Here is a 57,002-nt window from a genome sequence, read left to right on the forward strand (position 1 = left end):
ATGGGCTTACAAGTGGGCCAAGGCGAACAAAAAACGAAGGGAATATCAGAATGCGAAAGGAAAATCAAAAAAATCAAAACCATGCGGGGCGAAATTGCGCTCGCGAATGGGGTATTTCAGCAGCCTGATATGCGGCGTCATGGCGGCCGGCATCACCAGCCAGCCCAGCCGCCAACCGGTCATCAAAAAGCTCTTGGAAAAGCTGTGCACCACCACCAGTCGGTCATCAGGCTCGGCCACATCCAGGAAAGACGGGGCACAGCCGTTGAACGTGTCGGTCTCGTAATAAAGGCGCTCGTACACCTCATCGGCCAGCACCCAGGTGCCCGTCTGGCGGCAATGCGCCAGGATCTCGGCCTGCTCGGCTCGGCTGAGCGTCCAGCCGGTCGGGTTGTTGGGTGAATTGACGATCAACAAGCGCGTGGCCGGCGTGATGGCAGCCTTGAGTGCGGCCATGTCGAGCTGCCATTGCCCATCGACCGGACGCAGCGACACGCGCTTCAAATGGGCACCCATGACCAGCGCCTGCGCTGTCAGATTGGGCCAGACGGGCGTCACCGCCACCGCTTCGTCACCGGCATCGACCAAAGCCTGAGCAGCAAGCATGAGGGCGTTCACGCCCCCTGAAGTGATGGCCAGGCGGTCCACACCGATCGGGCCATGCAAGGCCGACATGTAGTCCGACACCGCCTGTCGCAGTTCGGGCAGGCCCAGGTTGTGCGCATAAAAAGTCTCGCCTTTTTGCAAGGAATCGATGGCCGCCTGGCGCACCACGGCAGGCGTGACTTCGTCGGACTCACCAAACCAGAAAGCCAGCACATCGGGGCGTCCCATGCCCGCGTTGGCCACTTCGCGGATACGTGACTCTTCCAGGTCCATGACGGTTTGGCGCATAAAAGGGGGTTGAATGGTGTTCATGCCGTCATCGTAACGGCTGCTTCGGTATGCGGATGTCCCCTACTTGCACCCGTGCTGTGCTTGCCTATCATGGTCAGTACAACAACATTCAGGGAGAAGGCCATGGCCACACGGCATGTATCAACGGCGCTTGCAGGCTTGGCATGGGGGCTTTGCCTGGCCGTCATCACGCCTGGAACCCGTGCAGCAGACAACTTTGTCGCCACCACGGGCACAGAACAAGCGGCCAAGGGCAAAAAATCCAAGTCAGCCAAACCCCCGAAATCGCCCACTGACAAAGGGACGGGTGAAAACAAAACCGAGCGCGACAAACGCCTTTTGCGCGAATGCAAAGGCAAAGCCAATGCGGGGGCTTGCGAGGGTTACGCGAGTTAAGCGCCCCACCACTGCTGCAAGCCGCTGGCGCGCACGCCAGGACGGGCGATGGCGGCATCGAGCAAGCCGGCCTGGGCTTCGATCAGCGTGAACTGGTCGCGCGCACGGGTGATGCCGGTGTAGACCAATTCCCGTGAAAGCACTTCGGCTGCGCCTGGCGGCAAAACCAGTGCGGTGTGTGCAAACTCCGAGCCCTGGCTTTTGTGCACCGTCATCGCGAAAGCGGTTTCGGCATGGGCCAGACGCGATACGCTGACCGATCGCAGTTGTTCGCCGTCCAGAAACCAGGCTTTCAGCACGCCCGCTTTACCCGCCATGGGCAAGACCACGCCCACGTCGCCGTTGAACACGCCCAGTTGCGTGTCGTTGCGCATGACCATGACCGGACGTCCAGCAAACCATTCGCCCTGGGGCTTGAGCCAGCCCTCTTCAGCCAGTGCCTTTTGCACCGCCGCATTGAGCGCGGCAGTCCCCCAGTCGCCCTGGTGCACAGCGCACAGGATGCGAAAACGGTCGAAGCTTTGCAACACCTGCACCACCGCAGCGGCATGCACATCGGCGTCTTCAGTGACCGGCAGATCGCGCACTTTTTGAAGGTAGTCCACGTAAGAGGCCATCGGTGCGGCGCCGCCGTCTGCCAAACGCCCCAGTGCCAACTCGCACACCGCTTGGGGCGAGTGGGGTTGCAAGCGGCGCAGGGCTTTGCCATTTTTACCTGCAGGCAATTCAAAGGCATTGGCCACCTGACCGGCATCGCCCGCATTCACGGCCAAGGCCAGTTGGCCAATCGGGCCGTCAAAACGTCGGCTTTGACGCAGCATCACGGTTTGCTGTGCCAATGCCGATACCGACTGTGCATCCGCTGCCTGAAACCGGGGCGCCAAAGACTGCCCGGCCACGCTCAAAACGAAGCGCAAAGTCTCTGCCTGATAAGCCCCATTGGCCGCATTTCGGCACACATCGCCCAGCACCGCGCCGGCCTCGACCGAGGCCAACTGGTCTTTGTCCCCCAGCAGCACCAACCGCGCTGTGGGCGGCAAGGCCTGCAGCAAGGCGTCCATCATTTCAAGGTGCACCATCGAGGCTTCGTCCACGATCAACACATCCACATCCAGCGGGTTGGCCGCATGGTGCCTGAACATGCGGGTATCGGGCCTGGCGCCCAACAGCGCGTGCAAGGTGCGGGCTGGGCCAATGCGCTGGATCAGCGTGTCCAGCTCGAGCGATGCACCCGCTTGTTGCTGGAGTGCCTTCAGCGAACCGTCAATCGACTGCTTGAGCCTTGCCGCCGCCTTGCCGGTGGGCGCGGCCAACGCCACGCGCAAGGGACTCGCGCCCTCGTGCAGCGCCAAAAGCAAGGCCAGCAAACGCGCCGCGGTATAGGTCTTGCCCGTGCCGGGGCCACCGGTGATGACCGACAAATGCGCCCGCAAGGCCACCGCGCAAGCGAGCTTTTGCCAGTCGGTTGGGTCTTCGCTCGCTGCAACCGCATGAGGCTGCTGGCCAAAAAACCGGTCCAACCAGTCACGGGCCAAAACCTCGGGCACTGGCAGCGCGCTTTGTGCACGCAGCAACAGGTTTTTACCCACACGCTCTTCGTAAGCGCGGTAGCGCCGCAGGTACAGCAAAGGCGCATCTGCCGATCCGCCCAGCACCAAAGGCTGGCCCAAGTCAGGCGAATCTGCGTGGTGCAAGCAAGCCGGTGAAGCCGACTGCAAGGCCGAAACCCAGGCGAGCATATCGCCAGGCAGGTGCGCCCACAGCGCCAGCAAACCCTGCGGGGCCAAAACCGCGTCAGCAGGCCAGCCCAGCAGTTCGACCGGGGGCTTGGCCAAAGCGCTCACCGACAAACAGGTGTGCCCGCGCCCCTCCATTTGGGCCAGCACGGCAGCGGCCACCAGCAAGGCCGGGGGCGCTTTTGCATCCAGCCGGTGAAGTTGCGTGGCCAAGGCACTGTCCAGGCGGCGCAGCCAGCCCAGTTCGGCCCAGGCGTGCAGCCATTGCAAGGTGTTTTCGGCACTCAGGCCCTGCTCGGGCAAGTCATGAAGCCAGTCCATTTGCGCAGCCAGTGCCGACACTGACGCCTGCTTGATTTTGCGAAGGTTCATGCCCTCTTCCTTGGCTGGGTCGCAGCATCTGTTGGGCGTCCCAGCATCGCGTCCAGTCCGTCCATCAAGGCCAGCGGCGCGGGCAAGGTGCAGCAGCCCCCAGCAGACCCGTCGATGCCGCGCATGAACAAATACACCGCGCCGCCCAGGTGCTGCGCCGGATCGTAGGCCGCACCCAGCCGCGCCCGCAGCAAGCGGTGCAAAGCCAGCATGTAAAGCGCCGCCTGCACCTCGTAGCGGTGGTGGGCCATGGCCTGGTCCAAAGCCTCGGCGGTATAGGCCGCGTCGTCCGCCCCCAAGTGGTTGGATTTGTAGTCGAGGACCCAATAGCGCCCACCGTGCTCGAACACCAGATCGGCAAAACCCATCAACATGCCGTGCAACTGCGCCTCGGGCAATTTGGGGCGAGGCACGCCGACAAGCAAATGCTGCCGGCACAAGGCATCGATTTCCTGGGCGTGCAGCCGGTCTGCGGGCAGCCAGAACTCCATTTCGGGCAGCACCGTGACGAGCGCATTGAGCTGTGCATCCGGCCCGCGCAGCGGCTGTGCTACCACACGAGACAACCAATTCACCACGACATCGGCCTGCGCCTTGTAGCCTGCGCGATCGCAGCGCTTGAGCAGACGCTCGGCTGTGGGCGTTCCTGGCTGCAAGGCAAAACCATCGGCGGCCAGCCACTCGAGCTGGTCATGTAAAAAGTTGCCCGCGCTTGGGCCACGGGCAAAGCCATGCCAAGGCGACACGGCTGCTGTTGCACGCGGTGCGGCAGCACCAGAGGGTATGGCCAAGCCCATACCTTCGTCGGGCGGTTCGTCATCGGCCGGGCGTGGCGTGGCCATTTGCAGGACCGCTTGCAGCACAGGCTGTGACGACAGATCACGCGCTAGGCGCGAAAAGCTGGCGATGGTCCAACGCTTATCGATCACCGCCGTACATGCCTGCACTTCGCGCAGAACAGGCAGATCATCGTCTCGCTGCCAACGGCTCAAGCCCACTGCACTGTCTGCGGTCTGCAGTTGCACAGGCAAGGGCTGGCCATGGGCGTCGGTCAACAGGGCTTGAAGCAACTCAGGCCACGCGTGCGCTTCGTGCTGCGAGTCGCCCCCCACCAAACGCCCGGCAGCGCTCAGGTGGTTCTGGCAGTCCTTGCCGCGTGGCTTGTGCACAGCGGCCCAGCCTACCCACAGGGCATGGCGTGCACGGGTCAGTGCCACATACCAAAGTCGCAGGTCTTCGCGTAGGCGGTCGGCATCGGCGCTTTGCACATCTTGCGCAGTGAACTGCAGTTGGTTGTGCCGCTCGCCTTGTGCATCGGTCAGGCTCAGTACGGTGGTTTTGTCGGCACGCACCACGCGGTGGCTGTGCGCAAACGGCAGGCACACCACCGGGTACTCCAGGCCCTTGCTGGCGTGAATGGTCACCACCTTCACCAAATCTTCGTCGCTTTCCAGGCGCACGGTCTGCTCGTCGCTCTCGGCGTTTTCGTCCATCTGCTGCACCAGCCAGCGAATCAGCGCCTGCTCGCCATCGAGTCGCATGCTGGCCGACTGCAGCAACTCGGCCAGGTGCAGCACATTGGTCAGACGCCGCTCGCCTTGTGCCTGACCACGCCAACGCGCCGCCAGATTCAGCGCATGCAGTGACCTGCGCACCATGGCCAACACGCCCTGGGTTTGCCAGGTCTGGCGCAGTGCGTGCATTTGGTCCGCGTAAGCGTCCAGCGCATCGCCATGCTGAGCCATGTGGTGCAACTCGGGCAAGGTCAAGCCCACCGTGCGAGTGGCCAGTGCAGCACGCAAGCGGCGCATGTCTTGCGGCTCGGCCACAGCGCGCAACCACAGGCACAGGTCGCCCGCTTCGTCGCTGTCAAACACCGAGTCGCGGTCCGACAAATACACCGAGGCCACACCCCGCACACTCAGGGCATGACGCACCGCGTCCGCTTCTTTGCCAGTGCGCACCAGGACGGCGATGTCTTTGGGCTTGAGACGCTGGTCGGCTTGGCCATCTTGCACAAAACGGGTGCTGGCATCACCCAGCCAAGCCACGATTTGCTCGGCGCACAAGGCCGACATGTGGGTCATGGCGTCGCGGTGGCTGGCCAGCTCTGGGGCATGCGCCAGCGTCATGGCGGGCACCTCCCCTGCCTGATGGCACAAGACCTCAGCACGGCTGTTGGCCTTCACCGGCTGAAACGGCAAGGGGTTGCTGCCATCCGGTCGGGCATAGCCAAACGCGCCTTGCACCGAGCGTGCATCACCCACTTCGAACCAGCGGTTCACCACATTCACCACTGCCTGGGTCGACCGGTAATTGGTGTCCAGCACATAGTGCCGCCCTGCTGTGGCGACGCGTGCGGTCAGGTAGCTCAGGATGTCTGCGCCCCTGAACCCGTAAATCGATTGCTTGGGGTCACCAATGAGCAGCAGCGCCGTTTCGCGCAGGTTCTCGGCGGTGCAATAGATGTGGTCAAAAATGCGGAACTGCAGCGGCGAAGTGTCCTGAAATTCGTCGATGAGGGCGACCGGAAACTGCTGACGCAAACGCAGTGCCAGGCGCTTGCCATCGTCACCCCGCTGCAAAGCCGCATCGAGCCGCTGCAGCATGTCGGCAAAACCAAATTGCGCTGTGCGTTGCTTGAGCCAAGCCAGTCGCTCGGCCACCCGGGTGCGGGCATGGATGCGCGCAGCCACCCTGGCTTGGGGCAAGCTTTGCAGTGCCGATTGCAAATCGGCAAAGGCTTGGCATTGCGGGGGCAGCGTGTAGGGCTTGTCGTCCTCGCGGCAAGCGGCCATGCCTTCGGGTGTAAAACGCTCCCAACCGGTTTTACCCATGGCTTTTTTGAGTTCGTCGTAGCCGCCCTCACCCTGCGCCCAAAGTTTCAAGGAGCCCAGCCACTTGCTGCAGTTGGTCAGGCTCAAACTGCGCTTTTTCCAGCCTGAATTTTCCACGGCCGGCACATCGCCCAACCAGTCGAGCAAGGCATCGGCCTGCTCGGGCCAGCCCCGTTTGAGCTGGGCCAAAGCCTGCGCCTTTTCCTCGGCGGCACGTGCCAGCGCATCGCCAAGCGACTGACCAGGCAAGGCCTCGGGCAAGGCTTCGACGTTCAGCAGCTGGCGCATGTCCTGCTCCAGGGCGGCCACATCACGCCAGATGCCCAGCACCTCGGTCACAGACGGCGCGTTCATGGGGTAAAGCTGTTCGCGCCAATAGTCTTGCACCGCCTCCAGTCGCAGCGCAGCTTCGTCTGCCACCAGGCTTTCTTCAAACAAGTTGCCGCTGTCAAACGCGTGCTCGCGCAGCATGCGCTGGCACCAGGCGTCGATGGTGTACACCGCAGCATCGTCCATGGCCTGTGCGGCCAAAGCCAATCGGTAGGCTGCTTTTTCGCGTGAGGATTTATCCGGGTAGTCGCTCAACAGGCCCTTCAAAAAAGTGTCTTTCGCATCCAGCAGATCGGGGCTGCGAAACACCTGCGCGGCCTCGGTCAGGCGGGCCCGAATACGGTCCGACAACTCGCGCGTGGCTGCGCGGGTGAAGGTCATGACCAGAATATCATGCGGCATGAGCGGGCGAAGACCCTGTTCGCCTTCTTCATCTTTTTCACACTGCTCGCCATGCCCCAGCACCAGCCGCACATACAGGGCGGCAATGGTCCAGGTTTTACCGGTGCCCGCGCTGGCCTCGATCAGGCGGCTGCCCCACAGGGGAAAACTCAGGGCCTCCAGAGGGTGGCTGGCGACTTGCACTTCTGACTGACTGTCTGAATGCGGTTGGGGGTTCAAGGTTTGGGGGTTCATGCCCAAGTCTCCCCTTGTGTGCCATCTTCCAGCTCGTTGTCCGGCTCGGCGTCCGGCAAAGGCTCGGTCTGCAGGCCATCGGCCCATTGCTTGAGCGGGCGGTACACCGCTTCGGCCAGCCGATCCAGGTGGTCACCCGCCAGCAACTCGTCCAACGTGGGGAAGGTGCGGTACAAGGCCGCGTCTTTGCGCGCCTCGCCGTCTTGGTCGTAACCATTGCCTTCGTACAAATCGGCCAACGTGTTCAGGCTGGTCTGGCCCTTGTCTTTGTCCTTGAGCCACTGCAGCGCCACCAAGGGCGGCAAGGGCAGCGGCCAACGCATGCCCTCGGCATAAACGGCCAGCAACACGTCCAGTTGCGCCCGGGCGGCATCTGCGGCCATGGGCTGCATGCGCACGATGGCGTTGCGCCCCACCAGCACTCCGTGAACCGACAGCCCCATGGCCGCAGCCGCCAGGCAGGTCAGCCAGGGACCCAACAGTTTTTCGGGCAAGGCCCGGGCTTCGTTCTTTTTGTTGATCGTGGCGATTTTGGAAGCCTGCATCAGCACCCACGCGGTGTGAACCTGATCGCCTTCCACGCGCTGGCGCCAGCCTGTCAAGGCGTCTTGCAGGCGCACCCCCGCATGCGTGTGGTCGATCAGGCCACGGGCTGCCCCCTCGGGCCACTGGGCGCGTTCTTGCAGGCCGAACACCAGCAAGGGGGACAACTCTTGCACCAAGCGCTGGGCTTCGTGCTCACCCACAGCCGCCAGCGGCAAGTCGCCCGCGCGGCGCATGCGTTGCACAGCCTCCTGAACATGCCTGGCTACCGACTCGGCGCCGAGGTCAGCGGGCAGGCGTTGCAGCTCGTGGTCCATTTGCTCGTACAGGTCCAGACCATTGAGGCTGAACAACTCTTCGTCGTGCAACTCGGTGCGGTCGTGCTCCAGGCTCAGCTGCAAACGCTGGCTGAAAAAGCCGGCCACAGGCCTGCGTAAAAAGCGCAGCAACTGCGCCAAAGTGAGCAACGGCACGCCACCGGCCGCATCGATGGGTGGTAGCGTGTGATCACTCGGGTGTGGCACGGGTGCAGCAGCCACCACCACCTGTTCCAATTGCGCGGCCCTCCACTCTCGGGCATAGGTTTGCAATCGACTGCCTTCTTCAAAATAAACCCGGCTGAAGGGCTGCAAGGGGTGCTCTGTGGTGAGTCGCTTGGCACTGCCCTTGCCCCACAGCGCATCGATCTCTTCTCGCAACTGCGACACCAGCACCGAAGGCGGTTGTTCGCTGTTGTTGCGCACGCTGCGACCACTCCAGCTCACATACAGCGTGCGGCGGGCCGACAGCAAAGCTTCAAGCATCAGCTGGCGGTCGTCATCGCGGCGCGAACGGTCACCGGGCCGGCTCATGCCGGGCAGGCCCAGCAGGTCAAAGTCGGCACGCGGGCTGCGCCGTGGGTAATCGCCATCGTTCATGCCCAGCAGGCACACCCACTGAAACGGAATCGCCCGCATCGGCATCAGCGTGCAAAAGGTCACGCCGCCCGCCCTGAAGCGCTGTTCCAGCTTGGGCACTTTCAGGGCGTCCAGCCAGGCTGAGCGGGCCACCGCCAGCGGCACAGTGTCTGCAAAATCGGCCTGGTCGGCGGCACTGACCCAATCGTTCAAGGCCTGGTCCAAGGCAGACAAAGCGTTGCGGTCGGCATCGTCTTGCGCCTTGAACAGGGCGGCCAACAAGGCACGGCCACGTTCGGCCCACTGCAGCGGCGTGGCGGCGCTGGCACAGGTTTGCCACCAGTCCATCAGGGCTTGCAGCAGGTGCGCCAAAGACCCGGCCAGCTCGGCATCGAGCCCACCCACTTCGGCATAGGGGTCAACGCCTTGGGCATCGGCGGGAATGGGGTCGGCGCCACAGGCATAACCCATCAGCATGCGCTGGACACCAAACAGGGCTGAGTTGTCTTCACCGCAAGTGCCCAGGCCCAAGCCGGCGCGGTGTGCTGCAGACAAACCCCAGCGAATGCCCGAGCCCGCCATCCAGCGGGTCAGTGTGGGCAATTGCTCGGGCTTCAAACCAAAGCGGGCAGCCAGCGCAGGCACTTCGAGCAGCGCCACCAAGTCGCTCATGCGGCTGCGCTGCTGAGGCAAAGCCAGCAACCATTCCACCGCGTGAATAAGGGGGCTGCTGGCCTGCGCACCCAGGTCGGCAATGTCGCTGGGAATGAACCGAGCATCACCCCGCTTGTATTGGCCAAATACGGCACGAATGGCCGGCGCCATGAGCTCGATGTCGGGCACCATCACCACCACATCGCGGGGGGACAAGTCGGGATGGTCATGGAAGGCCTTGAGCAAGCGATCGTGCAACACCTCCAGCTCGCGCACCGGGCTGTGCGCCACCGTGAACACCACCGACTGGTCATCGTCGCGCAAAGCGGCCTCGACCGGGTCTTGCGCCGACTTCAAATCGCGAATGCGGTTTTGCAGTTGCGTGAGCAGGCAGGTCGCATCGGCCCCTGGTGCATCGTCAAACAAATCCAGACGCTGGCCCGGCATACGCTCTTGGGCGGCCTGCAAGTCGTCAAAGGCGTCCAGTTGCCGAATGAAGTCGCGCCCCTGACGGCCCCAGGCGGCCAACAAGGCGGGGGCATGCAAATGCATCTGCTCAAAAGGCATGCTCGACAGGTTGGCGCTTTTGTAAGGGTGCCGGCGTCGCTCGGCTCGCAAGGCGTCGCGCCCATCCATGATGTCGCCCCAGTGGTACTGGCACGGGTTGGGCACGGCCAGCAAGACTTGGCTGTGCTGCGCCAGCGCGGCCAGCATCTCCAGCAACTGGCTGGGCATGTGGCTCATGCCAAACACCGACACGCGCCGCGCCACCGGGCTGGCCAGGGCTTGGCCAGACTGCAAACGGGCCAAAGCCCGCAGATGCAAGGCGGGTCGGGTGGCTTGACGCTCAGACTCGTTCAAAGGGGCCAGCACGCGCCGCCACAATTCGGCTTGCCAAAGCTGGTCTTCAGGCAACTGCGCCGAGACATCGCCGGGCAAAACCACTTGCCCTGCTTCTTTGCGCAGCACGTTGCGTCCGGCGGCCCAATCTTCAAGCCAGTCGGGCCGGTAAATCTGGTATTGGTCAAACAAGTCCGCCAGGCGGCTGGCCAGTTGCAGCAAACGTTCAGGATTCGGCTCAGACGCCAGCTGAAGTTTGTCGCCCTGCAAAAACCCCGCCACGGGCTTGAACATCGGATCGTTCACACAAGTGGGCAGCAAAGCCATCAGCCGCCACGTCATGGGCAGTTTGTCCAGGGGCGAATCGGGCGGCACCTGTTGCGCGCCCAGCACCTGCCGGTAAGTGCGCCACAAAAAACGCGAGGGCAACTCCACCTTGGTGGCCGCGCACACCCCGCCTTGCTGGGCCAGTGCCATCTTGATCCACTCGGCCATGCCGTTGCTTTGCACCAGCACCACCTCTTGCTCCAGCGGCGCCAGCGGCTGACGCGCCAGCCAGCCCGACAAGGTCTCGGCCAGCACCTCGGAGCGGTGGCTGTGCAGGGCCAGAAAACCGGGCGCGATCAAGGAGGTGGGCATTAAAAAAGAGGTTCTGGGCGAACGCCCTGCAAAACAAGGCGCCCTCAAGGCCAAACAGGGTGCGAAAGCGACTTGGAAGAAGCACGCGAATCCACAAGAATAGCCGCAAAACAAGCCTCTGCGGGCTCGTGCGCTGAGCCCGCGATGGACAAGCCAACTGCTGCTTTATGAGGCATACACCGCCAGCCCAACAGGCATGCGCCTTGGCAAGCTTGTTCACGGACTTATCCACAGCTTTGGGCACGAGGTTTGGGGATACTCAAACGCAAGTCGCGTGCCGCGAAGAATGTATGCAGGGCACAAAAGGCTTCATCCGTCTGTCAGTAAAAAAGAATTAATTACGATTACTATCGTTCTTTCAATGGCTTGCTAACAGCAGATAACGGATGAGCACCCTCTTCTTCGAAAAACCTATCCTCAACTCCCCCTACGACTACCCAAGTCAACACTGGGAGCTGGATGAAACGGGTCAGCCCACGCAAAAGACCACTGCTGCCCGCGGTGAGGCTGAGTTCATCGAACCCATACGCATGAAAAAAATCGCATGACCAGATAACCGGAAGATTCAAAGTGCTGCTGAACAACGTCAAAAGAGAAAAACACAATGAATAAAGATCTGGTTCAAACCCTCACTGACACTTTTGAGGGCCATGCACAGCAAACCGAAACGGGCGTGGAATATTGGCTGGCAAGGGACATCCAGCACCTGCTGGGCTACGCTGAATGGCGCAACTTCGTACTTGTGATCAGCAAAGCACAGACAGCTTGTGAAGTCTCTGGTCATTCACCTTCAGATCATTTTGTTGACGTCAACAAGACGATCGCCATGCCTAAAGGTGCATCCAAAGATGTACCTGACATCATGCTGACCCGTTATGCGTGTTATCTCATCGCGCAAAACGGTGACCCACGCAAATCAGAAATTGCTTTTGCGCAGACTTACTTTGCTGTGCAAACCCGCAAGGCGGAATTGATCGAACAACGCATGCTAGATGCTGAGCGCATCCACGCGCGCAAAAAACTTACCGAAACAGAGAAAGATCTCTCAAGAGTTATCTTCGAGAAAACCGGAGGCAACCAGGACTTTGCACTTATCCGAAGCAACGGTGACCTTGCCCTGTTTGGCCAAAGCACCCAAGCCATGAAGGCGCAGTGGAAAGTACCGGTCAGCCGCCCTTTGGCTGACTTTGCACCCACCATCTTGCTCAAGGCCAAAGACTTTGCGACGGAAATCACCATCTTCAATGCACGCCATCACCAAATGGATAGCGAAGGGAAAATTTCAAAAGAACACATCACCAACAACAAGGCAGTGCGCAATACCTTGCTGGAACGCGGCATTCGTCCTGAAAAATTGACGCCCGAAGAAGATGTGAAGAAGGTCGAGCGACGCCAGCATTCGGACGACAAAAAATCACTCAAGAAGCCTGACACCCTGGACAACGGATAACCAATATCAAACGTGGCCCCAAAATCCATAACCGAACCGGAATAAGAAATCCTCCAGCACGACGATCTTCATGCGCCCACAGGCCTGTGAAGAACTGCTGTCCCAGCGCAACGTCCAGAACCTCGGCGCAGGAATGCGCCCCTCAGCCCCCAGGCGCGTCGGCCGAGACCAGAACCCCAACCGAGATGATGAAATCGGCTGCTGACTGGATGTCAGCTTCCAGGGCTTGGCGGGCGCCTTCGACATCTTTCTTGAGAATCGAGTCGACCATGCTGGCATGGTGTGTCAACGCCGTGCGTTGGTTGACCCGCACCGGGCCAGACCGCATGTCGTAATTGAGGATGGGACCAATGCGCAGCCACAAGGCCTCGATCAACTGCATCATCACAGGCATTTTTGCACCCCGGTAGATCGCAAAGTGCAGCTCTTTGTTGAGAGATATGAGTCGTGCGCCGTCAGGGGTCTCATTCTTCATCTCCCGCACAAAGCTTTCGTGCCACATGACGATCTTCTGGGTGTCCTCATCGCTCAGGCATTGGGCTGCTGTGGCTGCTGCCAAGCCTTCCAGGTTTTTGCGGATGCTGGTGATTTCGCGAAATTGACTGACCGACATTTGTGGGACCCGCAAACTTCTGTTGGGGGTGATTTCGAGGGCCTGCTCGGCCGTCAATCTTTGGACAGCCTCTCGCACAGGCATCACACTGACGCCCAAACCTTCAGCCATGCCGCGCAGAGAAATTTGCTCGCCCGGCATCATCCGGCCGCTGATCAAAAGCTCCTTGAATTGCTCGTAGACATCGGCGCTCAATGTTTGGCGCTTGAGGGGGGTGAGGAGTTTTGTAACGCTCATGGTCAGTAGATGTTCGGCCTGAGCTTAGCGCTTTAAAAGACTTTACATCACCCAGGGTAATCACTGATGTTTGATCTGTGATCACAGTCTATGGTGAGGGCTGGAATCCACTTTCGAGGCTTCTGCAATGCCCGTAACCCGGGCCCTGGAGGAAATTGGACATGAATGAAAACAACCCAGTGTCCGTCAAATGGGACTTGCCGAGCCACGGCTCAAGGACCTGAACTACTGCTGCGAAAAGCTGTGGATCTGATACGACCTGTTCAACTGTACGGAAAAAAATGTCTCCAGAAAATACGCATGCATTTCTCAAAGTTTTGGTCACCGCTGGAGCCAGCGGCATCGGCTATGTCATTGCCCAAGAATTTTTAAATGCTGGCGCACACGTTTTCATCTGTGACGTGAACGACTCTGCTTTAAAACAATCGCTTGAGGCACACCCTGGCTTGCACGGGTGCATCGCCGATGTCGCATCCGAAGACCAAGTAAGCGCCATGGTCACTCAAGCAGCCCAAGTTCTCGGCGGCATTGACGTTCTGGTGAACAATGCGGGCATCGCCGGTCCCACGGCCCGCATTGATGATCTGGCACTGGCCGATCTGGAACTGACACTCAAGATCAATGTCGTTGGACAGTTTTTATGTGCCAAGCATGCAGTGCCGCACCTGCGCAAGTCGCAGCGGGCGTCCATCATCAACATGTCATCTGCAGCCGGTCATTTGGGCATGCCGGGCCGATCTGCCTATTCGGCGTCCAAGTGGGCGGTGATCGGTCTGACAAAATCACTGGCCATCGAATTGGGCAAACAGGGCATTCGGTGCAACGCGGTACTGCCAGGGGCTGTGGATGGGCCACGAATCCGGGCCGTGATTGCCGATAAAGCCAAAATTATGAACAAACCGCTTGAAGAAGTTACCCGGGATTATGAAAACCAGTCTGCATTGGGGCGCATGGTCTCGCCCCTGGACGTGGCCAATACCGTGCTGTTTGTGGCCAGCGAGTCCGCCCGAAGCGTGACCGGTCAGGCTTTAGCGGTTGATGGTCACACCCAAGCCTTGAGCTGAAAGAATTCCATGAAAAAAACCATGCAGTTGCAGTCGTTGGCTCCGGCCTGATCGGTCAGGCCTGGGCTTTGGTTTTTGCACGCGCAGGTTGCGAAGTTCGAATGTGGGACGGCGACCTCGCGGCATTACAAAGGGCACGCGACTTGGTCGCCGAGCTGGCTGACGAGCTTGAGCACAGTGGCCTGGTCGACAATGCGGCGAAGCTCATGTCGCATGTGCGGGTTTGCAACGAATTGAGCGATGCGCTCAAGAACGTTGACTACGTGCAGGAAAGTTTGCCCGAAATACTCTCGGTCAAACAGGCCATGTATTTACAGCTTGACGCGCTTGTGCCGGCCAATGCCGTGATTGGCAGTTCGACATCAAGCATCCCCGCCTCTGCTTTCACTGAACACATGAAGACCCGTGAGCGCTGCTTGGTCGCGCACCCGGTCAACCCGCCCTATCTGATCCCTGTCGTCGAAGTTTGCGGCGCGCCCTGGACATCTTCGGAATCGGTGCAGGTCTGCATGGACTTGATGCACTCGGTGAAGCAAAAGCCTGTTCACATTCGCCGTGAGCTGGAAGGGTTCATCCTGAACCGATTGCAAGGTGCGCTTTTGCGCGAGGCCTTCCGGCTCGTCGAGCAAGGCTACGTGGATGTGGATGGTCTGGATGTGACCATCCGCGAGGGCCTGGGTCTTCGCTGGTCGTTCATGGGGCCTTTCGAAACCATTGACCTGAATGCGCCAGGGGGTCTGGCAGACTATTCCGGTCGCTATGGCGGCATGTACCAATCCATTTCTCAAGAGCAAGCCTCCACCGAGCCCTGGTCGCCCGAATTGATCGATCAGTTGCAAAAGGCTCGGCGAGAGATGCTCCCCACAGAGGCACTGGGAGACCGGCGTAACTGGAGAGACCGGCGACTCATGGCGCTTGCCCTGCACAAAAAACAACTTGAATCTGATCCATCCACACGGAGTTAAAAATGAGTAAAAACCGCAAAGTCATCATCACTTGTGCCCCCACAGGGGCGATTCACACACCCAGCATGTCACCCTACCTTCCGGTGACTGCGGATGAAATTGCCAAAGCAGCCATCGATGCGGCACAAGCGGGCGCAGCCATCCTGCACCTGCATGCGCGCGATCCGGTCGATGGCAAGCCCTCGCAAGACCCAGCGCTTTTTGTTCCCTTTCTGGAAAAAATAAAAGCCAGCACCGATGCAGTGATCAACATCACCACCGGCGGCAGCCCGCACATGACGGTCGAAGACCGCATGCGGCCGGTCATGCAATTCAAGCCCGAAGTGGCCTCACTCAACATGGGCTCCATGAATTTCGGCCTCTTTCCCATGCTCGATCGCTACAAGGACCTCAAGCACGACTGGGAGCATCAGCACCTTGAAAACAGCCGCGATCTGGTTTTCAAGAACACCTACAAAGACATCGAAACCATTCTTCGCAGAGGTACTGACAACGGCACACGTTTCGAGTTCGAGTGCTACGACATCAGCCACCTTTACAACCTGGCGCACTTCATGGACCGGGGCTTGGTCTCAGGCCCACTTTTTGTGCAGTCGGTGTTCGGCATCCTGGGTGGCATTGGCGCGCACCCGGAAGATCTGATGCACATGCGCAGAACGGCAGACCGCTTGTTCGGCGACCAGTACCAATGGTCCATTTTGGGTGCCGGTAAAAACCAGATCCCACTCGCCAGCATGGGCGCTGCCATGGGCTCACACGTTCGAGTCGGCTTGGAGGACTCTTTGTGGATGGGGCCAAGCCAACTGGCGCAATCCAGTGCGGACCAAGTGCGTCGTATCCGCACCGTACTGGAAGCCCTGAATCTAGAAATCGCCACACCCGCTGAAGCCCGCCAGATTCTCAATCTGAAAGGTGGAAAACAGGTGGGATTTTGAGCGAGGGCCTTCGCCCCCTTTTTAGTTTGAAGGGCCGTTTGGCCCTGGTGACTGGTTCAACCCGCGGCATAGGTCTTGCCGCGGCAGAAACACTGGCCAGGCAGGGGGCAACGGTCGTCATCAATGGCCGTGAGCCTGAAGCCGTGCACAGCACTGTGGCTGAAGGACAGCGCAGCGGGCTTGATTTTCGGCCCATGTCCTTTGATGTGGGCGACACCACCGCCAGCGTACAGGCCGTTGACCAGATTGAGCAAGAATTGGGGCCACTCGACATCTTGTTTGCCAACGCAGGCATTCAGCACCGAGAGGCATTGCTGGAATTTGAACTTTCAGACTTCCAGCGCGTCATCGCATTTAACCTGACTGCGCAATGGGCACTGGCGCAACACGCTGCTCGGGCCATGGTGACCCGCGGTAGGGGACGAATTCTCTTCACGGGCTCGATCACCGCTGTTTTGGGCCGCGAGCGATTGAGTGCTTACACCGCAGCCAAAGGCGCACTGCACGCCATGGTTCGACAGTGGTCCACCGAGCTGGCGCCTGCCGGCGTGACGATCAACACCATTGCGCCAGGCTACATACGCACCGAATTGACCAAGGCGCTGTGGACAGACCCTTCGTTTGACGAATGGTTGCAGAAGCGCACCCCTGCCGGCCGCTGGGGTCTGCCGCAAGACCTGGCAGCAGCCGTTGCATTTTTAGCTTCGGACGAAGCTGGGTTCATCACCGGCCAGACGCTCGTGGTGGATGGCGGCCTGTCTTCCACCATGTAGCCCTTGCGCGACTCGGTTTGCGCAGGGCCACTAAGGCCTTGGACTGACCGGTCGCTGCGAATATTGAACAGCGCATCAGGCGATCAAGCCTGTACGTTCAAGGGTCCAGAACAAGCCCAGGACCACGATGGCCAGGGAGCCGCCGGCCACCACCACCCAGCGGTAAAAGCGGGTGGAGCGCAGCCACCAGGCCAATGGCAAAAACGCCAGCACGATGGCCAGCTGGCCCAGTTCTACCCCCACATTGAAACCGCCCAGCGCTGCTGCCAGTGCGCTGGTGGGCAAGCCCAGGTCCAGCAGGACATTGGCAAAACCAAAACCGTGCACCAAGCCAAAGACAAAGGCCAACCGCCAACGCTTGAGGGCGCTCCAGCCGAACAGGTTGTTCAGCGCGGCCAACACCACCGACAAGGCAATCGCAGGCTCGATCAAGTCGGCTGAAGGCTCCAGCCATTTCAGAATGGACAGCCCCAAGGTGATGGAGTGCGCCACTGTGAATGCCGTGACCACCGCCAAAACGTCCAGCACCACAGGTCTGGCTTGTGCAGCCGCTTGCCACTGAGTGACCCGCTGGCGCGATGGCTGCAGCGGAGCCAGTACCAACAGGCTGAGCAGAAAAAGGATGTGGTCAATGCCGATCCAGATGTGCCAGACGCCTTCCACCACGTAACGGCCAAACACCTTCAGGGCGCTGCTGTCGGCCTGTGAAATCTCAGCCTCAGGCCGCTCCGGGCTGAGCAAAGCGCTGCTTTGGTAGCCGGGAAAATCCACCTTGAGCAAGCCGCGGTGAAGCTTGTCCTGCGCAAAGATCAGGCCATATCGCAGCGACAACTCGGCGCTGGACACCTTGGTCAGCCCTGGGCAACTGGCGGCCCATTGGGCGCTGAGGTAGGAGCCATCGGCGTGCTGGCTGGCTTGCAAATCAGGCACGCCCAGTGCGCAAATTTGACCAGATTCGCTGAGCTGGATGCCTTGGGCCAGCCAGGTGTTGAGTTGTGCGCTGCGCCCCTGGGTTTCCCCCCAGGTGATCTGACCATCGCGGTTGCTGTCCAAGTCAAAGATCAGGTCGATGTCACGCAGGTGGATATCGGCGCGAAGGGTCAGTTGCTTGGCGTCGGCACTGAGCGTGAGGTAGCTGTTGCTGCTGGAGTGCGCCATGGCGCTGCCAACCAGCAACAGGCTGGCCCAAAGCAAGCCAACACCAACGGCCCATTGGCGCAAAGCATTGACTGCAGGGCGGGGCATCATTTGCGACCTCCTGCCCAGAGCGGGTGCTGTTTGAGTTGTTCGACAAGACGCTTCAATGGCGGATCGGTGTAGCCGGTTTGCTCGGCCCACTGGACCACGGGCTCAGCGGCTCGGGGTTGGTTGACCGCCAGCGCAGCCTGAATGAACAGCAAGGCGTCTGGGGGTTCTTTTTGCAGCTGCCAGTTGTCAATGGACAGGGCAAGGCCTGCTGCAGGGTCTTGACCGTAAGCAATAAGGTAGATGAGTTTGGGACGTTCAATGAGCGACTCTTTGCGAAGCGCTTGTGACTGCAGGCGATCGGCCATCTGCTTGGCCAGCTGGGGTTCGTCCGGGTCTTTCAGGCCCCGACTGGCCAGCAAGGCCTGCATCAACAACGCATCGGTGATCGTGCTGGTGCCAAGTTTGTCCGCATTGCCCAAAGCGATGGTTTTGGCCTGGCGGTATTTGCCCTGCTGGTTCAGCAATTCGGCCAGCGAAAGCCTGAGCAGGTGGGATTTTGGATTGACTTTCAGTTGCTTGTCCCAGGCGGCGATGGCTTTATCAGACTGTCCAGCCACGCGGTGTGCTTCACCCAGATGAAAGCCCAGCCAGTCTTGCGAGGATGGGTCTTGAAAGTAGGCCTCTCGGATCGCGGTGTTCAACAGGTCAACGGCTGGCTGGGCTTGCCCTGTGCGGTAAAGCAAAACCGCCCGGTAGACGTGGGCCTCTTGCATGTCAAAGAGTCGGGCTATTTCTTCGGTGTCCTGTCGGGCGGCAGTCATGTCGGCCAGCAGCAAATGCAGGGCAAATCGCCATGACCAGAACTCGGCACGGCGCGGTTCTTTGGCGATGGCCTGTTGGATGTCTTGCAAGCCTGCATCAAATTCGTGAAACCCTTGCTTGACCAGCCCCCTCAAAAAGTAGCCCTCTGCGGGCAAGTCAGTGGCTTGCCACCAGGGCGTCAATGCCGCCTTGGCCGAACCGAACCAGCGCAAGTCGCCTTCGGTCAGCCCCAGCGTAAAAACCGCCCGGGCGTAGGCCAGAGAGGCATCCAGGTTCTTTGGCTGCGCACGCCAGGCTTGGTCAAGGGCGCGCAGGGAGCCATTGCGGCCGGTTTGTCCGTGGACCGAAGAAGCCGCCACCACATCAGAATCTGCGGGCTTGAAGCGTTCTTGCGCAGCGGTTGGCGACACCCAAGCCATGAGGCCTGTGGCCAAAACCATGCCCTGAAGGCGGAAAATCACCATTTGAGAAACTTTTTTGCCTTGGCGGGATTTGTCCATGTTCTCCGTGTGCCTTTGATGCTTGATAGGATGTAATTGTGTTTTTTGGACTATTGTCCGGAATGACACTTGATTCTGGCCTTTTTTTCAACCTCTTACCTTATAGGTGTTTCTATGAAAATCGTGATGACCGCTCTCGTTTCCGCTTTCATGCTGATGTCCGCGCCTTCCTTTGCAGGCAGCCATGGTGGCGGCAAGATGGATGACAAAAAAGTCGACTGCTCCAAGAAAGAAAACGAGAAGAATGCAGCTTGCGTCAAGAAGTGATCCTTTTCTTTTCTGCTCGCTAAAACCCCTTTCGAGGGGTTTTTTTTCGCGCTCCGCACGGATCGGAGCAAACCGAAGCCCCCTTTTTGCACCCGAAAAAGTCCTTCAATAACGGTGGCAAAGGTGACATCACCCCATGTCATGGTGGGTTAACCTTCAGCCATCCCCACATCGTCAAGGCGCCCCTGATGCATTTCTACGAACCCCGTCTCGGCCACGGCCTGAAGCACGACCCGTTCAACTCGATCGTAGGCCCACGGCCGATCGGCTGGGTGTCCAGCCGCAGCGCCAGTGGCGTGCTGAATCTGGCGCCTTACAGCTTTTTCAGCGCTTTCAATTACGTGCCGCCAGTGATTGGTTTTTCGAGCATCGGGCGCAAAGACTCTCTGAACAACATCGAGGCTACCGGCGAGTTTGTCTGGAACCTGGTGACCCGCGATTTGGCCGAGGTGATGAACCAGACCTGTGAGGCGGTGCCCCCTGAAGTCAGCGAATTTGACCTGGCAGGCCTGACGCCCGAGCCCTCGCGCATCGTGGGGGTGCCCCGTGTGGCGCAAAGCCCGGTCAGCTTTGAGTGCCGGTGCACGCAGATCCTGCAACTGCAAGATCTTGAGGGGAAAAAAATCGAGACCTGGATGATCTTTGGCGAAGTGGTGGGCATCCACATCGACCCACGGCTCACGCCCAATGGGGTCTACGACACCGCCCGCGCAGGGCATATCTTGAGGGGCGGCGGTCCAGCCGATTACTTCAGCATCGGGCCGGAGCAGCTTTTCAAAATGTTCCGCCCTGAAAGCGGCGCACGCGATTTACCCAAGTGATGCGCCTGGGCAACGCCCCACTCGCTTTTGGCTGCGCCTGCAAACGGCCAAAGCGACCCCAACGCTGCTTGCCACCCGTCACCTTTTATCTGTCACCTGGGCAGCAGCCATCGCGACCGAGACTGATTTAATGGCGTGATTGGCAGCCAACCCGCTCAATGCGCCTGAATGCCCCCACTTCTCGAACAGGACATGCTCATGACCAACCCACTTACCGGACAAGTCGCCTGGATCACCGGGGGTGGCAGCGGCATAGGGCTGGCTGGCGCGATCGAACTGGTCAAAGCCGGCGTCCATGTGGTGATCTCGGGCCGCAACGCAGCCACCAACGCCAGCGCACTGGCCACCCTGCAAGCATTGGGCAGCGCCGAAGCGGTGTTGCTCGACGTAGCGGACAAACACGCCGTGAAAGCGGTGGCGCAAAACATCACGGCGCAACACGGCCGCATCGACATCCTGGTCACCAGCGCTGGCACCAACGCCACACAACGCAATTTCGACGTGGTCACCCCGGAGGCCTGGGACGATGTGGTCGCCATCAACCTGTCCGGCTTGTTTTATTGTGTGCACGCGGTTTTGCCCACCATGCGCCAGCAGCAAGGCGGCCTGATCATCAACGTCTCGTCCTGGGCAGGCTTGTATGCTTCCAAGCTGACCGGGCCGGCTTACAACGCCACCAAACGCGCCGTACTGGCCCTGAACGAATCCATCAACATGGAGGAATGCACGCACGGCATCCGGGCCACCGCCTTGTTGCCTGGCGAAGTGGCCACCCCCATTCTGGACAAACGTCCCGTGCCCCCGTCACAAGCCCAGCGCGAACGCATGGTGCAAGCCGAAGACATGGGGCAGGCCATTTTGTTTCTGGCCCAAATGCCTGCGCGCACCTGCATCAACGAATTGATCATCTCGCCCACTTTCAACCGCTTTTACACAGGCGGACTGGAAACACCCAGCCCACGCTGACAGCCCTTCAGGCCCTGGCAGACAGGGACTGAGCGCGTTGCCATGAGCCAGCTTTTTACCGATAACCCACGACACCGCCGCATCGGCATTGCGCTGGTGACCGTGACCACCCTGATGTTTGCAACGCTTGATGCGTCGGCCAAATGGCTGGTGCTGAGCTTGCCCGTGTTGCAAGTCGTGTGGATGCGCTTTTTGACGCATTCGCTGTTGTCCATCGCTGTGTTTGCCCCTTCCATTCAAGGCGACCTGGTGCGCTGGCGGCACCCGGGCTTGCAGTTTGTGCGGGGCTTGATGCTGGCCACCATGACGGCCTTGAACTTCTGGGCTTTGCAGTACCTGCAGTTGGCCGAAACGGGCGCCATGCAATTTTCTGTGCCCATTTTGATCGCCCTGCTGTCGGCCTGGTGGCTGGGTGAGCGCCTTGACGCCAAGCGGTGGGCGGCCATTGCGGTGGGCTTTGCGGGCGTGCTGGTCATCATTCGCCCCGGCAGCCAGGGGTTTCATCCGGCCATCTTGTTGTCGGCGCTCAACGCGGTTTTGTACGCGCTGTTCAACATGATGACGCGTTACCTGGCCAGCAGCGAAAACCCGGCCACCACACAGATGACTTCGGCGGTCGTGGCCACCCTGGTTCTGACACCGTTCGCCCTGTGGCAATGGCAAACACCCGCCACGCACCTCGAGTGGTTCATCATGGCCCTGGCCGGTTTGTGCGGCGGCATTGGCCACTACTTTGTGGCTGTGGCGCAACGTTATGCCACGGCAGCGGTGCTGGGCCCGTTTTTATACCAACAGATCATTTACATGTGCTTGTTCGGCTGGCTGGTCTTTGGCCAGATGCCCGACCTGGCTGTGGTGTTGGGGGCCTGCGTGGTGGTGGCCAGTGGCCTGTACCTGTTGTGGCGCGAATTTCAAAGCACCACCACCTGACATGACAAGCGCGTCGGCCTGTCGCCAGGAAATCAAACCAGGCGACTAGGCGTCTTCCCGTGCCTCGATCAGCAGGCGCTGGACCACCGATCCGTGTGTCCCTGCCACAGCGCGAATGCGCATCGCCGGGCCTGCCTCGAGCACGGTTCGGCAGTGGTAATCCAGCCCGTCGGTTTGCCCGGGGCAGTTGCTTGGGATGCGCCTGCTCCACTGGCGCCTGCCATCGACTTCCAGCGTCAGCTCGTGCCAGGCCTCTTCGTTGTCGGGCGGCACGCGCACCACCAGGCTGACATCGATGTCAAAGGTTCGGCGGCGTTGCAATGCGCCCGGAATATGGAGCACGGCCACCGCATCGCCCACCTCAGTGCGCCACAACTCGGGTTTTGCGCGGACCGCCATGTCACTCAGGGCTGCAGCAAGGTCTTGAGTTCGCCACTGTCGATCAGGCGCTGCAAATCGTCTGCACCGCCGATCAACATGCCCTTGACAAACACCATCGGAAATGTCGGCCAGCCAGTCCACATCTTCAGGGCATTGCGCAAACGCCACTGCGAAAAGTAGCTGCCAAACTCCAGGTAGTCGTGCGCCACACCGGCTGCCGTCAAAGCCTTGCGGGCTTTGCCCACAAAGGGATTGCCCGACAAACCCACCACCACAACGGCGTGTTGCGCGATGGCGGTTTGCACCTGCTGGATCACCGGCAGGTGATGCTCGGCAATGCGTTGGCGAATGGCTGGGTGAATGGCCGATTCATCGAGGAGGGGTCGTGTCATGTCAATCCTTGAATACTCAAAAAAGAAAAGCGCCTGCGCCTTAAGGGTTCAGTGCATTGGCGCCATCGTGCATGAGTTGCGCGATGTTGGCAGGACCGAGTAACTGGATGGGGTTTTGGCTGGCCAGGTCAATCGCCGATTGGCTGAAGATGCCCAGGCTCATGCAGGTGCATGAAAAGGCTTGCTGGCTTTCACGGGCTGCCAGCAGTTCGCGCAGGTGCTCTGCACCGACGGTGGCAGCCTTCCAGCGTTTGGCGCTGACCAAGGTGATGCGGCCATTTTTTTCGATCTGAAAATCAGCCGGGCCACTGCTCAGGCGACTCACCTCAAAACCTTGTTGGCGCAAAGCCTCTTCGACCAGGATCGAAAAATCACGCCAAACCATGCTGCGAGCCTGGTCAGTCAGTTGCTCGATGCGCTCTGGCGAAATGGCGTTTCTTTGCCGCCATGCTGCCATGATGCCGATCACCAAAAAAGGGAAAGCACCCAGCATGCCGGCAATTTTGTAGGCGTCGGGCAGCAAGGCACCCGCGACCAGGGCCACGGCCAACATCACCAGAAAGCTCACCCACCAGGGGGCGCGTAACAAAGTCGCAAACAGCGACTTTTCAGACATTTTGAATTTCATGGGCAATCAGGAAAAGGCGTCGGCACGGCGCATCCGGCCAGGTTAAAAAGCTGCATTCTCAACAAGCCGAGAGTTTAGTGCCACAAACGCCCGACAAAACAAGGCGCTCGAAAGCACCTTGTTTTCAGGCTCATGCTTGAGAGGGCTTGTATGAAGCCCTGCTCACGGTCCATTGGCTCACCAGGACTGGCAGCATCAACACCAAGCCCAGCAAACTGATTTTCAGGCCTGGGGCAATCAGGCACAGCGCCCCGATGGCACACAGCGCGCGTTCCCAGCGCTTCATCTCCGCCATCAGGTAACCGCTGAGGGCCGCTGCAAGCGCCACGATGCCCAGCACACAGCCAATGAAAGTGACCGCAAAGTCCGCCCAGGTGAAGCCTTTGGCCACCAGCAGCAGTGAGGGTGAAAACACAAACACAAAAGGCACCAGCACTTTGGCCAAGCCCAATCGAAAGGCCATGTTGCCGGTCTTGAACGGGTCACTGCCTGCCATGCCCGCTGCCGCATAGGCCGCCAGCGCCACGGGCGGCGTGATATCGGCCAACACGCCGTAATAGAACACGAAGAAATGGGCCACCAAAGGCTCCACACCCAATTGCACCAAGGTCGGTGCGGCCACCGTGACCATGATGATGTAGTTGGCCGTGGTCGGAATGCCGCAGCCCATCAGGATGCAAACAATGCCGGTCATGAACAAAGCGGCCAGCAGCGTCAAGGACTTGGCATCGGCCATGAACGCAGGCAACCAGTCCATCATGAAAGCGGCGATGATTTGTGCCCAGCCCGTGATGATGAAGCTGATCTTGAAACCCACCCCTGTGAGGGTGACCACACCAATCACAATGCCCACTGTGGCGGCGGCGGCACCGACTGCGAGCGCGTATTTGGCCCCGGTCTCAAAGGCTTCGAGCAGCACGGCGTTGTCGATGCGCCCCATCATGCCCAGCCACTTTTGCCCGGCCCAGACCAACGCGATGCCCAAGGCCAACAGGCCCAGCTTGATGGTCTCGCCCTCACTGCCCCAATCCACAAAGGCAGTCAACGCCAGCAGCACGTGCAGCACCACCAGCAAGACCCAGTTGGCGCCGCGGTTGCCCCGCACCGAGGTGCTCAGACCCACGATCATGCAAGACGTGATGCCTGTGAACGCGGCCAGATAAGGCGTACGGCCAGACACCAAAATCGTGATCAGCAAAACCAAGGGAATCAAGGTGGGCCAGCGCTGCTGAAATGACTCACGCAGCTTGGGCATTTCTTCTTCGGTCAGGCCACGCAAGCCGTAGCGCTTGGCCTCGAAGTGAACCTGCATGAAGACCCCAAAGAAATGCATGAACGCGGGCACGATGGCGGCTGCAATGATGGTCTGGTAAGACACATTCAAAAACTCGACCATCAAAAAGGCTGCCGCGCCCAACACGGGTGGCGTGATCTGCCCGCCCGTCGATGACGCGGCCTCGACCGCGCCGGCAAACTCGCGGCGGTAGCCGACACGGATCATGGCCGGGATGGTGAGCGAGCCCACCGTGACCGCATTGGCCACTGACGATCCGCTGAGCGTGCCGAACATGGCCGAGCCAAACACGCTGACCTTGGCAGGACCCCCGGCGTAACGCCCGGCCACTGTGGAGGCAATGTCGAGGAACACCTGTCCCAAACCAATGCGCGTAGCCAAAACGCCAAACAGTACAAAGTGAAACACGTAGGTGGCCACCACGCCAACCGCCACACCGTAGATGCCCTGACTGGTCAGGTACTGGTGGTTGATCATCTGGCTCCAGCTGGCGCCCGCGTGTTTGAGCAAGCCCGGAAAGTAAGGCCCCGCCAGTGCGTAGGCCGTGAACCCCAGCGCAATCAAGGGCAAGGGCCAGCCCATGGAGCGGCGCGTGGCCTCCAGCAAAGTGATGAAGAGGACCGAGCCCATGACCACATCGATCGTGTCCGGGTTGCCCACCCTGAAGGCCAGATCGTCAAACACATACGGGATGTACATGACGCTGGCGGCGCAAGCCAGGCCCAAAAGCCAGTCCACCAGCGGCACACCGCCAATGCTGAAACGGCTTTTTGAAACAGCACTGTCTGCATCGGACTTGAAAGCTGCAAACACCAGAAAAATCAGCCCCAGCACAAAGGCCAGGTGAACACCGCGGTGAGTGGTCTCTCGCAAAAGACCAAAGCCAGCCGTGTAGTAATGGAATCCCGAGAGGGTGATCAGCAACCACTTTACGATCACTGTTGCGGGTGGCAACGTGGGCCTGAAACGCATTTCGGGATCAAACTTTTCTTCGAGTTCCTGCAAATCGCGCATGTCGCGCTCGCGGGCTTCGGTCATACCAGTCCTTCAAAACACAGGGCGCCCTGGCGCCCTGTTCAAAAACACAAGGCGCCCAAGCGCCCTGTTGAAAATCCGAGGCGCAAAAGCCTTGGTGTTCATGGCACGGGATGCAGCAGCGCCCCGTGCCAAAGCGTCACTTCAGCAAACCGGCTTCTTTGTAGAACTTCTCAGCACCAGGGTGGAATGGAATGCCCACGCCCTTGACCGCGTTTTCCTTGGTGATGAACTTGCCCTTGGCATGCCCTGCCGCCAGTGTGTCCTGAGCGGCTTTGCCATAAAGCGCTTTGGTGATCTGGTACACGGTTTCGGTATCGGCCTTGGCACTGGTCACCCATTGGGCGCCCATGGCCATGGTCTGCACAGCCGGCACGTCTTTGTAGGTGCCTGCAGCAATGGTGTCGACCGCCAGGTAAGGATTGGTCTTGCGCAAAGCATCTGCCTGTGGACCCGCCAAGGACACCAACTCGATGCCCGCACCACTCGAAGCCAACTCGGCAATCGCCCCAGCAGGCGCACCGCCCACAAAGAAGAAGGCATCGAGTGCCCCGTCCTTGAGCTTGTCACCGGCCTGGTTCGGCTTGATGTACTCGGGCTTGATGTCGCTTTCTTTCACGCCATAAGCAGCCAACACGATGCGGGCATTGACCAAAGTTCCAGAGCCTGGCTCGTCCAGCGCCACGCGCTTGCCTTTGAGGTCAGCCACCGACTTGATGCCCGAGCCTTTTTTGACCACCAGGTGAATGCTCTCGGGATACAGGTTGGCGATCATGCGCAGGTCGGACACCTTGGGCTTGCCTTCGTAAACGCCGGTGCCGGTATAGGCCCACGTGGCCACATCGGATTGCGAAAAGCCCGACTCCATCGCACCCCCTGCCACGCCGTTCACGTTGGCCACAGAGCCGTTGGTTGCCTGTGCCGTGGCCACGATCTTGCCGGGCTGGCTAACGGCGTTGGCGATCATGCCGCCCACGGGGTAGTAAGTGCCCGCAGTGCCTCCTGTGCCGATGCGAAAGAATTGTTGTGCTTGCACAGGCGCCGCCATGGCAGCGGCCAAACCCAAGACCCAAAACAGATTGCGACGCTTCATGTGATGCCTCATTAAAAAGTTAAAAAACCAGACCCTGGTATTTAGCACAATTTGCGCCCGTTAGCCCCATAAATCAGAACGGCATCAGGGTAGACTCTTATATCGATGCCCCTAGGGCCATGGGTGAGTACACCCGGGCACCAGGGGCTTTTCACTGCACAAAAGGAAGCCAATGCATGTGTGCGTACTGGGTGCTGGCATCATCGGCCTGACCACCGCCTACGAGCTGACACAACGCGGTCACAGGGTCACCGTGATTGACCGTGCAACGCCCGCATCTGGCGCCAGCGGCGGCAATGGTGCCCAGCTGAGCTATGCCTACGTGCAGCCTTTGGCCGATCCTGGCATTTGGGCCCAATTGCCCAAACTGCTGCTGTCGCCGTCTTCGGCACTCAAGATCAGGCCCCAGTGGGACCCCCGTCAGTGGGCTTGGGTGTGGCAGTTCCTGCAGGCCTGCAGCGCGCAACAATCGCAAACAACCACCTCGCAATTGCTGGCCCTGGCCGCTCATAGCCGGCTGGTGTTTGACGCCATGCGCGAGCGTGAAAACATGCACTGCGACTTTTCCGAGTCGGGCAAGTTGGTGCTCTTTCGCTCTGAGGCTTCGTTTGCTGCTGCGCGGCAGCAAATGGCGCTGCAAAAGCAATTGGGGGGAGCCACCCAGATGGCTGTGAGCGCCCCCGAAGCTTGCGCCATCGAACCTGCTTTGGTGCACCCACAAAAAACCTTTACAGGCGCGATCTACACCGAAAGCGAATGCGCCGCAGATTGCAAGCAAGTCTGCGATGCCTTGGCGCAGATTCTGAGCGCACAGGGCGCTGCCTTGCTTGTGGGGCAGGCATTCAAGAACTGGGTCACTTCTGGTGACAAGCTCACAGCGGTAAGTCTGGACAAAGGTGGCGAGGTGGCAGCCGATGCCTTTGTGTTGTGCACAGGCCATGCGGCACCCGCTATGGCGGCCGCTGTGGGTGTGCGCTTACCGGTTTATCCACTCAAGGGTTACAGCATCACAGTTGCTACGGATGGCACGGGCGTCGCGCCCAAAGTCAGCATCACCGACAGCGCACGCAAAATTGTGTTCGCACGGCTGGGACAGCGGCTTCGTGCTGCCGGCATGGTGGAGCTGGTCGGTCACGATGACCGCGTGCAAGACCGCCAGATTCAGACTTTGCAGCAAGCCACCCAAGCCCTCTTTCCGGATTGCTCCCGCTACACTGACATACACCCCTGGGCGGGCATGCGTCCTGCCACGCCAACGGGCTTGCCAGTCATTGGTCGCCAGGCCAACGGGCCCCACAACCTCTACATCAATGCCGGCCAAGGGGCTTTGGGCTTCACGCTGGCATCCGGCTCAGCGGTGCAACTGGCGAACATGCTCAGCTGACCCCCACAAGGCGCCACCATGAACCCACTCAAGCCCTTTTCCGGGACACTGTCTGAGGCAGATGTGTCCAGTATCATTGCCATGGCCTGGCAAGATGACACGCCCTTTGAAGCCATTGCCCTGCAGTTTGACTTGACCGAGCCCGAGGTGATTGCCCTGATGCGCGCATCCTTGAAAACCCGGTCATTCAGGGTCTGGCGCATGCGGGTACGAGGCCGGGCGACCAAACACCTGGCCTTGCAGCAAACCCGTCAGTTGCCCGAACACCGTTTGAACAGCCGCGAAGCTTTGGCGGCCCTGCTTGGCCAAGAGCGGTCAGACGCCACTGAAGAATTCCCCTTGCCACCATCAACCATCACGCGCCAGTCCTTGCGCTGAAGGCCATCCACAAGCCTTAAGCCCTTTGCTGAAGCCCTGCTGCGTTGGTGGGATTCTGGGGATTGGCCTGGGTGGAACGGGCCTGAAAAGAGGGCGCAGCAACTTGGAGCGCTGTGGAGTCCAGCGCCAAGGCAACCGGGTTTTCAAAGCCCGAAGGGGTTGGCAAAATGGACTGCAACGCAGCCAGCACGTTCGTCAAACGCGGGTCACTGGTTTGCGCATCGTCGGTGGTGTCGTTGATGCAAAAGAAAGACAGCGAACCGAATTCGGACACCAGGGCTTGCAACTGCACGTTTTGATTGTCCTCACCCGTCGAGACATAGCGGTGGCGGTAGGGGCGGATGCTTGCCACCCCATGCGCCAACGCCCAACGCAGCACAAAGTCTGAAACGATGGTGGGCTTGTCCCAACTGCGAAACACGGTCGACCTGACAGCGGCAAACAACTCAGGCGCTGTGTCCTCCAGCTCCAGCAAGATCGACTTCAGCATGGGCCTTGGCGAATGGGCAAAGGTGCGAAAAGTGCTTTGGTACACGGGGTCTTGCTCACGCACTGCGGGCGTGCCCAGGCGGGCTTTTTCGGTGAGCCACTGGATCGAAAGGCGGCAGGCGTTCTCAAGGGACGTCGCGTCCATGCGCATGGCTTCATTGGTGACCTCAGGGTCGTCGGACCAGGTGACATGAAACCCACCCGGATGGAACCAGTCGTCCAGCTGAACAGGGGCGCCAAAGAACACGTCGTCGTTGAAGTAAAAGTAGCGCTCCGACAGACCGGGGATGTGGTGAATCCAGGACTCGATGTGCCCCGAATCGAAGGTGGGCAAAGACGCTTCGGGCATCAGCTCGCGGTGGTCCACCAAGGTCAGGCGATCGGAAGATCGCAACCAATCAGGGGCCTGGGCATCGGTGACGATGTAAACGTGGCCGTGATCCGGGAAAAACTTCTCCAGCGCACGCAAGCTGTAGCGCAACTCATGGTTATCGCGAAAACGGCCCTCCACATTGCTGTAGCGGGCCATGGCGGCGCTGGAATCGTGGGCAAGTTGGTGCAGGGCTGCCTGGCGTTTGGCACGCCAGGTGGAGTCGTTCCCGTCAACCCACAAATAAACGATGTCGATGGGCGAATCGTGGGGCATGTCTGCGTTGGTTTTTTTGGAAGAGAGAGTCTAGCAGTGGCTTGGCGCAGCCTTTTCAATACCCGCCTTGGCGTCAGGGCCACTGCAAAAAGACACTTGGCTTTGACGGCCTGCGCTCACAAAGCCAGCACTTCGACGCTCTGCGTCAGCAATGGTCGGCACAGGATCTTGTAGCCGTCGGCGTCAAAGCCGGTGGCCATGGTGCTGAGCTGGCGCGCTTGGTTGGCCGTGGGGGCACTGCCCAAGTAACACCAATGGTTGACCACATGGATTTGCGTGAGGTCTTCGTCGCGCTCGACCAGGCCGACAGCCCCGCCAAAGGGCCAGCACTCTACGCGCAGGGCCTGCAGGCTGGTGAACACTCGCTCGCGGTGGTCCTGTGGTGTTTCGTCGCCCCGGCAAACGCCTGCGCATTGGCGAATAGCGGCCCGAAAACAGGCTTTGCCAGGGGGCAGTTTTTCAAGGCCCAAGGGGCCGTAGCACAGCTTGTTCTGGTCAGCGATGGCGCGCAAGGCATCCAGGGCAGCGTGTCGGCTGGCAAACAGGCCGTACAGGTCGGGCTGTGTCGCAAAGTCGATGTCTTTGGAATACACGACTTCGGGCACGCCCCCCGCCATTTGCAGGCTGCACAGTTGTTTGTTGCGGCGCAGCTTCTGGTTGAACAGCGGGTGCTGGGCCTTGATCATCTGAGCCTCTAACAGCAAGGCCCCGATTTCACCGGCCGTGCGGATGTGGCTGATGCGCTGGGTCTGGCGCAGCATGCGTGCCTCGTCCTGCGTGCGCAGATGCGACAGCAAGCGGGCGCGGATGTTGATGCTTTTGCCGATGTACAGCGGCAAGTCACCTGCCTGGCCATGGAAGGTGTAAACGCCCGCACCAGTGGGGGCATCTTCGATGGCTTGCCGCAGGTGTTGCGGGTATTCGTACACCCGGCTGTCTTCAAAATCATCGCGGCGGCGTCTTGTCAAAGGCATAGGCTTGGGTTCAGTGTCAATGGGCTCAGGCGATAAATAACTGTTTAAATATACAGTACACTGAGCTGGTCAAGCTTTCTGCAGTTGCCTGACGGTTTCGTTCTTCAACGCCCCTGGCCTCGCGGCTCGGGGCTTTTTTTTTAGCGGCTGCCCTCTCAACAAACCACATAGCGGCCATCACCGTGTGGCTGGATTTGGCCCTGCGCCAGCAACTCGGACAGGTGCATCTGAATGGTGTTGCGCTCGGCACAGTGCACAAAAGGCACGTCGTAGCCTGCAGGGTAAAGCAAGCGCCGCTGGACCAGTTCGTCCAGGCTGTGTGGTGTTTGCAGATAGCCCAGCAGCTTGTCGCTGCGCTCGTCGATCTTGCTGGCAAAGCGCGCCAGATCGGCCCCGAATTGCGCCCGGTCGGTGACCACTGCCTTGTGGTGCGAAGTGACCCAGATGCGGGCATCCAGCTCGGCCACTTTTTTCAGGGTTTGCCGAAAGTCAGCCAGGTTGGAGGTGGCGTCGCCGTAATACGGGCCAAAACCGGTCAGGTCGATGTCCCCAATGAAGGCCAGACCTTCGTTTTCCACCACCAGGGCGCAGTGGCCTGCCGTGTGGCCCGGCAGGTGATGGGCGCTCACGGTGACGCCGCCCCCCAGGTCCCATTGCGCAGCGTCGCTGTAGCCGGTGGCATCGGGGCGCGGGTGGTAGTGAAAGTCTTTCTCGACAATCACCCGCATGGCATCGAGCACGTCTTGCGGGTAGCCGTAGTGCCGGCACATGCCATCCCAAGACTGAGCGGCAGCCAGGTCGGCTTCGTGCACCTGCACCGGGGCATGGAGCAAGCGGTGCAGACCCGCCATGTGGTCTTCGTGCACATGGCCCAGGATCACCAGGTCCACCGTGTCCAGCTCGGGGCCAATGCGGTTGGCCACCTCGGGCGTGTCAAAGGCCACCCGCACATCGGCGCCCTGCACGATGAGCTGGTTACCGTCGGGGTACTTACCTGACTTGGCACCCAAGTGCACGCTCACGGCGCCAAAACGCAAAACACACGACATGACAGCCTTTCCGAACCCATGCCCCATCGGGCAAAAAATGCCACTATAGCGAGCGTGACATGCCCGGTCTGCCGCACAGGCTAAAGTAAAAGGCATGAACACCCTGCCCTCGGCCGCCACTTTGGCCCCCACCGCCCTGATCGACAGCGACCACCCTGGCGTGGTGGCCTTTGCCCGCCAACACGCGCAAGGCCGTGATGACCGCGAACGCGCCGTGGCCCTCTACCTGGCGGTGCGCGACCAGTTTCGCTACGACCCCTACCGCATCGATTTGTCGCCCGAAGGCATGCGCGCCAGTTCGGTCCTGGCCCAAGGCTCGGGCTGGTGCGTGCCCAAAGCGGCCCTGATGGCGGCGGTCTGCCGCGCTGCGGGCCTGCACGCCCGACTGGGCTATGCCGATGTGCGCAACCACCTGAGCACCGAACGCTTGCGCCAGACCATGCAAACCGATGTGTTCATCTGGCACGGCTATGCCGACATTTGGCTGGGCGGTCAGTGGGTCAAGGCGACGCCCGCTTTCAACATTGAGTTGTGCGACAAGTTCGGACTGCTGCCCTTGGCGTTTGACGGGCTGAACGACTCGATCTACCACCCGTTTGACAAGGCGGGCAACCGGCACATGGAGTATGTGAACCAGCGCGGCACTTTCGACGACATGCCGCTGGCGCAGATCGTGCAAGACTTCAAAACCGTCTACAGCGGCTGGATGGCCGAAAACGACCCACTGCAAAACGCCAGCTTTGAGCAAGATGTGCAAAGGGAGACGCTGTGAGCACGCGCGCCCTGGTGTTGCTGGACTCGATTGCGCTGGTCAACGCCACGCATGCTGGCACGGTGATTGTGTCCGGCTCACACGGCGGTTTGTCGGCCTCGCATTTCGTGACGGCGCAAACCCACAAGCCTTTTGCAGTGGCCTTCAACGATGCCGGCGGCGGCAAAGACAACGCCGGCAGAGTGGCACTGCACGAGTTGCAGGCGGTGGGTGTGCTGGCCATTTTGTTCGCACACACCTCGGCCCGCATTGGCGAGGCACAAGACGGGTTGGACAACGGCGTGGTCAACGGCCTGAACGAATTGGCCTTGGCGCAGGGACTGCAATTGGGCTGGCGCATTGCACAAGTGGTGCGGCACCTGGGGGCCAACCCCGACCCCGACCGCGACCGCGCTCAAGCGTGAATCACCGCCTTGGCCAAGGGGGCTGAATAATTCTCTTCAATAAGTGATGGTCAGCGTTCGGACCTCGCTGGCCGTACACGCAGCGCCATTGCAGGTGCCGGATTGACCACTGGCCATGGACCCATTGATCGTTGCACTCTGCGCCAATCCGTTGCCGGTCTGGACGCCTGTTTTGCTGAGTGACAAGCTGTAGTTCAGCCCCAACAAGCTGCCGAACGTTGAGTCCAAAGACATGTCGTAAGTCGTGTTGCTTAGGCAGGTCACAGCAAAAGACGTGCTGGCCAAACTCGCGGTGGTTTGAAAGGATGTGTACACGAAGTTGACGTTCCCCGGCGGCGAACTCAGCGCGCACTTGCCCGCCACAGCCAGTGAGACACCGAAGGTCTGAACCGTGGGGGCGATGTCTGTCGATGCCAAGGCCGCGCTGCTGCCTTGGTAAAGCTTGGCAGTTTGGGTGTCCAGGTAGGTGCCTGCACCGACATTTTGTGCGGACGGCACAGAGATGTAGTAATTCAAATAGACGGTCGTAGACGCCGTGGAAGTCAGACTGCCCTTGATGCGGTTGCTGGAGACATCGTTCCACACTTGGCTGTTCCCGACATCACGCCATGTGTTGTAGGCAATCACCGAGGCCCCGTTGCGCGCCCGACTTTGACTGCCACTCAAATTGACCCCACCGCTGAGGCCCAGCTCGTAATAAACCGTGTCGGTGTTGCCACCTGTCTTGGTGCAGTTGATGGTGACCGTCCCCGTGCCGACCAACTGCGAGGGCGAGATGGGGTCGTAGGCCAGGGAAATGCCGGAAACCGAAGACAAGGCACAGCTGAATGGACCCGCCTGGGCAACCGGTGAAATGAGCCACAGCCCCAGACCTAAAAACGCACCCACAGCCCTCGCCGCATGGCCCCAAAAAATTCTCTGAATCATGGTGTGGTCTCCCGGCAAGTCACAGGGCCAAGCCGAATGATTTCAGCATCGACGGCACCAGGAAGATCAACCTGTGCTTTGCAGTCATACCCTTCCCATTTGAGCGCGATCGTGTTGCGCTGTTGCAGCCCGGTCAGAAACACCTCGCCACGCCGCGCCACGAAAAACTCTTTCCCGTCGCCCACCAGCTCAACCCGGGTGCCTGCAGGCACGGGCGAGCCATCGGGCGTGACCACTTTCACCAACGCGCCTTGCCCCGATCGCACCGGAAACTTGACGGCCACACCACTTCGCCAAGCGGGCACGGCGGTGGCCTCAATGCTGTCCAGTTCTGCGCTCATGGGCAGGTCGTTGGCATTGAGTCGAATGGTGTTGGTTTGGTAGGCCGACAGGCGAGGCAACATGGCAAAGCCGTCTTTGTCAGTGTGTGTGAGGGTCTCGCCCTGGAAACCCACCCCCACATTGGGGTAGCCGGGCACATGGACCAGGGCAAAGCTGTTTTGCAATCTGCGTGCCGTAAAAAATCGCCCATCCATGAACACCGCAGCCCCCTGCGCATTCAGGCGAAGGGTATGCGTTTGACCGGAAGTGGCCAGATCAGCCCCGAGAAAACCGCGGCCACTTTGGTAGTAAACGCCGCCCTCGGCATAGTCTTCGCTGACCCGATGGCCGCCAAGAACACGCCAGCCCACCCCGGTTTCGTTGCCGATCGGCTCTGTTGCGGCCGTATAGCCTTCCCAGCCCTGCCGGGTCTTGCTCAATGAAGCCGTGACCACCCGCTGCTTGTCCAGTGGCAACAACAATGAAACACCGACCGTGTAACCCGATTGATTGCCTGACACGCGGGTGCCACTGAAAATCAGTGTGCCGCGTTCAGCCACGCGCATGGCGTAACTCGTCGTGATCACCTTGCTCAAGCCCTGATCGTGACTCAGCAGTCGCGCCAAACTCAAACCCACCGAAGCCTTGTCATCGAAGGTGTGCCGAAGGTTGACGGCTTGCTCTTCCTTGTACGCCCGCTCTGTGGGGCTGAACCCCAGCTCCCGGTAATCGCGTGAGGCTTTGACCAGCCGCAGGTTCACACCGTTGTTCAAATCCTGATGGTCAAGCCCCAGCAACAGCTTGCTTCCTCTGAGATCGGAGGCGTCGCGGCTGGTGGCCAGCGCAGCTTGACCCAGTGCCTGGAAGGGCAATTGGGTGTTGATGCCCACGCCTGCCGTTTGCAGTGGTTTGGACCATTCGGCGCGGCCCTCAAGGGTCAAAGTTTTGGTCAGACCTTGCCGGTAAAGCCCTGACGCAAACGCATCTCGGTAGTCGGCACTCAGGGTGCCCAGATTGAAGCGCTCTTTGCCCACGTTGACACTCCAGTCACGCAAGCCTTGTTCAAGCAACTGGCTGCTGGTGAAAAACGGGGAAACGATCACGGTTTCTCGGCCCAACAAATCCCTGACCACGACACGCGCCTCACCCGCACCCGTGATCTGCGTGAAGTTCTCGACCGTGAAGGGCCCTGCAGGAACATTCGAGATTTGCCGCAGTGCATTGTTGACATACAGCTCCAAAGTTCCCGGGCTGCTGGCAGACCCTGCAAGCGTTGGCAGGGGTTGACTGAGAAACCCGGGTGTCAAACCAAAATTGGTGCCCAACTGGACGCCACCAAAAAACATGTTGCGGCCCCACAGGGATGCCCGGGTCGAGGTGTCACCCAGTCGCAGAGTCATGTTTTGGCCGTGAAAGTCTTTGGTCCAGGTCGTCTCCAAACGCCGCCATTCACTGGGCAAGTTGGGGTCGGTGCTGCCCAGATTTCGGCCTACTTGACTGGAGATCAAGGTCCCCATGCCTGTGGCCAGTCCGATTTCTGTCAACACCCCCGTGCTGTGGGGCGTCGTCACGCCTGTCCCTCGCGACACCGTGTGTGCCAGGTCGTAATTGACAAAAACCGACGGCGAGACGATGGACAGCGCCAGCGGTTTGGCGGCGTTGGTTTTCATCTGTGTCGTGGTGAACGCCTCGGGGGCGAACTCGAGCTGCAAGGCTTGGGTGCTGAAGTCAAAACGCGCACGGTAACCGGGCAAGGCAAACAAAGGCCACCAAGAGGCATCGCGAAATTCGATGGAGGCGGCGCCTGCTGGCAGAGAAATCCGCCACTGCTGGAGAATTTCCGGGGTCGCGTAAAGCTCGCCTTCGTGGTCGAGCAGCGTCCACTCGCCCACGGGTGCTTGGTTGAGGGTGACGTCCACCAACCTGAGGTGCGATGCTTTATGGGGTTTGCCGGGTTCACTGCCCTTGCGCTCAGCTTGGCCAGAGGCGTTCGCTTCGGGCACCTGTGTCTGTGCGTGCAAACCCCGCGCAGGCAGTGCTGCAAGCCAGGCCACCAACGCGCCCGCACAAATTGTCTGGAATCGAATCATGGGGTGACAGGTCGGGTCTGCTTCGATTCAGGGAATTTCAATCGTCTTTGTTTCGGTTTTCAGATCGTCGTAAACCAAGGTCAATTGAGCGATCCCTGGCGCCATGGCCGAAGGGTCTGCATCTTGCAGGGGCAGGCTCCGGCGAACGCCAGCCAAAATGTAGGGGCTGCCTTCTGTTTTTCCCAAAAGCAGGCCCCCACGGCGAATTTCAGCCGAACGCACTTGGGCATAGGCCGCGCCTGAGTTCAGGCACGACAGGCTGGGCTTGGCGCCCTCACCCTTGTCCCAGCCGCAATCGATTTTTCTACTGGCCCCCGAGGGTGTGATGAAAATGGGCATGTTCAGCACCAAGGCAATCGGCAATTGCAGCGTGGCGTCCTTGCGCCTTTCGGCTTCAGGGATTTCGCGCACCAAAAGGCGGTAGGTCATTTGCCTGGCCTTGTCACGCGGGATCAACAAACCCAGCCGAACCACTTGCCTCGAACGCGGTGGCAGGCGAAGACTGGGCGGGGAAACAATCAGGTCTTCTGTCGGCTCGGTTTTGTCGAGACCTTCCAGGTTTTGCATCCACTGGTACACATCGGCCTGAAGCACCACTTCTTCGTCGCCATCGTTCGTCAGTGTGATGGCCACGGCTTTGTCTCTGGGGTCAAAAAACAACCTCACCGGAGTCACTGAAAAAGCCCCTGCGTTGCAGGTCAAGCTGGCCATCAATAGGGCGATCAACGTCAAAATTTTTAGCATGTCACTCGGCACGAAGCCCGGTCTGATAAGGGGATAAAGACGTCTTTGCGCAAAGGTCTGCGGCGTTTGCACCAAATGGGCACGCACACTGGGCAGGACAATTCGCGCAAAGACAACATGCGAGTCAGGCATGTTTGAACGCCGGAGGGACTCAGTAAGTGATCGTCAATGTCCGGGTGTTGTTGGCTGTACCGGTTGTCACGGTTCCGTCTTGTGCAGCGGGAATCGTTCCGTGAACGTAATACATTTGACCGGTGAGGCCATTACCGGTCGCGGTGCTGATGCTGGCGTTGCCGTTGGCAACGGTTGCGTGACTCGAATTGCTCGTCAGATTCAAGGTGTAATTCAAGCCTGTCGTTCCATCAGTCAAACTGGCATTGTCCAAAGCCATGCTGTAGCTTTGGCTGTTGGTGCAACGCACCTGAAAGCTGGTGGTACCGGTTGTCGCGGTCGTTTGAAAAGACGTGTAAGCCAGATTGAGGTTGGAGATGGCGGTGGTCAAAGTACCGGTTGCACCAGCGCCGCTGAAGACCTCACATTTTGGCGTCAGCGTGACCCCCACGTTAAATTGTCCCGAAGCCGTCGCCGCCATGGCCGATGAAGCCAAGCCGCAAGCCACAACGGCGAAGCCCAATGCATATTTCCGAATCATGATCAATTTCCTTTGTAAATTTAGACGTGCGCCATTCGCACGCCTTAACAAAGCTTATTGATGGACTCCACTTCAGACCGTTACATAAGTCACCAACACGTATGTACCCTTGTATGTAGCGTTCTATGTACGGTTGTATAGCTCACAAAAAAATCAATGCATGCCGATCGGTGTAGGTTTTGTACGCACGGCTGCAGCCAAAGGCACCGGCTCAAAAGCCACCCGGCTGGGCACATCGCACGCCACCCACATGGCCGGGGGATAGGTTTGCATGATGATGCCCGCCACGCTCTCGACGCGACTCTCAGGCGGCACGCTGGGGTCGGGGCTGCGGCAGATGGACAAAAAGCCATCGGATTCGTCGCGCAAAAAATGCGCCAACCCGGCTTGCCCTATGGGGGTTTGCAGCGCGTGTTGCCCGGCTGTCGCCAAGCGGCTGTGACTCGACAAACCCGGCCCCACGGGGGCTTGTTCGCCCACCAGCGTCTCGCACACGAAGTGGTTGGTGTGCACCACCACGCCATCGGTGGGCGCAAGCTCGGCCCAACCCGCTGGCGACACCTCAAAACAAACGGCTTGTCCTTGTGCGTCTGCACAGGGCACATTGGAGGCGGCACCAAAACCCAGCCCCAGGTCAGTTTGCAGGGCTTGCAAACGCTCACGCGCTTGCACCACCGATCGGCAGTCGAGCAAGTGCCGCAGCAACACATGCACCGGCACGCCCAGGCGGCTGCCATCGCGCACAGAGCGCAATATGTTCAAGCCAATGGCAAAACCCGACTGGTTGATGCCGATCTTGGCCAGCATGCCCGCCTCGGTCAGGGTGGTGATGCTTTGTCCGCTTGGTCCCTGGGTGTGCAGCACCACCAGGGCTTCGCGCTGGCGGCCCATCCAGTCCCAGTTTTGCGCCAACCAGGCCTGCCCGGATTGGCTGGCGGCAGCGGTCACGCCCATGGCCGTGCACTCGCCGTCTTTCAGGGCGCTATCCCAGCTCGCCTGGGCCAGCCAGTCCGGCAGGCCGGCCGCGTGGTTGGCGGCCAGGGCGGCGTGCGCCAGTTGCGGCTCATCCGTGAAAAATGTGGGCGGCAAAATTTCGGTGCGGCAGTTCAGGGCCATCAGGCTGCCCAGGGTTTGGCCGCTGCCCTCGGCCATGCCGCGCAGTTCGTCCATCAAGTCGGCATCCACCTGCGCAATGACGCTTTCAAACCGCAGGCCTCGCTCGCAAGCACTGGCCCAGTCGATGCCGCACGCGGCAAACAGGCGGGCATAGGTGACCACACTGTGCTGTATGCGGCTTTGGGCCTGGCGGCCGTAAATCAGGCCACGCTGGTGGGCCGAGGCTGCGCCAAGGGTATTGATGCAAGGAAACATGCAGAGGCTCCTGAAAAAACAAGACGGTGCAACCACTGCACTTAACAGACCCAGTCTCAAACGGGAAGGTGCGCACTGTCAATCCGGTTCAATGCAAATCAGCAGTTCTGCTGGCACCTCGGTGACTGTGGCCTGCAAACCCTCAGGCACATCATGGCTGTCTGTTGAACTGGAGTTCCTATGCGCCTGCTGATTGCCATGATGATGCACGAGACCAACACCTTCTCGCCGGTGCCCACCGACTTGCAGCGCTTTGCGCTGGCCCAGGGTGAAGCGCCACCCTGCGGCGAGGTAGCGATCGCAGCGTTTCGCGGCACGGGCACAGCCACCGGGGCCTTCATTGACCTGGCCGAGCAGGCCGGGGCCGAATTCGAGCTGGCCCTGGCCGCCCACGCCGCGCCCAGCGGACTGGTGCACGACGAGGCCTACGAAGCCATGTGCCAGGCGATTTTGCAAGCGGTGGCGCAAGGCGGTTTTGACGGCATCTTGCTCGACTTGCATGGCGCCATGGTGAGCCAAAGCCACGAAGACGGCGAAGGCGAGTTGCTGCGCCGCATTCGCGCCATCGACCCCAAAACTCCGATGGGCGTGGCCTACGACATGCACGCCAACATGCACACCGACATGGTCGAATTGGCGCAAACCGTGGCGGGCTACCAAACCTACCCGCACGTCGACATGTACGAAACCGGCATGCGAGCCGGATCGGCTTTGCTCAAAATGATCCAGGGTCAAGTGCAACCCACCACCGCCTGGGGCCGCCTGCCCATGATCCCGCACATCATGCGGCAAAGCTCTCTGGACGAACCCAACCGCACCCTCCAGGCGCGTGCCCGTCAAATGGAAGCCGCCGGCGCCTTGTGTGCCAGCGTGTTCACTGGTTTTCCGCATGCCGACATCGAAAACGCCGGTCTGTCGGTGGTGGTGGTGACCGACAACGACCCGGCGCTGGCCGAGCGCTTTCGCGACGAGCTGATGCACATGGCCTGGGACAGTCGGGCGCAATGGGTTTACCAAGCCGAACCGCTGGCCCGGTCGGTGGCGCGGGCCAAAACGCTGACTGATTTTCCGGTGATGCTGCTCGACCACTGCGACAACGCGGCCTCGGGCGGCACCATGGACACCACAGCGGTACTGGCCGAAGTGCTGCGACAGGGTTTGCGCAAGGTGGCGGTGTTTGCCATTTTTGACCCTCAAGCCGTTCAAGAAGCCATACAGGCGGGCATTGGCGCGCAGGTGACTTTGCAAGTGGGGGGCAAGATGGCCATGCCGCTGATGCCGCACCGCAGCGAGCCGATTGAATTGCGGGGTGTGGTCAAGCTGATCTCGAACGGCAAATACCGCGTCAAAGGTCCGATGAGTCGGGGTGCCCTTCAAAACATGGGCCTGGCGGTGGTGATTGACACCGGCGAGGTCGAGGTGGCGCTGATTTCGCGCCACGTCGAGCCCTTTGATGTGAACGCTCTGCTGAGCCTGGGCATGGACCCGACGCAAAAAAACTTTGTGGTGCTCAAAAGCCGTGTGCACTGGCGCGCAGGGCTGGGTCAGCTGGCCCGAGCCACGGTGGAATGTGCCGGGGCGGGCGCTTGCACCTCGGACTACAGCGAACTGCAATTCAAGCGCCTGCGCCGCCCGATTTACCCACTGGAGGCGGACGTCACCTGGTCCACTGCGGGCTGATCGCGCTCAGACACTGCTGCGACATGAAACGCGCACCGGGTTCAGGCCGCCGACACCGCCGCGCGTTTGACGCGCCACAACAGCCACAAGCCAATGCTCAGGTTGAGCGCGTTCCACATCACCCCATTGAGGAAGGCCGCGTGGTACGAGCCCGTCAGGTCAAACACCTTGCCCGACATCCACCCCCCCAGGGCCATGCCAATCATGGTGGCCATGATGACGGCGCCCACGCGTGAACCAGCCTCCTTGGCCGGAAAATACTCGCGCACGATGATCGCGTAAGCCGGCACGATGCCGCCTTGGAACAGACCAAACAAAGCAGAAATGACGTAAAGCGACACCAGCCCGTTGAAAGGCAAAAACAACAGCAAGGCCACGCCCTGCAAGACCGATCCAAGCACCAGCGTGCGCAAGCCACCGATGCGGTCGCAAATAAGCCCCGAGATGAGCCGACTGGCGATGCCGCAGGCCAGCATGAGCGAGAGCATTTCGGCGCCGCGTGCTGCGCCAAAACCCAGATCGGTGCAATACGCCACGATGTGCACCTGCGGCATGGCCATGGCGACACAGCAGGCCACACCCGCCACACACAACAAAAACTGCGCCTTGTTCAGGCTCAACCCAAAAGGCTGCTGCGACTGCTGGGCCAGGGCACTGCCCGCCACCGGGGTTTGCAGCAAAGGTGGGCGCTGGCGCATGAGCAAACTCAGCAGCGCCATGCCGATGCCGCAAAACAGCCCCATGGCCACATAGGTGCTGCGCCAACCCACGGTCTCGACGCCGTGCTGCGCCAACGGCGGCCAAATGGCACCGGCCACATAGTTGCCACTGGCACAAACCGCCACCGCGATGCCTCGGCGCTTTTTCCACCACAAGGATGTGTCGGCCACCAAGGGCGCAAAAGTGGTCGAACTGCCGATCAACCCCAACAGCAAACCATGCGCGAGGGCAAACCACCAGATGTTGGACGACAAACTGGCAGCGATAAAGCCCAGCCCTGTGCCAAAACCGCCCAGCAACAAAGGCACATGCACCCCGGCCCGGTCGGCCCATCGGCCCATGTACAGACCCCCCAGGCCAAACCCCAGCATCATCAGGGTGTACGGAATGGACGCGTCCGCCCGGCTGACGCCAAATTCGGACTGCACGGCAGGCAACACCACGGCCACCACGTACATGCTGCTGCCGCCCAGGGTCATCAAGGCCAGGGTCACCAGCAAACGCCTGGCGGCATACGCAGAGTCGATCAGGTGTTCAGCGGCAGCGTTGGATGGGCTCATGGCTGCAGGTTAGCAGGCACGGGACAAGCCGATTGGCAAATGCGGGACAAGGACGCCATAAATTCAACAATGAAAATATTGACTATGATTTTGATGGTTTAAACAACAAAATCATCATGTCCAAATTATTTGCACTTCTGGCTTTGGCTCTTTGGTTCAACGCTGCCCAGGCGCAGGAAACCACTTGCACGGCTGCCGCGACCGAGAAGAAATTGGCAGGTGCTGCCAAAAACTCATTTCTCAAAAAGTGCGAGAAAGACGCCACGGCCAAGTGCGAAGCCGCAGCGACCGAACGCAAACTGGCTGGCGCCGCCAAAAACAGCAACGTCAAAAAATGCATCAAAGACGCTGTGGGTGAAACACCTTGATGGGTGCGCTGCAAGTGGTGCAGCGAAGCCGGGCTGACACCCATGCCTGATGGGGGTCTGCCCTGGCGGATCAGGTCATCCGTCCTCATCACCTGGCTGGTGTTCAGCGGGTGCTCGCTCGCTTTGGCCGATCAACTGCAAGGCCAGGTGGTCAAAGTGTCTGATGGCGACACCGTCACCGTGCTCGATGGACAGCACCAGCAGCACGTGATCCGCTTGGCGGGCATTGATGCGCCCGAAAAAAGCCAGCCTCATGGGCAAAAATCAAAAGCTTTTTTGTCACAAGCCGTGTTTGGCCGCCACGTGAGCGTGCAGTTTGACAAACGCGATCGCTATGGCCGCATCGTCGGTCAGCTTGTGGTTCAGGGGGAAGATGCCAATTTGCAGCAATTGCAAGCGGGTTGGGCCTGGCATTACAAGCAATACCAGCGCGAACAAACCCCACAGGATCGTACCGATTACGCCGAGGCCCAAGTCAAGGCGCGTGACAAAAATCTAGGGCTTTGGCACGGGCAACCGCCCCCAGAGGCGCCATGGGCTTACCGGGCCAGGCTGAAGTCCGAACGAGAAACAGCCCGCGACCACGCCTTCCAACATGAGGTCAGCCGCGAATAAGGCTTGAGAGAGTGCCTGGAATTGCCGGCCAAAAACTGGCTGCAAAATGGATCGGTGTGCTCAACGATCAGCCCGGACGCAGCATCTTGCACGTGTGGGCCAAGCGTGCCTGTTCGGCCGTGATCTGGCGCACCACCTTGAAACCGTAGCCAGAGCCCTCGACATCAAACGGCACACCGGGCGTTCCCTGGCGCGCCATCACGCCCACCACCAGCGCTTGCTGAAACTGATGGTCTTCGGCCCGCATGCTGCCGGTTTGTCCGGCCATGCTGACGCGGGATTTTTCAAGTTGCAAGGCCACGGCCACAGGCTCGGTGCTGCCCGCCTTCTCCACGGCTTGGGCCAAGGCCTCGACCATGAGTTGCATGCGCACGTGCACATAATCTTCTGAAGGTTTGGGGAAACGCTGACGGAAAGATTGGTAAAAGGCCTCGCTGGCCTTGCCTGGCACATTGGGCAGCCAGTCGGCCACGGCAATCACCCGACCCACACCCGCTTCGCCAATGGCAGCAGGCGAGCCCATGGCATTGCCGTAGAAGGTGTAGAACTTGCCCTCATAACCGGCTTCACGGGCCGCCTTGACCAAGAGCGTCAGGTCGTTGCCCCAGTTGCCAGTGATGACCGCCTGCGCACCACTGGCCTTGATCTTGGCCGCGTAAGGCAAAAAGTCTTTCACCCGGCCCATCGGGTGCAACTCCTCACCTGCGACCTTCACATCGGGGCGCTTTTCGGCCAGCTGTCGCTTGGCCTCGCGCAGCACGGCCTGGCCAAAGCTGTAGTCCTGGCCAATCAAATAGGCCGATTTGACGGTCTTGTCTTCACGCAAGACTTGCATCAGCGCGGTCATGCGCATGTCGGCATGGGCGTCAAAACGGAAATGCCAAAAGCTGCATTTCTCATTGGTCAACGCCGGGTCCACCGCTGAGTAGTTCAAAAACAGCACCCGCTTGGTTGGCTCGCGTTCGTTGTGCTTGTTGATGGCATCGATCAAGGCGGCCGCGTTGGCCGATGAGTTGCCCTGCAACACCACCTGGGCACCGTCGTCGATGGCCGACTTGAGGGCCGACAAAGCCTCTTCACTTTGGCCTTTGCTGTCATAACGCTCCAGCAACATGGCTTGCATGCCCTGTGGCGTTTTGATGCCGCCACGCGCATTGACACGTTCCACCGCCCAGGCGATGTTGCGCACCACCGCCTCACCTGCGTTCCCAAAGGGGCCGCTCAGGCCCTCGATCAGGGCCAGCTTGAGGGGTGCGGGTGATTGCGCCTGCACAGGCATGGCGAAAACACTCAGCGCAGCCAGCGCCAAACAAACTGAACGGCGAGGAAAAACCAAAAATCGAGAAAAAGAAAACATGTAAAAGCAGCGCCTGTCAAAGCACGAAATGGGCTTCAGAGGGACGCAGTGTAATGGGTTGGATCAGGCCAGTTCGTGCAGCGGCCAGCGGGGCTTGACGTCGAAGCTGTAGCGCGCCTCGGCTTGCTGGGCGCCGGCTTGCAGGCGCATGGCGGCGGCCATGGCGATCATGGCGCCGTTGTCGGTGCACAAATGCAACTCGGGGTAATGCACCCGCACCTGAACTTTGGCACAGGCGGCGTTGAGCTGGGCACGCAGCTCACGGTTGGCCCCCACGCCCCCTGCCACAACCAGGCGTTTCATACCACTGCCCTTGAGCGCTGTCATGGATTTTTTGACAAGCACTTCCACGATCGCGGCCTGAGTCGACGCGGCCAAATCGGCACGTTCCGGGGCGCCTTCGGTGTGGGCAGCGGGCCCAATTTTTTGACTCTGGGTCAGTACCGCCGTTTTCAGGCCCGCAAATGAAAAATCCAGATCACCGCTGTGCAGCAAGGGACGTGGCAGCTTGTAGGCCACGGGGTTGCCCTGCTCGGCCAGGCGGGACAGGCCCGGCCCGCCCGGATAAGGCAAGCCCATGAGCTTGGCCGATTTGTCAAAGGCTTCGCCAGCGGCGTCGTCAATCGACTCCCCCAACAGCGCATAACGGCCAACGCCATCCACCCGCATGAGCTGGGTGTGCCCCCCCGAAACCAGCAAGGCGATGAAAGGAAATTCAGGTGGGTCAGCACTCAAGAAGGGGGAGAGCAAATGGCCTTCCAGGTGGTGCACGCCCAACACCGGTTTGCCCAAAGACGCCGCCAGCGCACAGGCCACGCCCGAACCCACCAGCAAAGCCCCGGCAAGACCCGGACCCCGGGTGTAGGCCACCACATCGAGATCGGCCAATGCAACACCCGCCTCGGCCATGACCTGGCGCGTCAGCGGCAACACCTGGCGGATGTGGTCGCGGCTGGCCAACTCGGGCACCACGCCGCCATAGGCCTGGTGCATCTCGATCTGGCTGTACAAGGCGTGCGACAAAAGCCGTGGCAAAGCCTCGCCCGTGGTTTCCACAAGTGCCACACCGGTCTCGTCGCAAGATGATTCAATACCCAAAATTCGCATAACAGGTAGTTTAAGCGGGGCATGGTGGGTGGCTTGGGGCTTGGCCATAATCCTTGCAGAAGCGACGCCCCCACCTCGAAAGTAGCCTCGCGCCTTCAGGCCCCTCTTGCAAGCCCACACCATGACCACACTCCGACTGATTTCATCCATGGCCACCAAGCCGCTGCTGGCCGATCTGGTGGCGCAGTACAAGGCACAGGCCCATGATGTGCAGGTTCAGGTCGAATCGGTCGGCGGGGTGGACGCGGCCCAACGCGTGCAGGCGGGCGAGACTTTTGATGCGGTGGTGCTGTCCAGCGATGCCATCGACAAATTGATCGCCAGTGGCCATGTGCTGCCCGGCAGCCGAGTCGACCTGGTGCACTCGGGCGTGGCGGTGGCCGTGCCTGCAGGTGCAACGGTGCCCAACATTGCCACAGAAGAAGCGCTCAGGCAGGCGGTGCTGTCTGCACGCAGCCTGGGTTTGTCCACCGGCCCCAGTGGCGTCCAACTGAGCCGCCTCTTTGAACGCTGGGGCATCACAGGACAGATCGAGGGCCGCATCGTACAAGCCAAGCCCGGCGTGCCCGTGGGCGCCTTGATCGCGCAAGGCGAGGTGGCGCTGGGCTTTCAGCAACTGAGCGAGATGATGGGTGTGCCCGGCATCACCGTGCTTGGCCCCCTGCCCGATGCGGTGCAGATCAACACCACGTTTTCGGGCAGCGTGGCGGCCACCAGCCAACACGCTGAAGCGGTACGTGCCCTGCTGGCGTTTTGGGCGTCTGCGGCATGCAGCGAATCCAAGCGCCGCCACGGCATGGACGCAGCCTGAAACAGCGCTTCGGGGTCATACACATATAACGAACAGTTAGATCGACTCCGCCACAATCCGTGACATGGGGATCAGCCACTACATCAAGGAGATCGGCCGGGGCAAAGACGGCGCTCGGGCGCTCGGCCGCGTGCAGACCGTCGACCTGATGGGCCAGATCCTCGACCAGCAAGTCAGCGACCTGGAGTTGGGGGCTTTTTGTCTGGCCATGCGCATCAAGGGTGAGACGCCCGAAGAAATGGCTGGTTTTCTGGATGCCGTCTATGCACGCCTTCAAAGGGTGCAAACCCAAGGTGCGCCCGCCGTGGTGCTGCCCAGCTACAACGGTGCGCGCAAGCTGCCCGTGCTCTCGCCGTTGCTGGCCTTGTTGCTGGCCCGTGAAGGGGTGGCGGTGGTCCTGCACGGCACGGCCACCGAAGACAAACGCGTGAGCAGCCAGGCGGTGCTGGCCGAGTTGGGCATCAAGCCATCGGCGCCATCGCCAACCGTACAAGCGGGTGAGCTGCTGTTTGTGCCCACTGGCGCGCTGAACCCCGGCTTGGAGCGGTTGCTGTCTGTGCGCCGCGTGGTGGGCCTGCGCAACCCGGGCCACAGCCTGGTGAAATTGATGAACCCTTGCGACAACCATGCCCTGGTGGTGAGCAGCTACACGCACCCGGAGTATTTGCACTCGATGTCGGCCACTTTTGCACTGACCGGACAACACGCTCTGCTGCTGCGAGGCACCGAGGGCGAGAGCGTGGCCGACGCCAGGCGTACGCCGGCCATGGACGTTTTCAAAAACGGGCAGACGCTGCGCGTGCAAGCCCCCCAAGAAGGCCCATTGGCCCAAGTGCCCGACTTGCCGGGCACCGATGCAGCCGCCACTGCGGCCTACATTCGGCGGGTACTGGCCCTGGATTTGCCCGTGCCAGCGCCGATCGCGTTGCAAGTCCAACATATTCTGAACGAGGTGAAAGCATGAACACCACAGCCCGCCCACAAGGCCGCTGCACCCTGGTCGGTGCAGGCCCTGGCGACCCGGAGCTGTTGACGCTGAAAGCCGTCAAAGCGATTGCCAGCGCCACCTTGCTGCTGGTCGATGACTTGGTCAACGAGGCCGTGCTGGCCCACGCATCGCCCTCAGCCCGCATCGTGCATGTGGGCAAACGCGGGGGCTGCAAAAGCACGCCGCAGGCCTTCATCGACAAAATGATGATCACCGCCGTTCAAGAGGGCGAGCATGTGGTGCGGCTTAAAGGGGGCGATCCGTTCATTTTTGGCCGTGGCGGCGAAGAGGTGGAACACCTGCGTGCGGCGGGCATCGACTTGCAGGTGGTCAACGGCATCACCTCGGGTCTTGCGGGCATGAGCAGTCTGGGCGCACCCTTGACCCACCGCGAACACGCCCACGGCGTGGTGTTTGTGACCGGCCACGCCAAGCCCGGCGACACCGGCACCGATTGGGCCCAACTGGCGGCCACGGCCAAAGGCTCGAAACTGACGCTGGTGATTTACATGGGCGTGAGCAGTCTCGAGCACATCAGCAGCGGCTTGTTGCAGGGCCTGCCCGCGCAAACCCCGGTGGCCATCGTCCAGCACGCCAGCCTGCCAAGCCAGCGCCAAGCGCTGACCACGCTGGGCGAGTTGACGCGCACCATGGCCTGCGAAGGCCTGCAAAGCCCCAGCATCATTGTGGTGGGCGATGTGGTGCAAGGGGCGCGGGCTTGGGATGAGCAGCGGCATTTGTCACAGCAGCGCATGGCTTGAGGCCACGCAGAATTTGCGGGGCCCACCCACTACACTTCCCGGAATGAATACTTGGGATGTGGTGATCGTGGGTGCCGGTGCTGCCGGCTTGTTTTGCGCGGGCGTGGCGGGCCAGCGCGGGCTGAAGATGCTTGTCATCGACCACAGTGACAAGATCGCCGAAAAAATCCGCATTTCAGGTGGCGGGCGCTGCAACTTCACCAACCGCCTGCTCGACGCATCGGCCCCGCAAAAGCACTTCATCAGCCAGAACCCGAACTTTTGCCGTTCGGCCCTGTCACGCTACACCCCGCAAGACTTCATCGATTTGGTGCAAAAGCATGGCATCGCTTTTCACGAAAAGCACAAAGGCCAACTGTTTTGCGACCACTCGGCCGAGGACATCATCCGCATGCTGCTGGCCGAGTGCCAAGCGGGTGGCGTCGAAATTCGTTCCGGTTGCAGCGTGAAGACTGTGCGCCACCACACAGATGGCCACGCCCACTACAGCCTGGACACCGACCAAGGCACCGTACTGACCCCGTCCTTGGTGGTGGCCACAGGGGGCCTGTCGATTCCCAAAATCGGCGCCAGCGACTGGGGTTACCGCATTGCCAGCCAGTTTGGTCTGCGCCTGGTCGAGCGCCGACCCGGGCTGGTGCCACTGACTTTTGACGGCGCCGCCTGGGCGCCCTATGCCGAACTGGCCGGTCTGGCCTTGCCTGTGGGCATCGAGACGGGCGATAAAAAAGCCCGCATGCACTTTGACGAAGACTTGCTGTTCACGCACCGGGGTTTGTCAGGGCCTGGGGTGCTGCAGATTTCGAGCTACTGGCAAGAAGGCACCCCGATTCGCCTGAACCTGGCCCCCACGCTGAATTTGCCCGATCGTTTGCAAGAAGCCAAGTTGCGCTCCAAAAAACTGCTGGGCAACGAACTGGCCAGCCTGGTGCCCAGCCGCCTGGCCGATGCCTGGGTCAGCCAGGACCCGGCCTTGCAACGCACCGCCGCCGAAGTGCCCGACAAAGCCCTGAGCAAACTGGCCGAAGCTTTGTCCAACTGGTGCCTCACCCCCACCGGCAGCGAGGGGTACAAGAAAGCGGAGGTCACTTTGGGCGGCGTGGACACGCGCGACCTGTCCTCCCAAACCATGGCGTCCAAACAGCCGGGGCTGTATTTCATTGGTGAAGCGGTCGATGTGACGGGTTGGCTGGGCGGCTACAACTTCCAATGGGCTTGGGCCAGCGGCCATGCGTGCGCCATGGCACTTCCCGGGGCGGAAATTGCCCTGCCCCCCTCACCAAACGGCTGAAAAGTCGGCCTGAACCGGCCGGATTCAGGGTTATAATTTCAGTCTTTGCTGGCAAACCCCCGTCTGCCAAATACTAGTTCGTGACGGGGATCCGCCGAAACTGGGTTTCAAGGGCCCGATCTCCCTTGTTGCTGCAGCCGGCACATTTTTAGAAAATTGATTCAATGACCACCATCCGCGTGAAAGAAAACGAGCCGTTTGACGTCGCACTGCGCCGCTTCAAGCGCACCATCGAAAAGCTTGGCTTGCTCACAGACCTGCGTGCCCGCGAGTTTTACGAAAAGCCCACCACTGAGCGCAAGCGCAAAAAAGCAGCTGCTGTGAAACGCCATTACAAGCGCGTTCGCAGCATGCAATTGCCCAAGAAGATGTATTGATCTTCTTTGTATGACCCGCAAGGGTCTGCAAACAAGCCCGCTGGAGGACGCTCAGGCGGGCTTTGTCGTTTATGCCTCCTCCACTTTCAACCACGCCAGGAGCCTCTCATGAGCCTGAAAGAACAGATCACCGAAGACATGAAAACCGCCATGCGGGCCAAAGACGCCGAGCGACTTGGCGCTATCCGCTTGTTGCTGTCGGCCATCAAGCAAAAGGAAGTCGACGAACGCATTGAGCTGGACGATGTGACTGTGGTGGCCATCGTGGATAAACTGATCAAACAACGCAAAGACTCGATCACCGCTTTTGAACTGGCAGCACGCCAGGACTTGGCCGACAAGGAAAAGGCCGAAATGGCGGTGTTGGTGGCTTACCTGCCTGCACGCATGTCGGCCGAAGAAGTGACTGCTGCGGTGCGGGCCATCGTGGTCGATCTCGGGGCCAAGGGTCCGGGCGACATGGGCAAGGTCATGGGGGCTGTCAAAGCCCAACTGGCTGGCAAGGCCGACATGGCGGATGTGTCTGCCGCCGTGAAAGCCGCGCTGGCAGGCTAAGGCCAGGCAGGCCAGCGCTTCGTGCGCAGATCGACCCCAAAAAGGGAGCCTGCGCTCCCTTTTTCATGGCATCACCAGGGTGCAGCTCAGCTGCCCGCCACCTTCATGCGATTGACCAGAATCGAGCCCGTGCTCTTGGCACCCATGTTGTAGGCGTCTGCGCCAATGGCCTCGATGCCCATGAACATGTCCTTGAGGTTGCCGGCGATGGTGATCTCGTGCACGGGGTAGGCGATCTGGCCGTTTTCAACCCAGAAGCCGCTGGCACCGCGTGAATAGTCGCCCGTGACGTAATTCACGCCCTGCCCCATCAACTCGATCACGAACAAGCCGGTGCCCAGTTTGCGCAGCATCGCATCAAGGTCATCGCCTGCCTGAGTGAGGCGCGAGGTCAGCGTCAGGTTGTGCGAGCCCCCGGCGTTGCCCGTGGTCTTCATGCCCAACTTGCGCGCTGAGTAGCTGCTCAAGAAGTAGCCTTCGACACGCCCACCTGTGACCACCTTGCGTCGCACGGAGCGCACGCCCTCGTCGTCAAAAGGCGAGCTGCCTTTGCCGCGCATCACAAACGGGTCTTCTTCAACGTCAATGTGTTTCGGGAAGACCTTTTTACCCAGTGAATCGAGCAAAAAGCTGCTCTTGCGGTACAGCGCCCCACCACTCACTGCCTGCACAAAACCACCCAGAAGGCCCGCGGCCACCGGCGATTCAAACAGCACCGGGCATTCGGTCGTGGCAATCTTGCGAGCACCCAGGCGCGACAAGGCGCGCTCGGCAGCATAGCGGCCCACCACCTCGGGCGCAGCCAGGTCCGGGGCTGAACGCATCGAGGTGTACCAAGCATCGCGCTGCATTTCGGCGTTGCGCCCCGGCAGCTTGGCAATGGGGGCCACCGAAACACTGTGGCGCGAACTGGCATAGCCCCCCCGAAAGCCATGGGTGTGGGCACTGAAGAAATGGCTTTGCTGGGCAGACACGGCAGCGCCGTCACTGTTGGTGATGCGGCGGCTGGTTTGCAGCGCAGCGGCCTCACATTGCAAGGCCAGGCGAGCCGCTTGTTCGCTGTTGATCGACCAAGGGTGAAACAAGTCAAGGTCGCGGTGTTTCGTCTCGATATCGGCTTCATCGGGCAAACCGGCCATAGGGTCTTCGGCTGTGAAACGGGCAATATCGTAGGCGGCTTGCACCGTGCGCTCGATCGCCGCTTTGGAAAAATCCGAGGTGCTGGCGTTGCCCCGGCGGTGCTTCACATACACCGTCACGCCCAGCGATTTATCACGGTTTCGCTCCACATTTTCGAGTTCGCCCTTGCGCACGCTGACCGACAAACCGCAGCCTTCCGAGGCTTCGGCACCGGCATTGGTGGCGCCCAGCTTTTTCGAATGTTTCAGGGCAATGTCCACCAAGCCCTCGAAATGGTCACGGGAATAGCTGAAGCCATCATGCGGTTGTGATGAGGCGGTGACAGGGGTGTTTTTTTTCACAGAAATGGTCTCAAAGCAGAGTGTGAGCGTGCTGCTCGCGGTGGTCGCTATGATACTTGCCACCCAGCCTGTGCGCTGTCCTAGAGAACGAGTTCCCCCAGTCATGTCCCGTAAACCCAAAAAAGGCTATTTCGTCCGTGGTCAATTTGTTGCCGAAGGCAGCGAACTCGACCTGGAGTACAAGCGCGAACTCAAAGGCGGCCTGGAAGGTCCCAGCCGGACCGAACTCAAGCGCGAAAGCACCGAGTTACAAGAGCTGGGCACACAGTTGCTCACCTTGCGTCGTGACCTGATGGATGGTCTGAACCTGCCCGACAAACTGGCCGATGGCCTGGTTGAGGCCAACCGCATCACCAACTTTGAAGGCAAACGCCGCCAGATGCAGTTCATCGGCAAGCAAATGCGTTTGCTCAGTCCCGAAACACTGCAAAGCGTGCGCGAGGCGCTGGACATCCAACGCCTGGGCAGTGCCAAAGACACCCAATCGCTGCACTTGGCAGAAGCCTGGCGCGACCGCCTGATTGCCGACGATGCCGCCGTGGGCGAATGGCTCGCGCACTACCCGCAAACCGACATCCAGCAACTGCGCGCCTTGGTGCGGCAAGCCCGCAAGGACGCCGTACCCGTGACCAACGCGGCCGTCTCGCAAGGCCTGGCACCGCGCCAAAGCCGCGCCTACCGCGAAATGTTCAAACTGGTCCGAAGTATCCTGACCGGTGGCGAAAGCGATGCCAGCGACGACATACCCGAGGAGGCCAACGATGAGTGAAGCCCGCTACGACCCTGTCCGGATCGGCATCGTCTCGATCAGTGACCGTGCCAGCGCAGGCGTTTACGAAGACAAAGGTCTGCCGGCCCTGCAAGATTGGCTGACCCGCGCCCTGCTCAACCCCATCGGCTTTGAGCCACGCCTGATTCCCGACGAAAAAGACCGCATCAGTGCCACCTTGATCGAACTGGTGGACGCCGGTTGCAGCCTGGTCCTGACCACGGGCGGCACCGGCCCAGCTTTGCGCGATGTGACCCCTGAGGCGACTTTGGCCGTGGCCGACAAGGAAATGCCCGGCTTTGGCGAGCAAATGCGCCAGATCAGCCTGAAATTCGTCCCGACCGCGATCCTGTCACGGCAAGTGGCCGTGATCCGAGGCCAAAGCCTGATCATCAACTTGCCGGGGCAACCCAAATCAATCACTGAAACGCTAGAAGGCCTGAAAGACGCCGACGGACAATCCTTGGTGCATGGCATCTTTTCTGCTGTGCCGTATTGCATCGACTTGATTGGCGGCCCCTACATGGAAACGCGCGACGAAGTCTGCAAAGCCTTTCGGCCCAAGAGCGCCATCCGCGCAGCGCGCTGAGACCAGGCAAGCCCGACGCACGTAATTGCCACCAGTGCGGGGCCACTTTGCCCGATGCCAGCCTTTAAATACAACACTGACGACAACCAACCGGGCCCGTCGCCCTGGGTTAACCATTCGATTTGGGTATAATCCTTTTTCTCGGCAAGAGCGACAGCAGCACCTCCGGCTAGACCACCGCCACAGCGCGACGCCCCCATGCGGGCAGGTCACCGTTCCGCAAGGACTGCACACCAAATGTTCGCCCCACATCTTGCCTTTGCAGATCTTTCACCCACATAAGGTGTTGATCCGTGTCCTACAAGCCCGCGCCGGGATGTATTTGGCGCTGACTGTGTCTGTTTCCTAGTATGTTTTGAAGTTCTGAGGTGCTCATGCCTGTTCAAAAGTCGAAGAAGCCTGCCCAGGCCCCTGCCAAATCCAAAATCGTTGCCAAAACCGCCGTTGCCAAAAAAGCCCCCGCGCCAGTCGCCAAGGCCCAAGCAACCAGCAAGGTGGCTGCCAAAGCACCCGCCAAAAAGCCCGCCCCCGTGGTGAGCCAGGCCAAAGTGCCTGCCAAACCGGCAGCCAAGGCAGTCCCCAATGCGGTCAAAGCAACAGCGCCCCGGGCGACTCCTGCCCTGCCTGTGAAGAAAGCCGCATCCGTGCCCGCCAAGAAATCTGAAGTCGTTGAGAAAAAACCCGCTGCAAAAGCCAAAGAGGCCGTTGCAGCCGTGGAAGTGAAGAAAACCGCCAAAGTGGCCAAAGCCGCCGCACCAGCACAAACCACCAAGCCTGCCGCCCCCAAGGCCACAGGCGCCAAGCGCGGCCCCAAGAAAAAAGGCAGCATTGCCGAGCCCAGCCTGGAAGATGATCTGGAGATCGAAGCCGACCTTGAAGGCGAACCGGTGGTAGAAACCGGCTCCGAGACCGCCGAAAAGGTCAAGCCCCTGCGCATGAAAATCAGCAAGGCGAAAGAACGCGCCCTGATGAAGGAATTCGGCCTGGACGAAACCGTCCTGACCGAAGCCGAGATGAAGCAGCGCCGTGACCGCCTGAAAGCCCTGATCAAACTGGGCAAAACCCGCGGCTACCTGACCAACGGGGAAATCAGCGACCACCTGCCCGACAAACTGGTCGATGCCGAAACCCTGGAAGTGGTGATCGCCACGCTGAACGACCTGGGTGTGGCGGTGTACGAGCAGACGCCCGATGCCGAGAGCATGATCATCACGGACAACGCGCCCACGGGTTCGACCGAAGAAGAGGCCGAAGAAGCCGCCGAAGCCGCTTTGTCCACCGTGGACAGCGAGTTCGGCCGCACCACCGACCCAGTACGCATGTACATGCGCGAGATGGGCACCGTTGAGCTGCTGACCCGCGAAGGCGAAATCGAGATTGCCAAGCGCATTGAAGGCGGCTTGATGGACATGATGGCCGCGATCAGTGCATCGCCCGCCACCATTGCCGAAATCTTGCGCCTGGCCAATGAAATCCGCGAAGGAAAAATCGTCATCTCCACCGTGGTGGACGGTTTTGCCAACCTGAACGAAGCCGACGACTATGTGGCCGAAGAAGATTTCGACGAATTTGACGAATCGGACGACGACGACGGCAAAGGTGGCTCCAAGGCGCTGACCAAAAAGCTCGAGGAGCTGAAAAACCAGGCCCTGGAACGCTTTGCCCGCATCACCGAATACTTTGAAAAAGTGCACAACGTGTACGACCAGGAAGGCTGGGGCTCCCCGGCTTATGTCAAAGTTCAGTCGGCCCTGTCCGAAGAACTGATGACCATTCGTTTCACCGCCAAAACCATTGAAAAATTGTGCGACATGGTGCGCGGCCAAGTCGACGATGTGCGCAAGAAAGAACGCGAACTGCGCCGCATCATTGTGGACAAATGTGGCTTTCCGCAAGAGCAGTTCATTGCCGAATTCACGGGCCGTGACAAAAACGGCAAACGCATCGAGTCGCAGTTGCTCAACCTCAAATGGATTGAGAAGCAAGCCGCCGCGGGTAAGAGCTGGAGCGCGGTCATGGGCCGCAACATTCCACCCGTGCAAGACCTGCAGCAAAAGCTGATGGACTTGCAATCGCAAGTGGTGGTGCCGCTGGATGAACTGAAAGACATCAACAAGCGCATGAACGCTGGAGAGCGCTCCTCACGCGATGCCAAAAAAGAGATGATCGAGGCCAACTTGCGCCTGGTGATCTCGATTGCCAAAAAGTACACCAACCGCGGCCTGCAGTTCCTCGACCTGATCCAGGAAGGCAACATCGGCTTGATGAAAGCCGTGGACAAGTTCGAATACCGCCGGGGCTATAAGTTCTCGACCTACGCCACTTGGTGGATCCGTCAGGCCATCACCCGCTCCATTGCGGACCAGGCCCGCACGATCCGCATTCCCGTGCACATGATCGAGACCATCAACAAGATGAACCGCATTTCGCGCCAGCACTTGCAGGAATTCGGCTTCGAGCCCGATGCCTCGATCTTGGCCGAGAAGATGGAAATCCCGGAAGACAAGATCCGCAAGATCATGAAGATCGCCAAAGAGCCGATCTCGATGGAAACGCCGATCGGTGACGACGACGACAGCCATCTGGGTGACTTCATCGAAGACAGCACGCACACCGCGCCCATCGATGCAGCCCTGCAAGCGGGTCTGCGCGATGTGGTCAAGGACATCCTGGACAGCCTGACCCCCCGCGAAGCCAAAGTGCTGCGCATGCGTTTTGGCATCGAGATGTCCACCGACCACACCTTGGAAGAAGTGGGCAAGCAGTTCGACGTGACCCGTGAACGCATCCGCCAGATCGAAGCCAAGGCGCTGCGCAAGCTCAAGCACCCCAGCCGCAGCGACAAGCTGCGCAGCTTCATCGACACGATGTAAGCCTGCTTCAGACCTTGATCAAAGGCCTCCCTTCTGCAAAGAAGGGAGGCTTTTTTCATGGCTTGAATTTTTTTAATTCATAAATACTAAATTCAATCATCGGGATTAAACCGCTCTCAAATAAAGGATTGAAAACCCACTGGATATGTTCGACAAATAACATTAGAGTGCTGAAAAATACCCAATAATAAATAGCATAAGGATAAAAAATGGCAAGTCCACGCAGCAACTGGATGATCAATCAACTGAATTATGAAAAATACGAGAAACTCCTGCCGCACTTCGTACTGAACAGTCTTGAAGTCGGTCAGTGGGTGTTCCGCCCGCACGAGATCATTCGGCATGTGTACTTTCCGGTGAGCGCCATCATCTCGATGCAAATCGACACATCGGACGGCTTCAGCGCAGACATTGTCCTGGTGGGCAAGGAGGGCATGGTCGGCAGCGGCGTCATGGGCGGCAACCAGACCTTCAGTCGCGCCCGAGTGAAGTTTTCAGGGCTTGCCTACAAATTGCCGGTGGACATTTTTCTGTCCGAACTGGGCCACGACAGCGCATTTCTCAAGATCTGGATGGCCGTCACACGCCAGATGATTTTGCAAATTGCCATGCCCACCGTCTGCAGCAGCAGACACAGCAATGAGCAGCAGGTGATTCGCTGGATCCTCAACACGCTGGACAAAACCCAAGGACAGGTCTTGCAGATCACCCACCAGGAGATGGCTGAAATTCTGGGCATTCGCAGGGAGTCGGTCACCATGACCGCCGG

At 60.1% G+C, this 57,002-nt stretch carries 51 protein-coding genes and 1 pseudogene (1 of these 52 running past the window's edge); 28 read left to right on the plus strand and 24 right to left on the minus strand.

Annotated elements, in window-relative coordinates:
- Positions 1-126: 126 nt before the first annotated feature.
- A pseudogene (locus tag B9Z45_RS02535) lies at positions 127-918 on the minus strand (aminotransferase class I/II-fold pyridoxal phosphate-dependent enzyme); the annotation flags it as partial.
- A gap of 102 nt (positions 919-1,020) precedes the next feature.
- On the opposite strand from B9Z45_RS02535, the gene B9Z45_RS02540 reads away from it, so the two are divergent.
- On the plus strand, positions 1,021-1,293 hold the full coding sequence (locus B9Z45_RS02540; RefSeq protein WP_108405671.1) for a hypothetical protein: 273 nt from the start codon (positions 1,021-1,023) through the stop codon (positions 1,291-1,293).
- Here B9Z45_RS02540 and recD read toward each other — a convergent pair.
- The 3 genes from recD to recC are packed head-to-tail and all read right to left on the minus strand — an operon-like array spanning position 1,290 to position 10,776.
- Entirely contained in the window at positions 1,290-3,401 is a 2,112-nt protein-coding gene (gene recD, locus B9Z45_RS02545) for an exodeoxyribonuclease V subunit alpha (RefSeq protein ID WP_108405672.1), read from the minus strand. The genes B9Z45_RS02540 and recD overlap by 4 nt on opposite strands.
- Complete coding sequence (gene recB / locus B9Z45_RS02550) at positions 3,398-7,204, minus strand: exodeoxyribonuclease V subunit beta (RefSeq protein WP_108405673.1); 3,807 nt, start codon at positions 7,202-7,204, stop codon at positions 3,398-3,400. The genes recD and recB overlap by 4 nt, the downstream gene beginning before the upstream one ends.
- The gene (recC, locus tag B9Z45_RS02555; protein ID WP_108405674.1) at positions 7,201-10,776 is read right to left on the minus strand and encodes an exodeoxyribonuclease V subunit gamma; all 3,576 of its coding nucleotides are present in this window, start codon (positions 10,774-10,776) and stop codon (positions 7,201-7,203) included. Before recC ends, recB begins: the two co-directional genes overlap by 4 nt.
- Positions 10,777-11,162: 386 nt before the next feature.
- Between recC and B9Z45_RS17010 the strand changes: the two genes are divergently transcribed.
- Together B9Z45_RS17010 and dinD are read left to right on the plus strand one after the other, a co-directional pair.
- Positions 11,163-11,324 carry a hypothetical protein gene (locus B9Z45_RS17010; RefSeq protein ID WP_158270360.1) on the plus strand — a complete coding sequence of 54 codons (162 nt, stop codon included), beginning with the start codon at positions 11,163-11,165 and terminating at the stop codon, positions 11,322-11,324.
- A 56-nt stretch (positions 11,325-11,380) separates the two neighbouring features.
- Complete coding sequence (gene dinD, locus B9Z45_RS02560; protein ID WP_108405675.1) at positions 11,381-12,226, plus strand: DNA damage-inducible protein D; 846 nt, start codon at positions 11,381-11,383, stop codon at positions 12,224-12,226.
- A 142-nt stretch (positions 12,227-12,368) separates the two neighbouring features.
- On the opposite strand, the gene B9Z45_RS02565 is transcribed toward dinD, so the two are convergent.
- Complete coding sequence (locus tag B9Z45_RS02565) at positions 12,369-13,076, minus strand: GntR family transcriptional regulator (RefSeq protein ID WP_108405676.1); 708 nt, start codon at positions 13,074-13,076, stop codon at positions 12,369-12,371.
- Positions 13,077-13,357: 281 nt separating this feature from the next.
- Here B9Z45_RS02565 and B9Z45_RS02570 point away from each other — a divergent pair, with 281 nt between their 5' ends.
- Genes B9Z45_RS02570 through B9Z45_RS02585 form a run of 4 tightly spaced genes read left to right on the plus strand, consistent with a single transcriptional unit; the run spans position 13,358 to position 16,813 of the window.
- A complete protein-coding gene (locus B9Z45_RS02570) occupies positions 13,358-14,140 on the plus strand; it encodes an SDR family oxidoreductase (RefSeq protein ID WP_108405677.1) in 783 nt (260 codons plus the stop codon).
- The gene (locus tag B9Z45_RS02575; protein ID WP_108405678.1) at positions 14,137-15,105 is read left to right on the plus strand and encodes a 3-hydroxyacyl-CoA dehydrogenase; all 969 of its coding nucleotides are present in this window, start codon (positions 14,137-14,139) and stop codon (positions 15,103-15,105) included. The genes B9Z45_RS02570 and B9Z45_RS02575 overlap by 4 nt, the downstream gene beginning before the upstream one ends.
- A 2-nt stretch (positions 15,106-15,107) precedes the next feature.
- Positions 15,108-16,040 (plus strand): 3-keto-5-aminohexanoate cleavage protein, encoded by a 933-nt coding sequence (locus B9Z45_RS02580; RefSeq protein ID WP_108405679.1) that lies wholly within the window; start codon positions 15,108-15,110, stop codon positions 16,038-16,040.
- 26 nt (positions 16,041-16,066) lie between these two features.
- Positions 16,067-16,813 carry an SDR family NAD(P)-dependent oxidoreductase gene (locus B9Z45_RS02585; protein ID WP_255561977.1) on the plus strand — a complete coding sequence of 249 codons (747 nt, stop codon included), beginning with the start codon at positions 16,067-16,069 and terminating at the stop codon, positions 16,811-16,813.
- A gap of 75 nt (positions 16,814-16,888) precedes the next feature.
- On the opposite strand, the gene B9Z45_RS02590 is transcribed toward B9Z45_RS02585, so the two are convergent.
- Both B9Z45_RS02590 and B9Z45_RS02595 read right to left on the minus strand, forming a co-directional pair.
- Entirely contained in the window at positions 16,889-18,058 is a 1,170-nt protein-coding gene (locus B9Z45_RS02590; protein ID WP_158270361.1) for a HupE/UreJ family protein, read from the minus strand.
- Positions 18,058-19,323, minus strand: a complete 1,266-nt coding sequence (locus B9Z45_RS02595) for a tetratricopeptide repeat protein (protein WP_108405682.1) — start codon at positions 19,321-19,323, stop codon at positions 18,058-18,060. The genes B9Z45_RS02590 and B9Z45_RS02595 overlap by 1 nt, the downstream gene beginning before the upstream one ends.
- 114 nt (positions 19,324-19,437) lie before the next feature.
- On the opposite strand from B9Z45_RS02595, the gene B9Z45_RS17015 reads away from it, so the two are divergent.
- From B9Z45_RS17015 to B9Z45_RS02610, 4 genes are all read left to right on the plus strand, one after another.
- Positions 19,438-19,590 carry a hypothetical protein gene (locus B9Z45_RS17015; RefSeq protein WP_158270362.1) on the plus strand — a complete coding sequence of 51 codons (153 nt, stop codon included), beginning with the start codon at positions 19,438-19,440 and terminating at the stop codon, positions 19,588-19,590.
- 188 nt (positions 19,591-19,778) lie between these two features.
- A complete protein-coding gene (locus B9Z45_RS02600) occupies positions 19,779-20,411 on the plus strand; it encodes a flavin reductase family protein (RefSeq protein WP_199221823.1) in 633 nt (210 codons plus the stop codon).
- A gap of 198 nt (positions 20,412-20,609) precedes the next feature.
- Positions 20,610-21,377 (plus strand): SDR family oxidoreductase, encoded by a 768-nt coding sequence (locus B9Z45_RS02605; RefSeq protein ID WP_108405769.1) that lies wholly within the window; start codon positions 20,610-20,612, stop codon positions 21,375-21,377.
- 42 nt (positions 21,378-21,419) lie between these two features.
- On the plus strand, positions 21,420-22,307 hold the full coding sequence (locus B9Z45_RS02610; RefSeq protein WP_108405683.1) for a DMT family transporter: 888 nt from the start codon (positions 21,420-21,422) through the stop codon (positions 22,305-22,307).
- Between the two features lie 45 nt (positions 22,308-22,352).
- Here B9Z45_RS02610 and B9Z45_RS02615 read toward each other — a convergent pair whose 3' ends face one another.
- The 5 genes from B9Z45_RS02615 to B9Z45_RS02635 form a co-directional block, all read right to left on the minus strand.
- Positions 22,353-22,706, minus strand: a complete 354-nt coding sequence (locus tag B9Z45_RS02615; protein WP_108405684.1) for a hypothetical protein — start codon at positions 22,704-22,706, stop codon at positions 22,353-22,355.
- A gap of 5 nt (positions 22,707-22,711) precedes the next feature.
- The gene (locus B9Z45_RS02620) at positions 22,712-23,080 is read right to left on the minus strand and encodes a glutaredoxin domain-containing protein (RefSeq protein WP_108405685.1); all 369 of its coding nucleotides are present in this window, start codon (positions 23,078-23,080) and stop codon (positions 22,712-22,714) included.
- 40 nt (positions 23,081-23,120) lie between these two features.
- On the minus strand, positions 23,121-23,708 hold the full coding sequence (locus B9Z45_RS02625; protein ID WP_108405686.1) for a restriction endonuclease: 588 nt from the start codon (positions 23,706-23,708) through the stop codon (positions 23,121-23,123).
- A gap of 130 nt (positions 23,709-23,838) precedes the next feature.
- On the minus strand, positions 23,839-26,040 hold the full coding sequence (locus B9Z45_RS02630) for a TRAP transporter permease (RefSeq protein WP_233252043.1): 2,202 nt from the start codon (positions 26,038-26,040) through the stop codon (positions 23,839-23,841).
- 136 nt (positions 26,041-26,176) lie between these two features.
- The gene (locus B9Z45_RS02635; protein ID WP_108405687.1) at positions 26,177-27,130 is read right to left on the minus strand and encodes a TAXI family TRAP transporter solute-binding subunit; all 954 of its coding nucleotides are present in this window, start codon (positions 27,128-27,130) and stop codon (positions 26,177-26,179) included.
- Between the two features lie 172 nt (positions 27,131-27,302).
- Between B9Z45_RS02635 and B9Z45_RS02640 the strand changes: the two genes are divergently transcribed.
- The gene (locus B9Z45_RS02640) at positions 27,303-28,514 is read left to right on the plus strand and encodes a D-amino acid dehydrogenase (RefSeq protein ID WP_108405688.1); all 1,212 of its coding nucleotides are present in this window, start codon (positions 27,303-27,305) and stop codon (positions 28,512-28,514) included.
- An 18-nt stretch (positions 28,515-28,532) separates the two neighbouring features.
- The gene (locus B9Z45_RS02645; protein ID WP_108405689.1) at positions 28,533-28,892 is read left to right on the plus strand and encodes a TIGR03643 family protein; all 360 of its coding nucleotides are present in this window, start codon (positions 28,533-28,535) and stop codon (positions 28,890-28,892) included.
- Between the two features lie 16 nt (positions 28,893-28,908).
- Here B9Z45_RS02645 and B9Z45_RS02650 read toward each other — a convergent pair whose 3' ends face one another.
- The 3 genes from B9Z45_RS02650 to B9Z45_RS02660 all read right to left on the minus strand — a co-directional run bounded on the left by B9Z45_RS02650 (position 28,909) and on the right by B9Z45_RS02660 (position 32,050).
- Positions 28,909-30,027 (minus strand): stealth family protein, encoded by a 1,119-nt coding sequence (locus B9Z45_RS02650; RefSeq protein WP_108405690.1) that lies wholly within the window; start codon positions 30,025-30,027, stop codon positions 28,909-28,911.
- A 116-nt stretch (positions 30,028-30,143) separates the two neighbouring features.
- Positions 30,144-31,001: an excinuclease Cho gene (cho, locus tag B9Z45_RS02655; RefSeq protein WP_108405691.1), complete on the minus strand. Its 858-nt coding sequence runs from the start codon at positions 30,999-31,001 to the stop codon at positions 30,144-30,146.
- Positions 31,002-31,156: 155 nt separating this feature from the next.
- A complete protein-coding gene (locus B9Z45_RS02660) occupies positions 31,157-32,050 on the minus strand; it encodes an MBL fold metallo-hydrolase (RefSeq protein ID WP_108405692.1) in 894 nt (297 codons plus the stop codon).
- A 94-nt stretch (positions 32,051-32,144) separates the two neighbouring features.
- On the opposite strand from B9Z45_RS02660, the gene B9Z45_RS02665 reads away from it, so the two are divergent.
- Positions 32,145-32,822 carry a transglutaminase family protein gene (locus B9Z45_RS02665; RefSeq protein WP_108405693.1) on the plus strand — a complete coding sequence of 226 codons (678 nt, stop codon included), beginning with the start codon at positions 32,145-32,147 and terminating at the stop codon, positions 32,820-32,822.
- Complete coding sequence (locus B9Z45_RS02670; protein WP_108405694.1) at positions 32,819-33,226, plus strand: hypothetical protein; 408 nt, start codon at positions 32,819-32,821, stop codon at positions 33,224-33,226. The genes B9Z45_RS02665 and B9Z45_RS02670 overlap by 4 nt, the downstream gene beginning before the upstream one ends.
- A 36-nt stretch (positions 33,227-33,262) precedes the next feature.
- Here B9Z45_RS02670 and B9Z45_RS02675 read toward each other — a convergent pair whose 3' ends face one another.
- The 5 genes from B9Z45_RS02675 to B9Z45_RS02695 form a co-directional block, all read right to left on the minus strand.
- On the minus strand, positions 33,263-34,153 hold the full coding sequence (locus B9Z45_RS02675; RefSeq protein WP_108405695.1) for a spore coat protein U domain-containing protein: 891 nt from the start codon (positions 34,151-34,153) through the stop codon (positions 33,263-33,265).
- On the minus strand, positions 34,150-36,564 hold the full coding sequence (locus B9Z45_RS02680; protein WP_108405696.1) for a fimbria/pilus outer membrane usher protein: 2,415 nt from the start codon (positions 36,562-36,564) through the stop codon (positions 34,150-34,152). Before B9Z45_RS02680 ends, B9Z45_RS02675 begins: the two co-directional genes overlap by 4 nt.
- 27 nt (positions 36,565-36,591) lie before the next feature.
- Positions 36,592-37,308, minus strand: a complete 717-nt coding sequence (locus B9Z45_RS02685) for a molecular chaperone (protein WP_158270363.1) — start codon at positions 37,306-37,308, stop codon at positions 36,592-36,594.
- A 151-nt stretch (positions 37,309-37,459) separates the two neighbouring features.
- A complete protein-coding gene (locus B9Z45_RS02690; protein ID WP_108405698.1) occupies positions 37,460-37,960 on the minus strand; it encodes a spore coat protein U domain-containing protein in 501 nt (166 codons plus the stop codon).
- Between the two features lie 153 nt (positions 37,961-38,113).
- The gene (locus B9Z45_RS02695) at positions 38,114-39,331 is read right to left on the minus strand and encodes a C45 family peptidase (RefSeq protein WP_108405699.1); all 1,218 of its coding nucleotides are present in this window, start codon (positions 39,329-39,331) and stop codon (positions 38,114-38,116) included.
- A gap of 180 nt (positions 39,332-39,511) precedes the next feature.
- Here B9Z45_RS02695 and B9Z45_RS02700 point away from each other — a divergent pair, with 180 nt between their 5' ends.
- Complete coding sequence (locus B9Z45_RS02700) at positions 39,512-41,011, plus strand: M81 family metallopeptidase (RefSeq protein ID WP_108405700.1); 1,500 nt, start codon at positions 39,512-39,514, stop codon at positions 41,009-41,011.
- A 41-nt stretch (positions 41,012-41,052) separates the two neighbouring features.
- On the opposite strand, the gene B9Z45_RS02705 is transcribed toward B9Z45_RS02700, so the two are convergent.
- Positions 41,053-42,291, minus strand: a complete 1,239-nt coding sequence (locus B9Z45_RS02705) for an MFS transporter (protein WP_108405701.1) — start codon at positions 42,289-42,291, stop codon at positions 41,053-41,055.
- On the opposite strand from B9Z45_RS02705, the gene B9Z45_RS02710 reads away from it, so the two are divergent.
- Together B9Z45_RS02710 and B9Z45_RS02715 are read left to right on the plus strand one after the other, a co-directional pair.
- Positions 42,282-42,659: a hypothetical protein gene (locus tag B9Z45_RS02710; protein ID WP_370445798.1), complete on the plus strand. Its 378-nt coding sequence runs from the start codon at positions 42,282-42,284 to the stop codon at positions 42,657-42,659. The two genes, B9Z45_RS02705 and B9Z45_RS02710, sit on opposite strands and share 10 nt — an antisense overlap.
- A 42-nt stretch (positions 42,660-42,701) precedes the next feature.
- Positions 42,702-43,274 carry a thermonuclease family protein gene (locus B9Z45_RS02715; RefSeq protein WP_108405771.1) on the plus strand — a complete coding sequence of 191 codons (573 nt, stop codon included), beginning with the start codon at positions 42,702-42,704 and terminating at the stop codon, positions 43,272-43,274.
- A gap of 67 nt (positions 43,275-43,341) precedes the next feature.
- Here B9Z45_RS02715 and B9Z45_RS02720 read toward each other — a convergent pair whose 3' ends face one another.
- Positions 43,342-44,631, minus strand: coding sequence for a branched-chain amino acid ABC transporter substrate-binding protein (locus B9Z45_RS02720; protein WP_108405703.1), 1,290 nt, complete (start codon positions 44,629-44,631; stop codon positions 43,342-43,344).
- A gap of 63 nt (positions 44,632-44,694) precedes the next feature.
- Positions 44,695-45,738 (minus strand): tRNA (adenosine(37)-N6)-threonylcarbamoyltransferase complex transferase subunit TsaD, encoded by a 1,044-nt coding sequence (tsaD, locus tag B9Z45_RS02725; protein ID WP_108405772.1) that lies wholly within the window; start codon positions 45,736-45,738, stop codon positions 44,695-44,697.
- Positions 45,739-45,859: 121 nt separating this feature from the next.
- Between tsaD and B9Z45_RS02730 the strand changes: the two genes are divergently transcribed.
- The 6 genes from B9Z45_RS02730 to B9Z45_RS02755 all read left to right on the plus strand — a co-directional run bounded on the left by B9Z45_RS02730 (position 45,860) and on the right by B9Z45_RS02755 (position 50,521).
- Positions 45,860-46,549, plus strand: a complete 690-nt coding sequence (locus B9Z45_RS02730; RefSeq protein ID WP_108405704.1) for a substrate-binding domain-containing protein — start codon at positions 45,860-45,862, stop codon at positions 46,547-46,549.
- Between the two features lie 64 nt (positions 46,550-46,613).
- Complete coding sequence (gene ybiB / locus B9Z45_RS02735) at positions 46,614-47,513, plus strand: DNA-binding protein YbiB (RefSeq protein ID WP_108405705.1); 900 nt, start codon at positions 46,614-46,616, stop codon at positions 47,511-47,513.
- Positions 47,510-48,298, plus strand: a complete 789-nt coding sequence (gene cobA, locus B9Z45_RS02740) for a uroporphyrinogen-III C-methyltransferase (protein WP_108405706.1) — start codon at positions 47,510-47,512, stop codon at positions 48,296-48,298. The genes ybiB and cobA overlap by 4 nt, the downstream gene beginning before the upstream one ends.
- A gap of 43 nt (positions 48,299-48,341) precedes the next feature.
- Positions 48,342-49,589, plus strand: coding sequence for an NAD(P)/FAD-dependent oxidoreductase (locus B9Z45_RS02745; protein ID WP_108405707.1), 1,248 nt, complete (start codon positions 48,342-48,344; stop codon positions 49,587-49,589).
- Positions 49,590-49,753: 164 nt separating this feature from the next.
- Positions 49,754-49,966, plus strand: coding sequence for a 30S ribosomal protein S21 (gene rpsU, locus B9Z45_RS02750; RefSeq protein WP_108287360.1), 213 nt, complete (start codon positions 49,754-49,756; stop codon positions 49,964-49,966).
- A 108-nt stretch (positions 49,967-50,074) separates the two neighbouring features.
- Positions 50,075-50,521, plus strand: a complete 447-nt coding sequence (locus B9Z45_RS02755; RefSeq protein ID WP_108405708.1) for a GatB/YqeY domain-containing protein — start codon at positions 50,075-50,077, stop codon at positions 50,519-50,521.
- 86 nt (positions 50,522-50,607) lie between these two features.
- Here the strand turns inward: B9Z45_RS02755 and pmbA are convergent, their stop codons facing one another.
- Positions 50,608-52,107, minus strand: a complete 1,500-nt coding sequence (gene pmbA / locus B9Z45_RS02760; protein WP_233252044.1) for a metalloprotease PmbA — start codon at positions 52,105-52,107, stop codon at positions 50,608-50,610.
- Between pmbA and yjgA the strand changes: the two genes are divergently transcribed.
- From yjgA to B9Z45_RS02785, 4 genes are all read left to right on the plus strand, one after another.
- Entirely contained in the window at positions 52,106-52,771 is a 666-nt protein-coding gene (gene yjgA / locus B9Z45_RS02765; protein WP_108405709.1) for a ribosome biogenesis factor YjgA, read from the plus strand. The genes pmbA and yjgA overlap by 2 nt on opposite strands.
- Positions 52,764-53,360: a molybdopterin adenylyltransferase gene (gene mog / locus B9Z45_RS02770; RefSeq protein ID WP_108405710.1), complete on the plus strand. Its 597-nt coding sequence runs from the start codon at positions 52,764-52,766 to the stop codon at positions 53,358-53,360. The genes yjgA and mog overlap by 8 nt, the downstream gene beginning before the upstream one ends.
- Positions 53,361-53,734: 374 nt before the next feature.
- Positions 53,735-56,233, plus strand: coding sequence for an RNA polymerase sigma factor RpoD (rpoD, locus tag B9Z45_RS02775; protein WP_199221824.1), 2,499 nt, complete (start codon positions 53,735-53,737; stop codon positions 56,231-56,233).
- 209 nt (positions 56,234-56,442) lie between these two features.
- On the plus strand, positions 56,443-57,002 hold the 5' portion of the coding sequence (locus B9Z45_RS02785; protein ID WP_233252045.1) for a Crp/Fnr family transcriptional regulator. 124 nt of this gene lie beyond the right edge of the window; 560 of the gene's 684 nt are visible here — the first part of the coding sequence; it begins with the start codon at positions 56,443-56,445; its stop codon lies off the right edge, out of view.

It is taken from the genome of Limnohabitans sp. 2KL-17, from assembly GCF_003063415.1.
Lineage (GTDB): Bacteria > Pseudomonadota > Gammaproteobacteria > Burkholderiales > Burkholderiaceae_C > Limnohabitans_A.

Coding starts and splice junctions, on each gene's coding strand:
- B9Z45_RS02540 (WP_108405671.1), top strand. CDS start 1,021: ATGGCCACACGGCATGTATCAACGGCGCTTGCAGGCTTGGCATGGGGG.
- recD (WP_108405672.1), bottom strand. CDS start 3,401: ATGAACCTTCGCAAAATCAAGCAGGCGTCAGTGTCGGCACTGGCTGCG.
- recB (WP_108405673.1), bottom strand. CDS start 7,204: ATGAACCCCCAAACCTTGAACCCCCAACCGCATTCAGACAGTCAGTCA.
- recC (WP_108405674.1), bottom strand. CDS start 10,776: ATGCCCACCTCCTTGATCGCGCCCGGTTTTCTGGCCCTGCACAGCCAC.
- B9Z45_RS17010 (WP_158270360.1), top strand. CDS start 11,163: ATGAGCACCCTCTTCTTCGAAAAACCTATCCTCAACTCCCCCTACGAC.
- dinD (WP_108405675.1), top strand. CDS start 11,381: ATGAATAAAGATCTGGTTCAAACCCTCACTGACACTTTTGAGGGCCAT.
- B9Z45_RS02565 (WP_108405676.1), bottom strand. CDS start 13,076: ATGAGCGTTACAAAACTCCTCACCCCCCTCAAGCGCCAAACATTGAGC.
- B9Z45_RS02570 (WP_108405677.1), top strand. CDS start 13,358: ATGTCTCCAGAAAATACGCATGCATTTCTCAAAGTTTTGGTCACCGCT.
- B9Z45_RS02580 (WP_108405679.1), top strand. CDS start 15,108: ATGAGTAAAAACCGCAAAGTCATCATCACTTGTGCCCCCACAGGGGCG.
- B9Z45_RS02590 (WP_158270361.1), bottom strand. CDS start 18,058: ATGCCCCGCCCTGCAGTCAATGCTTTGCGCCAATGGGCCGTTGGTGTT.
- B9Z45_RS02595 (WP_108405682.1), bottom strand. CDS start 19,323: ATGGACAAATCCCGCCAAGGCAAAAAAGTTTCTCAAATGGTGATTTTC.
- B9Z45_RS17015 (WP_158270362.1), top strand. CDS start 19,438: ATGAAAATCGTGATGACCGCTCTCGTTTCCGCTTTCATGCTGATGTCC.
- B9Z45_RS02600 (WP_199221823.1), top strand. CDS start 19,779: ATGCATTTCTACGAACCCCGTCTCGGCCACGGCCTGAAGCACGACCCG.
- B9Z45_RS02605 (WP_108405769.1), top strand. CDS start 20,610: ATGACCAACCCACTTACCGGACAAGTCGCCTGGATCACCGGGGGTGGC.
- B9Z45_RS02610 (WP_108405683.1), top strand. CDS start 21,420: ATGAGCCAGCTTTTTACCGATAACCCACGACACCGCCGCATCGGCATT.
- B9Z45_RS02615 (WP_108405684.1), bottom strand. CDS start 22,706: ATGGCGGTCCGCGCAAAACCCGAGTTGTGGCGCACTGAGGTGGGCGAT.
- B9Z45_RS02620 (WP_108405685.1), bottom strand. CDS start 23,080: ATGACACGACCCCTCCTCGATGAATCGGCCATTCACCCAGCCATTCGC.
- B9Z45_RS02625 (WP_108405686.1), bottom strand. CDS start 23,708: ATGAAATTCAAAATGTCTGAAAAGTCGCTGTTTGCGACTTTGTTACGC.
- B9Z45_RS02630 (WP_233252043.1), bottom strand. CDS start 26,040: ATGACCGAAGCCCGCGAGCGCGACATGCGCGATTTGCAGGAACTCGAA.
- B9Z45_RS02635 (WP_108405687.1), bottom strand. CDS start 27,130: ATGAAGCGTCGCAATCTGTTTTGGGTCTTGGGTTTGGCCGCTGCCATG.
- B9Z45_RS02640 (WP_108405688.1), top strand. CDS start 27,303: ATGCATGTGTGCGTACTGGGTGCTGGCATCATCGGCCTGACCACCGCC.
- B9Z45_RS02645 (WP_108405689.1), top strand. CDS start 28,533: ATGAACCCACTCAAGCCCTTTTCCGGGACACTGTCTGAGGCAGATGTG.
- B9Z45_RS02650 (WP_108405690.1), bottom strand. CDS start 30,027: ATGCCCCACGATTCGCCCATCGACATCGTTTATTTGTGGGTTGACGGG.
- cho (WP_108405691.1), bottom strand. CDS start 31,001: ATGCCTTTGACAAGACGCCGCCGCGATGATTTTGAAGACAGCCGGGTG.
- B9Z45_RS02660 (WP_108405692.1), bottom strand. CDS start 32,050: ATGTCGTGTGTTTTGCGTTTTGGCGCCGTGAGCGTGCACTTGGGTGCC.
- B9Z45_RS02665 (WP_108405693.1), top strand. CDS start 32,145: ATGAACACCCTGCCCTCGGCCGCCACTTTGGCCCCCACCGCCCTGATC.
- B9Z45_RS02675 (WP_108405695.1), bottom strand. CDS start 34,153: ATGATTCAGAGAATTTTTTGGGGCCATGCGGCGAGGGCTGTGGGTGCG.
- B9Z45_RS02680 (WP_108405696.1), bottom strand. CDS start 36,564: ATGATTCGATTCCAGACAATTTGTGCGGGCGCGTTGGTGGCCTGGCTT.
- B9Z45_RS02685 (WP_158270363.1), bottom strand. CDS start 37,308: ATGCTAAAAATTTTGACGTTGATCGCCCTATTGATGGCCAGCTTGACC.
- B9Z45_RS02690 (WP_108405698.1), bottom strand. CDS start 37,960: ATGATTCGGAAATATGCATTGGGCTTCGCCGTTGTGGCTTGCGGCTTG.
- B9Z45_RS02695 (WP_108405699.1), bottom strand. CDS start 39,331: ATGTTTCCTTGCATCAATACCCTTGGCGCAGCCTCGGCCCACCAGCGT.
- B9Z45_RS02700 (WP_108405700.1), top strand. CDS start 39,512: ATGCGCCTGCTGATTGCCATGATGATGCACGAGACCAACACCTTCTCG.
- B9Z45_RS02710 (WP_370445798.1), top strand. CDS start 42,282: ATGGGCTCATGGCTGCAGGTTAGCAGGCACGGGACAAGCCGATTGGCA.
- B9Z45_RS02705 (WP_108405701.1), bottom strand. CDS start 42,291: ATGAGCCCATCCAACGCTGCCGCTGAACACCTGATCGACTCTGCGTAT.
- B9Z45_RS02715 (WP_108405771.1), top strand. CDS start 42,702: ATGCCTGATGGGGGTCTGCCCTGGCGGATCAGGTCATCCGTCCTCATC.
- B9Z45_RS02720 (WP_108405703.1), bottom strand. CDS start 44,631: ATGTTTTCTTTTTCTCGATTTTTGGTTTTTCCTCGCCGTTCAGTTTGT.
- tsaD (WP_108405772.1), bottom strand. CDS start 45,738: ATGCGAATTTTGGGTATTGAATCATCTTGCGACGAGACCGGTGTGGCA.
- B9Z45_RS02730 (WP_108405704.1), top strand. CDS start 45,860: ATGACCACACTCCGACTGATTTCATCCATGGCCACCAAGCCGCTGCTG.
- ybiB (WP_108405705.1), top strand. CDS start 46,614: ATGGGGATCAGCCACTACATCAAGGAGATCGGCCGGGGCAAAGACGGC.
- cobA (WP_108405706.1), top strand. CDS start 47,510: ATGAACACCACAGCCCGCCCACAAGGCCGCTGCACCCTGGTCGGTGCA.
- B9Z45_RS02745 (WP_108405707.1), top strand. CDS start 48,342: ATGAATACTTGGGATGTGGTGATCGTGGGTGCCGGTGCTGCCGGCTTG.
- rpsU (WP_108287360.1), top strand. CDS start 49,754: ATGACCACCATCCGCGTGAAAGAAAACGAGCCGTTTGACGTCGCACTG.
- B9Z45_RS02755 (WP_108405708.1), top strand. CDS start 50,075: ATGAGCCTGAAAGAACAGATCACCGAAGACATGAAAACCGCCATGCGG.
- yjgA (WP_108405709.1), top strand. CDS start 52,106: ATGTCCCGTAAACCCAAAAAAGGCTATTTCGTCCGTGGTCAATTTGTT.
- pmbA (WP_233252044.1), bottom strand. CDS start 52,107: ATGACTGGGGGAACTCGTTCTCTAGGACAGCGCACAGGCTGGGTGGCA.
- mog (WP_108405710.1), top strand. CDS start 52,764: ATGAGTGAAGCCCGCTACGACCCTGTCCGGATCGGCATCGTCTCGATC.
- rpoD (WP_199221824.1), top strand. CDS start 53,735: ATGCCTGTTCAAAAGTCGAAGAAGCCTGCCCAGGCCCCTGCCAAATCC.